This is a genomic window from Escherichia sp. B1147 (assembly GCF_001660175.1).
Taxonomy (GTDB): Bacteria; Pseudomonadota; Gammaproteobacteria; order Enterobacterales; family Enterobacteriaceae; genus Escherichia; species Escherichia whittamii.
Window position 1 is genome coordinate 1 of sequence record NZ_LFHY01000014.1, and the last position, 57,671, is coordinate 57,671.

55 protein-coding genes, 5 tRNA genes, 3 pseudogenes and 1 riboswitch (1 of these 64 running past the window's edge) are annotated in these 57,671 nt (G+C 48.6%); of the genes and pseudogenes, 35 read left to right on the forward strand and 28 right to left on the reverse strand.

Going from position 1 to position 57,671, the window contains the following annotated elements; translation table 11 throughout:
- Positions 1-57: 57 nt before the first annotated feature.
- The 4 genes from A9180_RS14370 to A9180_RS14385 all read right to left on the reverse strand — a co-directional run bounded on the left by A9180_RS14370 (position 58) and on the right by A9180_RS14385 (position 9,600).
- A complete protein-coding gene (locus A9180_RS14370) occupies positions 58-1,035 on the reverse strand; it encodes a UvrD-helicase domain-containing protein (protein ID WP_262364618.1) in 978 nt (325 codons plus the stop codon).
- Complete coding sequence (locus A9180_RS14375; RefSeq protein ID WP_064529372.1) at positions 1,028-3,100, reverse strand: ATP-dependent nuclease; 2,073 nt, start codon at positions 3,098-3,100, stop codon at positions 1,028-1,030. Before A9180_RS14375 ends, A9180_RS14370 begins: the two co-directional genes overlap by 8 nt.
- 137 nt (positions 3,101-3,237) lie before the next feature.
- Positions 3,238-5,694 carry a hypothetical protein gene (locus A9180_RS14380; protein ID WP_064529373.1) on the reverse strand — a complete coding sequence of 819 codons (2,457 nt, stop codon included), beginning with the start codon at positions 5,692-5,694 and terminating at the stop codon, positions 3,238-3,240.
- Positions 5,695-5,697: 3 nt separating this feature from the next.
- On the reverse strand, positions 5,698-9,600 hold the full coding sequence (locus A9180_RS14385; RefSeq protein ID WP_064529374.1) for a hypothetical protein: 3,903 nt from the start codon (positions 9,598-9,600) through the stop codon (positions 5,698-5,700).
- 480 nt (positions 9,601-10,080) lie between these two features.
- On the opposite strand from A9180_RS14385, the pseudogene A9180_RS14390 reads away from it, so the two are divergent.
- The 6 genes and pseudogenes from A9180_RS14390 (at position 10,081) to A9180_RS14410 (ending at position 13,512) form a co-directional block, all read left to right on the forward strand.
- Positions 10,081-10,551, forward strand: a pseudogene (locus tag A9180_RS14390) (hypothetical protein).
- Positions 10,548-10,799: a helix-turn-helix domain-containing protein gene (locus A9180_RS14395; RefSeq protein ID WP_064529375.1), complete on the forward strand. Its 252-nt coding sequence runs from the start codon at positions 10,548-10,550 to the stop codon at positions 10,797-10,799. The pseudogene A9180_RS14390 and the gene A9180_RS14395 overlap by 4 nt, the downstream one beginning before the upstream one ends.
- Before the next feature lie 422 nt (positions 10,800-11,221).
- A complete protein-coding gene (locus A9180_RS14400) occupies positions 11,222-11,479 on the forward strand; it encodes a hypothetical protein (protein ID WP_064529376.1) in 258 nt (85 codons plus the stop codon).
- Positions 11,480-11,812, forward strand: a complete 333-nt coding sequence (locus tag A9180_RS14405; protein WP_064529377.1) for a type II toxin-antitoxin system PemK/MazF family toxin — start codon at positions 11,480-11,482, stop codon at positions 11,810-11,812.
- 435 nt (positions 11,813-12,247) lie between these two features.
- Positions 12,248-12,400 carry a hypothetical protein gene (locus A9180_RS24550; protein WP_157945697.1) on the forward strand — a complete coding sequence of 51 codons (153 nt, stop codon included), beginning with the start codon at positions 12,248-12,250 and terminating at the stop codon, positions 12,398-12,400.
- Positions 12,401-12,627: 227 nt separating this feature from the next.
- Positions 12,628-13,512 carry an integrase domain-containing protein gene (locus tag A9180_RS14410; RefSeq protein ID WP_064529378.1) on the forward strand — a complete coding sequence of 295 codons (885 nt, stop codon included), beginning with the start codon at positions 12,628-12,630 and terminating at the stop codon, positions 13,510-13,512.
- Positions 13,513-14,665: 1,153 nt separating this feature from the next.
- Here A9180_RS14410 and A9180_RS14420 read toward each other — a convergent pair.
- The 3 genes from A9180_RS14420 to mtfA form a co-directional block, all read right to left on the reverse strand.
- Positions 14,666-15,928: a tyrosine-type recombinase/integrase gene (locus A9180_RS14420; RefSeq protein WP_064529379.1), complete on the reverse strand. Its 1,263-nt coding sequence runs from the start codon at positions 15,926-15,928 to the stop codon at positions 14,666-14,668.
- Between the two features lie 161 nt (positions 15,929-16,089).
- A tRNA-Asn gene (locus A9180_RS14425) sits at positions 16,090-16,165 on the reverse strand.
- A 100-nt stretch (positions 16,166-16,265) separates the two neighbouring features.
- Positions 16,266-17,063, reverse strand: a complete 798-nt coding sequence (gene mtfA, locus A9180_RS14430) for a DgsA anti-repressor MtfA (protein WP_064529465.1) — start codon at positions 17,061-17,063, stop codon at positions 16,266-16,268.
- Positions 17,064-17,156: 93 nt separating this feature from the next.
- On the opposite strand from mtfA, the gene A9180_RS14435 reads away from it, so the two are divergent.
- The 3 genes from A9180_RS14435 to amn all read left to right on the forward strand — a co-directional run bounded on the left by A9180_RS14435 (position 17,157) and on the right by amn (position 20,465).
- Positions 17,157-17,246, forward strand: a tRNA-Ser gene (locus A9180_RS14435).
- Positions 17,247-17,592: 346 nt separating this feature from the next.
- Complete coding sequence (gene shiA / locus A9180_RS14440) at positions 17,593-18,909, forward strand: shikimate transporter (RefSeq protein WP_064529380.1); 1,317 nt, start codon at positions 17,593-17,595, stop codon at positions 18,907-18,909.
- Positions 18,910-19,010: 101 nt separating this feature from the next.
- Complete coding sequence (gene amn, locus A9180_RS14445) at positions 19,011-20,465, forward strand: AMP nucleosidase (RefSeq protein ID WP_064529381.1); 1,455 nt, start codon at positions 19,011-19,013, stop codon at positions 20,463-20,465.
- 94 nt (positions 20,466-20,559) lie between these two features.
- Here the strand turns inward: amn and A9180_RS14450 are convergent.
- Both A9180_RS14450 and yeeO read right to left on the reverse strand, forming a co-directional pair.
- Positions 20,560-20,635 (reverse strand) — tRNA-Asn (locus tag A9180_RS14450).
- 129 nt (positions 20,636-20,764) lie between these two features.
- Positions 20,765-22,222, reverse strand: coding sequence for a toxic metabolite efflux MATE transporter YeeO (gene yeeO, locus A9180_RS14455; protein WP_077883531.1), 1,458 nt, complete (start codon positions 22,220-22,222; stop codon positions 20,765-20,767).
- 160 nt (positions 22,223-22,382) lie between these two features.
- Between yeeO and A9180_RS14460 the strand changes: the two genes are divergently transcribed.
- A tRNA-Asn gene (locus tag A9180_RS14460) sits at positions 22,383-22,458 on the forward strand.
- Positions 22,459-22,494: 36 nt separating this feature from the next.
- Here the strand turns inward: A9180_RS14460 and cbl are convergent.
- Both cbl and nac read right to left on the reverse strand, forming a co-directional pair.
- Positions 22,495-23,445, reverse strand: coding sequence for an HTH-type transcriptional regulator Cbl (gene cbl / locus A9180_RS14465; RefSeq protein ID WP_064529382.1), 951 nt, complete (start codon positions 23,443-23,445; stop codon positions 22,495-22,497).
- Positions 23,446-23,546: 101 nt separating this feature from the next.
- Positions 23,547-24,464: a nitrogen assimilation transcriptional regulator NAC gene (gene nac, locus A9180_RS14470; RefSeq protein WP_064529383.1), complete on the reverse strand. Its 918-nt coding sequence runs from the start codon at positions 24,462-24,464 to the stop codon at positions 23,547-23,549.
- Between the two features lie 324 nt (positions 24,465-24,788).
- Here nac and A9180_RS14475 point away from each other — a divergent pair.
- Positions 24,789-24,864 (forward strand) — tRNA-Asn (locus A9180_RS14475).
- Between the two features lie 153 nt (positions 24,865-25,017).
- Positions 25,018-25,182, forward strand: a pseudogene (locus A9180_RS23225) (Arm DNA-binding domain-containing protein); the annotation flags it as partial.
- A gap of 73 nt (positions 25,183-25,255) precedes the next feature.
- Here the strand turns inward: A9180_RS23225 and A9180_RS14480 are convergent.
- Positions 25,256-26,176: a LysR family transcriptional regulator gene (locus A9180_RS14480; RefSeq protein ID WP_064529384.1), complete on the reverse strand. Its 921-nt coding sequence runs from the start codon at positions 26,174-26,176 to the stop codon at positions 25,256-25,258.
- A gap of 119 nt (positions 26,177-26,295) precedes the next feature.
- Between A9180_RS14480 and A9180_RS14485 the strand changes: the two genes are divergently transcribed.
- The gene (locus tag A9180_RS14485; protein ID WP_064529385.1) at positions 26,296-27,036 is read left to right on the forward strand and encodes an SDR family NAD(P)-dependent oxidoreductase; all 741 of its coding nucleotides are present in this window, start codon (positions 26,296-26,298) and stop codon (positions 27,034-27,036) included.
- 12 nt (positions 27,037-27,048) lie between these two features.
- The gene (locus A9180_RS24305; protein ID WP_410402965.1) at positions 27,049-27,192 is read left to right on the forward strand and encodes a hypothetical protein; all 144 of its coding nucleotides are present in this window, start codon (positions 27,049-27,051) and stop codon (positions 27,190-27,192) included.
- Between the two features lie 141 nt (positions 27,193-27,333).
- On the opposite strand, the gene A9180_RS14490 is transcribed toward A9180_RS24305, so the two are convergent.
- Positions 27,334-27,879, reverse strand: a complete 546-nt coding sequence (locus tag A9180_RS14490) for a tyrosine-type recombinase/integrase (protein WP_225567258.1) — start codon at positions 27,877-27,879, stop codon at positions 27,334-27,336.
- 108 nt (positions 27,880-27,987) lie between these two features.
- Here A9180_RS14490 and A9180_RS14495 point away from each other — a divergent pair, with 108 nt between their 5' ends.
- Complete coding sequence (locus A9180_RS14495) at positions 27,988-28,329, forward strand: DHCW motif cupin fold protein (RefSeq protein ID WP_064529386.1); 342 nt, start codon at positions 27,988-27,990, stop codon at positions 28,327-28,329.
- A 47-nt stretch (positions 28,330-28,376) separates the two neighbouring features.
- Here the strand turns inward: A9180_RS14495 and A9180_RS23230 are convergent.
- The 8 genes and pseudogenes from A9180_RS23230 to pduF form a co-directional block, all read right to left on the reverse strand.
- Positions 28,377-28,559, reverse strand: a pseudogene (locus A9180_RS23230) (transposase); the annotation flags it as partial.
- A 75-nt stretch (positions 28,560-28,634) separates the two neighbouring features.
- Complete coding sequence (ldtA, locus tag A9180_RS14500) at positions 28,635-29,570, reverse strand: L,D-transpeptidase (protein ID WP_074399582.1); 936 nt, start codon at positions 29,568-29,570, stop codon at positions 28,635-28,637.
- Between the two features lie 60 nt (positions 29,571-29,630).
- Positions 29,631-30,710, reverse strand: a complete 1,080-nt coding sequence (gene cobT, locus A9180_RS14505; RefSeq protein WP_064529388.1) for a nicotinate-nucleotide--dimethylbenzimidazole phosphoribosyltransferase — start codon at positions 30,708-30,710, stop codon at positions 29,631-29,633.
- Between the two features lie 24 nt (positions 30,711-30,734).
- Positions 30,735-31,478, reverse strand: coding sequence for an adenosylcobinamide-GDP ribazoletransferase (gene cobS, locus A9180_RS14510; RefSeq protein WP_064529389.1), 744 nt, complete (start codon positions 31,476-31,478; stop codon positions 30,735-30,737).
- A complete protein-coding gene (gene cobU / locus A9180_RS14515) occupies positions 31,475-32,020 on the reverse strand; it encodes a bifunctional adenosylcobinamide kinase/adenosylcobinamide-phosphate guanylyltransferase (RefSeq protein ID WP_064529390.1) in 546 nt (181 codons plus the stop codon). The genes cobS and cobU overlap by 4 nt, the downstream gene beginning before the upstream one ends.
- Positions 32,021-32,154: 134 nt before the next feature.
- Positions 32,155-32,589: a hypothetical protein gene (locus tag A9180_RS14520; RefSeq protein WP_064529391.1), complete on the reverse strand. Its 435-nt coding sequence runs from the start codon at positions 32,587-32,589 to the stop codon at positions 32,155-32,157.
- A gap of 217 nt (positions 32,590-32,806) precedes the next feature.
- Positions 32,807-32,982: riboswitch (cobalamin riboswitch) on the reverse strand.
- A gap of 89 nt (positions 32,983-33,071) precedes the next feature.
- Positions 33,072-33,986, reverse strand: a complete 915-nt coding sequence (gene pocR, locus A9180_RS14525) for a transcriptional regulator PocR (protein WP_064529392.1) — start codon at positions 33,984-33,986, stop codon at positions 33,072-33,074.
- Positions 33,987-34,190: 204 nt separating this feature from the next.
- Positions 34,191-35,000 (reverse strand): propanediol diffusion facilitator PduF, encoded by an 810-nt coding sequence (gene pduF, locus A9180_RS14530; protein ID WP_064529393.1) that lies wholly within the window; start codon positions 34,998-35,000, stop codon positions 34,191-34,193.
- A 513-nt stretch (positions 35,001-35,513) separates the two neighbouring features.
- Here pduF and pduA point away from each other — a divergent pair.
- From pduA to A9180_RS14625, 19 genes are read left to right on the forward strand one after another with little or no spacing between them, the layout of a single operon-like run.
- Entirely contained in the window at positions 35,514-35,798 is a 285-nt protein-coding gene (gene pduA, locus A9180_RS14535) for a propanediol utilization microcompartment protein PduA (protein ID WP_001183614.1), read from the forward strand.
- Positions 35,795-36,607, forward strand: a complete 813-nt coding sequence (gene pduB, locus A9180_RS14540) for a propanediol utilization microcompartment protein PduB (protein ID WP_064529394.1) — start codon at positions 35,795-35,797, stop codon at positions 36,605-36,607. The genes pduA and pduB overlap by 4 nt, the downstream gene beginning before the upstream one ends.
- Before the next feature lie 18 nt (positions 36,608-36,625).
- Positions 36,626-38,290 (forward strand): propanediol dehydratase large subunit PduC, encoded by a 1,665-nt coding sequence (pduC, locus tag A9180_RS14545; protein ID WP_064529395.1) that lies wholly within the window; start codon positions 36,626-36,628, stop codon positions 38,288-38,290.
- Positions 38,291-38,299: 9 nt separating this feature from the next.
- The gene (locus A9180_RS14550; protein ID WP_064529396.1) at positions 38,300-38,968 is read left to right on the forward strand and encodes a propanediol/glycerol family dehydratase medium subunit; all 669 of its coding nucleotides are present in this window, start codon (positions 38,300-38,302) and stop codon (positions 38,966-38,968) included.
- A gap of 14 nt (positions 38,969-38,982) precedes the next feature.
- The gene (pduE, locus tag A9180_RS14555) at positions 38,983-39,501 is read left to right on the forward strand and encodes a propanediol dehydratase small subunit PduE (RefSeq protein WP_064529397.1); all 519 of its coding nucleotides are present in this window, start codon (positions 38,983-38,985) and stop codon (positions 39,499-39,501) included.
- Between the two features lie 9 nt (positions 39,502-39,510).
- On the forward strand, positions 39,511-41,343 hold the full coding sequence (locus A9180_RS14560; RefSeq protein WP_064529398.1) for a diol dehydratase reactivase subunit alpha: 1,833 nt from the start codon (positions 39,511-39,513) through the stop codon (positions 41,341-41,343).
- A complete protein-coding gene (locus A9180_RS14565) occupies positions 41,333-41,683 on the forward strand; it encodes a glycerol dehydratase reactivase beta/small subunit family protein (protein WP_064529399.1) in 351 nt (116 codons plus the stop codon). The genes A9180_RS14560 and A9180_RS14565 overlap by 11 nt, the downstream gene beginning before the upstream one ends.
- Before the next feature lie 19 nt (positions 41,684-41,702).
- Positions 41,703-41,978, forward strand: coding sequence for a propanediol utilization microcompartment protein PduJ (gene pduJ, locus A9180_RS14570; RefSeq protein ID WP_001057752.1), 276 nt, complete (start codon positions 41,703-41,705; stop codon positions 41,976-41,978).
- Between the two features lie 23 nt (positions 41,979-42,001).
- Positions 42,002-42,415, forward strand: coding sequence for a BMC domain-containing protein (locus tag A9180_RS14575; RefSeq protein WP_064529400.1), 414 nt, complete (start codon positions 42,002-42,004; stop codon positions 42,413-42,415).
- Between the two features lie 11 nt (positions 42,416-42,426).
- Positions 42,427-43,059 carry a phosphate propanoyltransferase gene (locus A9180_RS14580; protein WP_064529401.1) on the forward strand — a complete coding sequence of 211 codons (633 nt, stop codon included), beginning with the start codon at positions 42,427-42,429 and terminating at the stop codon, positions 43,057-43,059.
- Complete coding sequence (pduM, locus tag A9180_RS14585; protein WP_064529402.1) at positions 43,056-43,547, forward strand: microcompartment protein PduM; 492 nt, start codon at positions 43,056-43,058, stop codon at positions 43,545-43,547. The genes A9180_RS14580 and pduM overlap by 4 nt, the downstream gene beginning before the upstream one ends.
- Before the next feature lie 3 nt (positions 43,548-43,550).
- Positions 43,551-43,826, forward strand: coding sequence for a EutN/CcmL family microcompartment protein (locus A9180_RS14590; RefSeq protein ID WP_064529403.1), 276 nt, complete (start codon positions 43,551-43,553; stop codon positions 43,824-43,826).
- Positions 43,827-43,837: 11 nt separating this feature from the next.
- Complete coding sequence (pduO, locus tag A9180_RS14595) at positions 43,838-44,845, forward strand: two-domain cob(I)yrinic acid a,c-diamide adenosyltransferase PduO (RefSeq protein ID WP_064529404.1); 1,008 nt, start codon at positions 43,838-43,840, stop codon at positions 44,843-44,845.
- A complete protein-coding gene (gene pduP, locus A9180_RS14600) occupies positions 44,842-46,227 on the forward strand; it encodes a CoA-acylating propionaldehyde dehydrogenase PduP (protein ID WP_064529405.1) in 1,386 nt (461 codons plus the stop codon). The genes pduO and pduP overlap by 4 nt, the downstream gene beginning before the upstream one ends.
- A 10-nt stretch (positions 46,228-46,237) precedes the next feature.
- A complete protein-coding gene (locus A9180_RS14605; RefSeq protein WP_064529406.1) occupies positions 46,238-47,350 on the forward strand; it encodes a 1-propanol dehydrogenase PduQ in 1,113 nt (370 codons plus the stop codon).
- Positions 47,347-48,690 carry a 4Fe-4S dicluster domain-containing protein gene (locus tag A9180_RS14610; RefSeq protein WP_064529407.1) on the forward strand — a complete coding sequence of 448 codons (1,344 nt, stop codon included), beginning with the start codon at positions 47,347-47,349 and terminating at the stop codon, positions 48,688-48,690. The genes A9180_RS14605 and A9180_RS14610 overlap by 4 nt, the downstream gene beginning before the upstream one ends.
- 2 nt (positions 48,691-48,692) lie before the next feature.
- Complete coding sequence (gene pduT / locus A9180_RS14615) at positions 48,693-49,247, forward strand: propanediol utilization microcompartment protein PduT (protein ID WP_064529408.1); 555 nt, start codon at positions 48,693-48,695, stop codon at positions 49,245-49,247.
- Positions 49,247-49,597, forward strand: a complete 351-nt coding sequence (gene pduU, locus A9180_RS14620; protein ID WP_064529409.1) for a propanediol utilization microcompartment protein PduU — start codon at positions 49,247-49,249, stop codon at positions 49,595-49,597. Before pduT ends, pduU begins: the two co-directional genes overlap by 1 nt.
- Before the next feature lie 4 nt (positions 49,598-49,601).
- Complete coding sequence (locus A9180_RS14625) at positions 49,602-50,045, forward strand: EutP/PduV family microcompartment system protein (protein ID WP_064529410.1); 444 nt, start codon at positions 49,602-49,604, stop codon at positions 50,043-50,045.
- Positions 50,046-50,154: 109 nt separating this feature from the next.
- Here A9180_RS14625 and A9180_RS14630 read toward each other — a convergent pair whose 3' ends face one another.
- The 4 genes from A9180_RS14630 to dacD form a co-directional block, all read right to left on the reverse strand.
- Positions 50,155-50,484, reverse strand: coding sequence for a DUF496 family protein (locus tag A9180_RS14630; protein ID WP_064529411.1), 330 nt, complete (start codon positions 50,482-50,484; stop codon positions 50,155-50,157).
- 171 nt (positions 50,485-50,655) lie between these two features.
- Positions 50,656-51,714: an FUSC family protein gene (locus A9180_RS14635; protein ID WP_064529412.1), complete on the reverse strand. Its 1,059-nt coding sequence runs from the start codon at positions 51,712-51,714 to the stop codon at positions 50,656-50,658.
- A gap of 202 nt (positions 51,715-51,916) precedes the next feature.
- A complete protein-coding gene (gene sbmC / locus A9180_RS14640; protein ID WP_064529413.1) occupies positions 51,917-52,390 on the reverse strand; it encodes a DNA gyrase inhibitor SbmC in 474 nt (157 codons plus the stop codon).
- A gap of 118 nt (positions 52,391-52,508) precedes the next feature.
- Complete coding sequence (gene dacD / locus A9180_RS14645; RefSeq protein ID WP_064529414.1) at positions 52,509-53,675, reverse strand: serine-type D-Ala-D-Ala carboxypeptidase DacD; 1,167 nt, start codon at positions 53,673-53,675, stop codon at positions 52,509-52,511.
- A gap of 211 nt (positions 53,676-53,886) precedes the next feature.
- On the opposite strand from dacD, the gene sbcB reads away from it, so the two are divergent.
- Positions 53,887-55,311 (forward strand): exodeoxyribonuclease I, encoded by a 1,425-nt coding sequence (gene sbcB / locus A9180_RS14650; protein WP_064529415.1) that lies wholly within the window; start codon positions 53,887-53,889, stop codon positions 55,309-55,311.
- 73 nt (positions 55,312-55,384) lie between these two features.
- Here the strand turns inward: sbcB and plaP are convergent, their stop codons facing one another.
- The 3 genes from plaP to A9180_RS14660 all read right to left on the reverse strand — a co-directional run.
- Positions 55,385-56,743 (reverse strand): putrescine/proton symporter PlaP, encoded by a 1,359-nt coding sequence (gene plaP / locus A9180_RS14655; protein WP_064529416.1) that lies wholly within the window; start codon positions 56,741-56,743, stop codon positions 55,385-55,387.
- Positions 56,733-56,795 (reverse strand): membrane protein YoeI, encoded by a 63-nt coding sequence (yoeI, locus tag A9180_RS24310; protein ID WP_010723108.1) that lies wholly within the window; start codon positions 56,793-56,795, stop codon positions 56,733-56,735. Before yoeI ends, plaP begins: the two co-directional genes overlap by 11 nt.
- Before the next feature lie 214 nt (positions 56,796-57,009).
- On the reverse strand, positions 57,010-57,671 hold the 3' portion of the coding sequence (locus A9180_RS14660) for a LysR substrate-binding domain-containing protein (RefSeq protein ID WP_064529417.1). It continues 268 nt past the right edge of the window; 662 of the gene's 930 nt are visible here — the last part of the coding sequence; its start codon lies beyond the right edge, outside the window — the gene reads right to left on this strand; its stop codon occupies positions 57,010-57,012.

Sequence of the window (57,671 nt, forward strand, 5' to 3'; positions counted from 1 at the left end):
TTTTGACTATGAGGTGATGATATCACCTCTATTCAGGTGGCCAAATTCACTATGCCACTACAACATGAGAATTTTGGTGTGATTGGGAGAAAAGTCCCAACCATCCTGCTGCAACGTTGTTTTAACTCGTTCCAGAGTAGCTTGGCCTTCACTTAATGGTAAATCACCACTCCAGTGCACGCCTTTCTGACGTACTCCTTGCCAATTGTTTGTATGGAAAACGCGTACCAGACCTACAGCCTCAGGATCTTTAACACACTGCGATAGCTCAGGTCTCATTCGATTAAGGGCATCAACAATTATCTTGTCCGAACGAAAATTGGCTTCTTTACCTATTTCAACTACATCCTGATGTTCCAACTTTCCACATCCACCACCATAGATTTTTTGCCAATGGTCGCCGAAAAAACCAAATAAAGGTGCTCTGGTTTGTCCAAGAAAATGCCGTTTAATTGCCTCAACCCAGTTTTTATCAGTGTCCTGGTACTCATCGACCAGAATGATTGGAAAGCGTTCTGCAATCACTCTACGGAATTTTTCGTGCTCCATGAGTGAGATAGTTAAAGAAAGAACATCGTCATGATGAAGAGTTATACGATGGTCGCGAATAGAGCGATGTCCAAGATTATACTCAACACTACGATTACCAAGGCTTCCATCAACTTCTTCGAGCTTTTCTATCCATGCTGGCATTGTTTCAATCAGTTCTCTCAACGGTTTTTGAAAGCTACTGATTAGCGACCAACAGAACGCATGATTGGTATCACAAAAAACGATGGGGCTTCGATCTGTCCGCGCGACAATTTCATCCTTCGCCACGTTAGTAAAAGTGATACAGGCGATTTGCTGGCTACGTTTTTCAAATAAATCCTTGTTTCGCTCAATCAAGAATCTAAGTGCCTTAATGAGAGAATACGTTTTACCCGCACCAGCGCCAGCTTCCAGTCGGAAGCTTTGTCCTTCACTGAGACAGGTATACATAGATTCCAAAGCACGCTGGCTAGCAGCTTCAGCGGGCGAATTGATCTCAGGCATCAGCGCGGGCTCCTTCTTCAATGCTAGCGGTGGCCTCGATAACCTGTGCCAATACTGGGTCTTGCGTCATAGACTCATTGCTGTCAGCTAACCAGCGAATTCCATCGGCTATGTATTTTGGTGCGTTCCATTCTGTCTCTGTAATTGCGTATTTCAATGCAAATTCTGATTTTTTCCATTCTGCCGCCTTATCACGGGCTTCTATTTCCAGTGCCTGAATATTTCCCCCAACCAGCCCGAATAGAGCAGAATTTGCAAGGATGAATGCATCTTCGAATGTGCGTGCGCAGGGACCACCTGTTACCTCTGCACATTGATAGGCAATACGATTTCCATTACGAGCTTTATCATCGTCACTCTTGGCAATCAAACCAGCTAATGTGAAAGGGGTATCTTCAGAGAACCATGCTTTCAAACAAGCATTACTGGAATATGTACCTTGATGAACAACACATGCCTGACCTCCTGCTCTTAGGACTGCGTCCAGATCTGTTATGATTAGACTCTGAAGCTCAAGAAACTCTAATAACTCGAAGAACAAATGAGCGTAAGCACCGCCAACTTCCATCACCGTGGCGTACTGGCTCGACAGCTTCGGTCTTTCTGGTTCAGCTGATTCTAGTTTTTTGATGATGACGGGAAGCAATAATCGCTCGCTTAACCCCTCGACAAGAATCGCTTTATCTGCGAAAAACAGATCGCAACGTGTCAACGTCATATATTGATGAAGAAATTTTTTATCATCAATTGGAATATGTTTTAGACCTTTACGGAGATCTTTAATTTTGGTTGTTCGGACACCTTCCTGAGTCCCCTGTGTTGGAGCCCCCAGAAAATAGCGAATACTCTCGAAACCAGCCGCATTGGCAATGTGAGACGAGTGTGTAGACACAACAAACTGTGCAGGCCAGGGTCTCCTGTCCTCAGTACCATCCACCAGTTGCTGTGCAATTTTGGCAAGTTGACGAATAAAAACCTCCTGCATTTGCGGATGCAGATGGGCTTCAGGTTCTTCAATGAATATCAGGTGTACACCCGGCCCAGTAACTTCGGCGCAAAATGCTTTATAGAAACCAGCTAATTGCAAGAGAATAAATATCAAATTACGTGTACCAAGACCGTTATATGACTCCGGTAATGCGATGCCGCTATAACCTGAATAGCGAACTTTAGTGAAGTTTGATAGCAACTTGCTAACATCGAGCAATGTTTCAGTATGTAACGACTGGCCTCCCAATCCGGGGTATCCAAAAGTTTCTAGCGCCGGAATCAGATTGTTGAGCTGGTTTCCGAAGTTTGTGTCAATTTGAGTCTGAATGCCCTGAACCGCACCTTTCAATGCATCAGCAATTTGTTTATCAGCCGCTCCCGCAGATGCCGAAGAGGCCGTTGCGAAAAGATTTTCAACCGTTTTAGCCAGTACATCGGATTCTCGGGATGTCACATCATCAAGTCCTCGCTGAGCGTTGATAAAGCCCGATTTGACCAGACTGCGCAATGTACCTGGTGGTAACTCGCGACGATTATCAGGATCGTTGGGATCTTCAGCCCATATTTTCACACAGAAATTATTAGGGATACGTTCTCGCAATATACGGAGGAAAGCGAGACGGTCCTCTCCGGAAAGTGGCATTTCAGTCTGACTTTCAAGAAATTGTGTCAGTTGACCACCTTTCAATTCATATCGGACTACTGCCTGCGCTTCAGAACACGCGGGATCCAAATCAATAACAAAAGGACTCAATGGACCTAATTGAGGCTGTGCAGGGTCGTACTGGAATTTCAGTCGAAGTTCAATGGCGGGAATAAGTTCTCGAACGAGATGATCTTCTATGCCTTCGTTAAGTGCTTCCAGAGCATCACAAAAACGGTCATAGCAGGAACTGGAAAAATCTTCAAGTTGGAAAGTAGCGCTACCGTCTGCTAAGAATCTGCGTATTATTTCTGAGAGTGATGTTTTTCCGCTGTTGTTTCTTCCAACAATGACGGTCGTCTGTTCCTCCAATACAAGCTCTGCATCAGCTAAAAGACGGAAGTTTTTTATTTCAACCTGATGAATGCGCATATGTCCCTCATGATCTATTTATAGTCTATCGATAAATCTGATGTTATTGCTCTGCCTGTAATTTTCATTCTTGCGATTACTCTGCTATGCAAAATGTACCTCAGGCTATATTTATTCCTGAGGTATGTTTTGGTATCTCACTCGGTCAAAGAGGCCTCACGAACATCATTCGGTTGAGGTTGGCATTCTTTCCATCGTCGAATAAGCGTTGCTACACAGGGGTTACCCGCCAGTTGATTCATTCTGACCCAGTCAACATCAACTAATCCAGCCAGAAGTTCAGGATTCAGTTCCCCTTGTAATGGGTGCCACTGGCGAATACTGGGCTGGCGCTGAATTTGAGGTTGAAGCGGGGCCAAACTCCCGACGATAACGTAATTTTGTTCTGGATCATGCCAGAGTCGTGTAATGCCTGGTATGTTTTTCAACCAGTTTCGCGGATCACCTAAAGGCAAATCAAAAATTCGAGAGAGTAATTTATTCCATGATGCTATTAATGATGAGCTGGCTTTTTTCACCAGCTTTTGATCACCCACCTGGAGTGAATTTTTTCTTTCAGGCCATTTAGAGAATGTATACTTTTTTAAAACATCATAGGTTACATTAATTTTATTATTGCAGTAATACTCACGCAGAGCACAATTCCATATATCACACAGTAAGTCTAATTCACTCAATAGTGCGTTTTTATTGGCGTTAGATAATTCATCTTCCTCATTAAGTTTCTCTATATAATATGACAGTACCTCAGCATCTGGTAATAGCCAGTGATTAAGTGGGAGTTGCTGACTTTGAGTATCAATAACCGTCATTAAGGCATCTAAATTTTCAGGGATCATATTAGGAGTATCATATTTCGGGTCCTGGAGAAGAATGGATACTTCCTCCATTCGATGTATGATTATTGTCAATCTCTGAGCAAATCTGGCTAGTTTTTCTTCACTGCTGCCAAAACCTTGTGCTACTGATTCAGGGCGATATGCATAAGGCCATTTTTTATTTAAGAGAGTAAGAAGAGCCTCGACAGAGGTATCAAATAGTTTTAGCCTTTCATCGCAGGCTTTAACTAAATCCGGGCAAGAAGGATTAAAAGGTAAAATTACTGGGCGGTCTTGTTCAGCGGTGAATAAATATCCTTCGGTGATAACCAATAGGTCATGAGTCAGTAAGTCTTTTTGCTCTGTCAGGCTAGTACTGATTCTTGTTTCTTTGCAAAGTAAAAGATATTTCAACGCAAGTTCTTTGTACGCAACTTCGGCATTACGCGCCAATGCATCAAGACAGGTCTTTTTCTCAAAATCTTGAATAGTATAGTCGTAATAGCAAGAATCTACCGTAGGGATGAGTCGGGTAGTCCCATCGGGAGTATCCTGTTCAATTAATAAATTATCAACAACAGAATCACCGCCAAGATCAAACGGATTAACGTTGATATGCTGGCACGCAATTTTAGTTCTTAGATTCTGAGTTAACAGATAGCGGTCATCAATTATGCCGCGGATCTGATCTAACAAAACAAGGATGCATATAGAATTATCTTTTTCCAACCGTTCAAATGATGAGGGTTCTGAATCCGGTAATAACTCCAGCTGTACATTAGGATATTTTTTGTTCAACACCTTTTGTATCTGAGTCACTATCTGTTGTGGGGGAATATTTCGCGAAAAACGTAAATCAAGTACTTTGATCTCGGCATTAAGCTGTACGCCAGGAAATTTTGCCCTCTCAGTCGTTTTGAATTTAGTCTTTAGCGGCAGTGGACGCAACTGGAGAACTACGGGGGTTAATGTAAAACCAAAAATTTTGGCTTGTTCAATAAATTCATTTTGTACAGGTTTGAGGATCCATGGCCAACTATTTCTTAACGCATCAGGCGAAGAGAGATCAATAAAGGGACGAAGCTTACGCTTATTCTTTTTTTTAGGTATTTCTTGATAAGCCTGAAATTTTTGCCTTGTTGATTTTTCAGGCATCCTGCGGACCAGCACTTTATTTTTGTCATACACCCACAGTGCCTGAGAGGCGGTTGAAAATTCGCTTTTCATATCCACAGGTCGTAGTGGTACATTTTCATAAAATAAAACGACTTCTGTTGTATCTTTATCACTTCTTTGCTGAGTTCGGCAGTCCAGGCTAATGGTATTGATACCGCAACTGGTTTTACTTTTCCAGGCATCTGTCTGTAGTAGTGGTCGGCCTAATGAGTGGCTACCCTTGCAATGAGAACCAAATGCAGAGATTTTACGCATGATAAGACGAATCCATATGGGATTAAGCGAGGTCTCGTACTTTATCCTTTCTGGTGAGATGATTATGCCATCGGCATTTTTAATAACGGGAGGAGTATCCTGTTCTGAATCAACCGCAACGAACAATCCAAATTGCTCTTTATAGAAGCGCATCAGATAAGGATGATATCGGTCACCTAATTCACGATCAAGATGATTTTCCCACTGCTTCCAGCGATAATTTTTGCTTAATGGATAATGGTAAACAATCAGCTTTTCAGCTTTCTCCTGGTCGATCTCACTGTCCCGATAAATCATATGAGAAAGGGGAAGTGAACGGATTACTTCGGCATCATGGTTCATCATAAATTATGCCCTTTCCTTAATATTCTGTTCGATTATTTTAATAAGACTTCCAAATCCTGGCGTAACTGATGAAACCGTGTTGGGAGTAACACACCCGCCGAGAATGAGAATATCTGCATGATAAAGATCCTGAACCGGAATTAACTGACTTGAAAATCCCAGCAACTGACAATCAGAATGGGGAGCCACGAAATTAGCGATAACAAGTTTGACGTTGTCTCCCTCAACCGCACGTATTTTTTCTAATTTGCTACTTAATCCCAGAGGAGTTTGAGTCGGGTCAGCACCAGACGCCAGCCATTGCTGATATTCTTCATCCGCTTTGTCGAGAGTATCCTGTCCCCAAAATTTCGCATCTATGCGGTAATCCGAGTTTTTTACACTAAAATCATACAGTTCGAAAACTCGATGGTCGCTTACCTGAGTCGTAGTAATAATTTTATAACGCTCATGAAGTAGTGCCCGAATAGCCTCTTCACCCAAGCGCCCCATAAGTAGACGTTGCGCGATCAGCGGGTGGAAGGCGTAATGTTCTTCCAGATCGTTAGCGTAAGGCATTAAAGATGTTCTGTACCCTTTACGGTTAAACCAGTCAGTAATGTCCGAATGACGCTGTATATGTTGATACAACACCTGAGGATTGTACTTACGCCGTCCTTCTGCTGCTTCCTCAAAAAACTGCCAGGTCTGAGGGGAATACCAGATTTCTCCACTATTCAATGCAGATTCTGGTTTTTTAAAACAAGCCCACTTGTACAGTTCAAGATCAATACCAAAGTCATTATGTCTTGGTTTCCAAGCAAGGTCGTGTTGAAGTATCGCTTTACCTAATTGTCTCCAGAGTTGCGTAACATCATTTCTGGGTGTTGATTGCTCTCGCAACAATCGTATGGCCGGAACCAGGCGTTTATCGATATAATCCAGAGCCAATTTACCCGGTTGTGTCGGTGTCATAATCAGGTTAAGGAAATTGTCCTGCATCTTTTCATCACGTTCCCGTAAAATATCCAGTAACTGGCGATTGAGAGCAGAAAGCTGACGACGGTTTGATGTATAAACAGGCAATGAAGCAAAGCGCGAGAGGTCTTTTGCCAGTTCAGAATCAAGATGGATTTCAGCATTGGGGACTTCACACCAGGCTCGTTCAATACGACCGACTTGTTGTTGCACATTGGCTGCCGTATTTTTTACGTAATCACTGGTTCTCTTATATTCGCCGTTTAATCGGGAAATCTCATATTTTCGGTTCATCATTAATGGCAGAATGAAGCGTTGATGCTGCTGACGAGAAATTTCACCAGCACGGAGCAGTTTTTCCAGATTGCGCAACTGGAAACCTGCATGCGCCATATCATCATTGCTTTCTGTATTGGCCTGAAAAGCGGAAAAATAATAATGTCGTGATTCCAGTAAATATAAACAGGTCAGATCCATACTTTTGCCAGATTCAGGCAGACTGAAATCCAGATTCACACCATTCGTCGCAGAGGCGGTCTGCGTCAGCACTATGACAATACGCCGGGAGGTAAATGCGGCCTGATAAGCATCACTAAAGCCCTTTTTCTTCTGGCATTCTGCGGTTAACAGACAAATCAGTGCAGGCTCATTATGTATGGTCACCGGGATAAACACATCAGCAAAACTTTTTAGCAGAGGATCATCAGATAAGGGTTGTTCCATTTTTAACCATGCGAGGCATTCTCTACTTTGCGTTGCTATTGCAGTGGTAAGCCATTTTCTTAAATAGGCGATGGAATTCACGAAAGCAAGATGCCCCCGGTGTTGAGGCCTTTTTCCCGCAAGATCCAACACATTAAGCAATTTTAGCAGTATATTTTTTCGATATTCTGATTCGAAATCCGATGAGGGGTCATCGCCATTCTGGAAAAAATCGGGGGCTAGCGAAGCGAGCAGATCAACAGAATACGGGCTATTCTTTATGCTATTGAAATCATGAATCTCAGCATTCAGTTGCGTGTTTCTAATATTTTCTTTGCTGTTATTGATCTCTTCAATAGCTAAATACTGTAACTGGAAATCATCAACCGTCTGGACATAAGGTATCGGTTCTTTAAACCAGTCGGCAGGTCGTTTTTCAAAAGTTGTTCCCAGAAAACTTTGTGTAACAGCAGGGTTGCGCGCTTCTGCAATATAACGAAGCGCTGAATTAATCCACCTGACATCGAAGTGATTACAGGCTCTTTCAATATATGACGTAGCCGACAGTGCAAAGACAAGATTACGACTGGCGAGAGAAAGCAGCAGACCTTCTGCCGTCGTGGGCAGAAAGGCACGTTTGATCTGTATCCGTAACGGATCGATATCCGTATCTGAGACATTCTGTTTCAGCAACCAGTTGGTCAAGCCAAAAATACCGGCATGAGTATTGGGTAAAATATTACTTTTCCTTAATTCCCGTAGTTCCGGCAGGTCAGTACGCGGTAACAGAAATCGGGACATATTGGGCAGGGTTGAGCCGTAGTATGATGGCTTGTAATCATTAACGGGGTCGAACAGAAGTCGGGTTAACTTTTTAATGTATTCATACGCTTCATCTTCACTGGCAGTCAGGTCGGTCAACATCAGGCTAAACTGCCGAATGAATTTCTCCATCAAGCGTAAAAAATCACTGATGTCGATAGTCTGATCGCTATCCTGAAGCGGAGAGTCTGGCCTGATAATTTCGTAGCCATGTTCTGCTTTTCGCATAATAAGTCGTTCACTGGTCACCAGTTGATCGGAACGGAATAAATAATGCTCACCAAAAGGTTTATTATCCAGATATTGCTGAAGAGGAATAACCAGTGATCTGGCATGTGTTAAATCAACATGTTTTTCTGTTAATGCGCTATCCAGATCATTAATAAATTTTTCTAGACGTTCACGGATCATTGGCGCAGGTTCCGTTTCAACATACTGCATACGTTGTAGTAATCTGCGTCCCCCATCGAGCAACTGACCCAGACATTCAGGTGGCTCCTGAACCCATTGCGCCTGTGCCAGATACTCTTGTAATACCTCAGCCTGGTAATCAAATTCATCGATGAAAATGATGTAATTACGCAGCTCTTTGCTGGACATTTTTACTTTGCGACGCCCATCGTAAAACGATGAAGCCATCTTTTGAGTCGTCATGATCAGCAGGTGTTGCTTTTCGTCACGCCAGGCAATGGCGGGCAGAATTCGCCTGACCCAGGCGTGGCGACGGAAATCAGCAACTCGTTGCCTGGCTGCCTGCGTGAGTTCATGCTCTTCGCCATATTTTTCTTTTTGTTTCTTAGCTTCTTTTTCCAGCGATTTGATATTCTGAATCAGAGTTATTTCCACCGCCGCACACGATTTGATTAATGATTCTTTTTCACTGGCGATAGCCGTCTGAAAACGTGTCGGATATCCTTTCAGCGATTTGTTAATATGCAGTATATTTTTGCAATTTCTACGCAATTTGTCGGCGATATCCTGACTGGCAAACAAATTCCTGTTTTCAAGGTTACTGATGGAGTCAAATGGATCGGGAAGTGAGTCTGAGGAAATATTTTCCTCATGAGGTAAAGGGGTGACCTCAATGGCAGAAACAATCTGCTCATCTTGTGCGTAGAGCACACTGACGGTGAATGGTTTTCCGTTACTGTCTTTATGCTCTGCCGTTTTCTCATAAATGTCGTGCAAAATATTCCAGCGATGGGTAATCAAAATGGCTTGAGAGCCTGATTTTTTTATCGTCTCCAGCGCCGGGAGAGCGTTATCGGCATAGCCAGAGCGGTAGAGTGAGCTGGTTTTTCCGCTACCCGTAGGTCCCTGAAGCTGACAAAACCCGGCAATACGTTTCACTGCCTTAGATTTTTTCGCCTGGGATAACGTATATTCGATAACGGCATTATAAGAACGCAATAACGGGGTATTCACATGTCACCTCATCCATATCGACTTTTCAACGACTACTATTTCAACAACTTATGTTACGCCGTTCGAATAGCATTACAATGCTTATGGTAACTTTTTCGTTATAAAACAATGCGCATTACGCATTCTGTAACATAATGATGAGTCAGGATGTTATACTGTTGTTGTATGCCAGATATCTGGCATAAGCAGTGCTCCTTCTTCACTCTTGCCGCTCATCGCCAATCGCAGTATCCTTACCCCACGTCTGCAAAATCAGGCGTCGGGATTAGCCTCCTGAATCCTTCATCGACGACACAAAGGCGCGTCAGCGCTTTTTTTGTGTCGTGCGCACGGCTACACCTCAATGGCGGGCCGGGCGGGGGCGTCGCAAGACGCGCCGGTGTCGATGAGGCCGGTAAGGCTAACCCTGTCCGGTTCCGCCACCCGTGAGATTAGCCTCTCCGGTGGCGGTAATAAACATTACTCATCGGAGGTTGCCTTATGGCTACAATCCTCACCCCTGACTGCGATTTACTCGATTTATTATCCGTTCCCTTTAACGCTGCCACGGACTTCACCGTCCTTGCCGACTACTGCGCACACTTCGCCGAAACCCTGATAGAAACCGACGATCCCGCGCTGCGGCTGGCGCTTTGCGGACGGCTTCACGCCTGCCTTGCGCTGCTGCAACCCACACTGCACGACCCCATCCCGCCGCATCTTACCGAAAGCCTGACCGTTGATACCCCTCCCGCTACACCACAACACTTCGACCCCGAACCTGATTCGTTGTGCGAATACTGCCTGGCGCTGCTCCAGCTTCTGCTGGAACACCCGACGGAGCCAAAAACAGAGCAAACCCTGACCGGGCTGCTCTGTTAACTGGTCTGGTACTTTACCGAGGGGCTGAAAGCGCCGCGCTGGCTGCGTACCGCCGATGGTGTGAAATTTATCAGAGAGGTGACTGCATGATGCAACAGGACTGGCATCCTGCCGATATTATTGCAGGACTAAGAAAAAAGGGGATGTCACTGGCGGCGCTTTCACGTCAGGCGGGGCTGGCGTCCGCAACACTCGCCAATGCGCTGTCCCGCTCGTGGCCGCGTGGGGAAAAAATCATCGCTGATGCGCTGGAAATATCACCAGAAATTATCTGGCCCTCCAGATACTTCGATGGCAAGGGAAATCGAACAGGAAGGATAATGCGAAAGCGCGCCTGATTACAGGTATCAATGACTGAACTATCAGGAACATTGATACGTGGTATCTCCCGGTGTGTGATCAGTCTCTGGCTGATTGCGCACAGGGAGATGATTACAGCACAGATTCTGCGCTGTATTTTTATTCCCCGCCCAACAAATAATCCTTCGCAACGAAAAAACAGTTTTCCCTTATCGCCATCACCGCCGTGCTGTAGGTTTCCTCCTGCTCAAAATGCTTCATGGCCTGAAAGAAGCGCCTGATGTATCAGGATGGTCGCCCTTGTACGACAGGACCTTTGAAAACTGTCCGATCTGTCAACAGACAGATTAAGGCTTTCATCACACTTCGTTACACTAAGGAAATCACAATGGATCTGACTGATAATTGTACATTGCAGAGTATGAATGTTATATTTAAATATAACTTCTGGAGGTGCCCTATGTATACCACACGTCTGAAAAAAGTTGGCGGCTCGGTCATGCTGGCCGTCCCGCCTGCGGTGCTGAAAACGCTGGCCCTGATGCCGGACAGCGAAGTCGGCGTGACCGTTGACAACGGCTGCCTGATTATCGAACCTCAAAAACGCCCCCGCTATTCACTGGCTGAACTGCTGGCGCAGTACGATCCACATGCCGAAATGAGCGATGAAGAGCGGGAATGGATTGACGCGCCTGCCGCAGGGAAGGAGATCCTGTAAATGGACAGAGGGGAAATCTGGCTTGTTTCACTTGATCCTACCACCGGACACGAGCAAAGCGGAAAACGCCCGGTGCTTGTTGTTTCTCCGGCCTCGTTTAATGAGGTAACACGTTTACCTGTCGTTGTTCCGGTAACCAGTGGCGGACAATTTGCCCGTAACGCGGGTTTTGCAGTTTCGCTGGAGGGAGCCGGCACGAAAACGACGGGGATCATACGTTGCGATCAGCCCAGAACTATTGATATGGGAGCCAGGAACGGCAAAAGGCTGGAGCGCATCCCTGACAGTATCATTAATGAGGTACTGGCAAGACTGGAAACCATCCTGACCTGATAGATTTTTATGCTGACTGATTGAGGGCGCTGCTACAGCGCCCTCGTTTATTGGGTCTCTCTGTAGAACAAACTTTCAAACCCAAAAACAGTTTTTCCTTCCTGCACCAGAAATAATGGCGCAGTCTCCCGCCTGCAATAAACTGCCTCCGGGCAGTCCCTTTGACGCTTCACGCCTGAAAGAAGCGCCTGGCATCGCCAGCATGGCACCCTTTACCGGCGTTGATCTCTGCAAACGCCGGAGACGCAAGACATCCGCGTCTGAGACTGAAGGACATACACACCGGACGGCTTCACCGTCACCACATTGTTCAACGCCTTCACGGGCTGGCCCTCTGACTTTGCCGGAAGCCTCCGGCTGCTTCATATCCTGCTGACGACCAGCGCCCTCACATGACGGGCTGCGGCCTGCATTGCCGTCAGGCTTTGCAGTCGCGTGACCGTCACCCTGCACCAGAACGCAACGTTTACGCCCTGCACCAGACGAGGCGTCACTTTGGCAGCGTCAGCGAAAAAGCAAAGTGACGCCGCACAACATACCGCCGCAAGCCGCGCCAGTTCTGGCCTGCGCCATATTTCCGCCGCCTGACATGCCCTTTCGGACCGCTGTCAGTTCAGAGTAAGAGGAGAAATAGATCGATACCGAGGGGGGCAAGACGCCCTGGAGAATTTCCTGCTTCGGCAGGCAGTCTGTACTGCGTACAGCCTGAAACTCCCTAAACCTCAACAAACTGCCACTCCGGCGTGAAGGTATCGTTCTGGCGCAGCCAAAAAGCACACGCCGGAGACTGTTTGTTTTTGTTGCAGGGGGTCATTATGAGTAAATTAAGCAGTGAAATGAAGGCGCTGGCGAAGAAAGCGGGCGGCAGCTTCAGAACGGTGGATTACCGTATCCATGCCACGAAGCGGTTCAGCCAGCATTTGCGCGAACTGAATATCCAGATCCAGCGGGTGGAGCAGATCAAAGTGCGTCATATCGAATGCTACATTGAGGAGCGGCTGGAGCAGGATATTGGTCTGCGCACGCTGCAAAACGAAATGGCGGCGCTACGATCTGTGCTGAGACAGGCGGGACGCCGCCAGGTGGTGGAACATCCGCGCCTGACCAATAAGGCGCTGGGGCTGTCGGGCGCGTCACGCAACGGCACGCGCCGTGCCATTACGCCGGAGTATTATCAACAGGTGATGGAGAACGCCCGTGCGCAGGATGCGGGGCTGGCAGCAGCGGTGGAGATTGCACGGCTGATGGGATTACGCTCGCAGGAAGCGGTACAGAGTTCACAGTCGCTGAAAACATGGCTGAAAACCATTGAACGCGGAGAAACCCGGCTGAAAGTGGTGTTCGGCACCAAGGGCGGGCGTCCCCGCTATACAACGATCCTGGACGCTGGCGCAGTCAGAAAGGCGGTGGAAAACGCATTACCGATCGCCAGACAGCGCAATGGCAGGCTGATCGACAAACCTGACCTCAAAACGGCGCTGGATCACTGGCACAAACAGGCCATTAAGGTGGGGCTGAAGGGGGAATTTTCCCCGCACTCGCTGCGCTATGCGTGGGCGCAGGACGCGATCCGCCATTATCTGGCGCAGGGATTCAGCGAGAAGGAATCGCTGGCGCTGACGGCAACGGATCTGGGCCACGGTGACGGGCGCGGACGCTGGGTGAAACAGGTGTACGGCTATCGCTGGAAGGAGGAATGACGGATTTCATGAATGTCGCAAAATAATGCCGTTACTGCGTAACGACAGCGATCAGTCTGGCGCAGGGACCGGATGAAATAAAATAACCGGATACCTGTCGTTACCGTGTAACAATATGATGAGAATATTGTTACTGTATGGCGAGAAAATAACAACAGTTCAGATTTTCCTGCTGAACCAATGTAGCTCGCCGGAATATTATAGTGATTACCCTGTAATCACTCGAAACGATCCCGATTAATAACAGGTGGTTCAATCGTTTTTACCGATACCACAGGACTGGAAAAATTTGAAAATGTAAATTCACCGGGGAATCACATTAATTCTGGCGCAGGATTATATCTGAATAATTCTCTCTGTGTTTTCCTGCATCCTGTGACATATATTGTATAATCACAGAATGTCTCATGACTTTATAAAAATGCTGCGACGGTTTTTGATACCATAACCTGCTGCATATAAATTAACAATCTTAGGTGCTTCATGTTATTTTTTGCACTTAGTGCCGTTATTTTGTGGTGAAATACAATCTGGTGCAGATAGTCCAGGTGTATTTCCGGATAAACTGGTTGCGCCAGAAAGAGAAAGGGCTATAAAAGGCTAAGGGGGCGATAAGGGTAACAGCGCCTGACCGGAAAGGGCCGAAAATCAAAGGGCCAGAAACTGGCGCAGTCCTGAATAGGTAGAGCGGCGGGACGCTGGCGCAGATAGCAGATTATCCGGGACGGGTGCAGATTATTTTGTCTCTATATAGCTGGTGCAGTGATAATGTGTATCAGGAAAGATTGTCCGGTATTTTATGGCGTATTTTTTGGGGATGTATTAAGTGGTAATTCCGTGAAAATATCGATTATTGATAGCTTTTCATCTTCTGTGATTTGCGGGCAAATCACAGAAGGTAGTTATCTATCAATAATGTATTTATTAATAGGCAATCGACTGAAAATATTCTACTGGAATAATTTCCGGTACTTACCTATTGATAAGTGGTTTATTGATTGGTTTTCACCCAAAATTATTTGGGGCCAAATATTTTTAGATACTTTCCGATTGATAATAACAAAAAAAACGGCAATACCTCTCAATACAAAAAAGCAGATCCCGGTCAATCAGGATCTGCTTTTCCATTTTAATCATTTACGCTATTTCTGATTCAGGCCGCCTTATGTTGTCGCGCATAAATATACGGCGCAACATACCCTTCACGACATACATCCAGATAATCCGACCACCACTGCATCATGGCCTTTCTGGCCTCCAGATGCTCCGCCTTATGCACGTATGCCGCCCGCACGCTGTTACGTTCCTGGTGGCTCATTTGTCGTTCCACCGTATCGCGTGACCAGAGATCCGACTCCACCAGGGCGCTACAGGCCATTGCCCGGAGTCCATGCCCGCAGATTTCGGTTTTGGTGTCATATCCCATCAGGCGCAGCGCCCGGTTGGTGGTGTTTTCACTCATTGGCTTGTAGGGATCGTGATCGCCAGGAAACACCAGATCCAGATGGCCGGAAAGTTCCTGTATCTGTTTCAGAATGGCAATCGCCTGGCGGGAGAGCGGCACGATATGCGGAGTACGCATTTTTGCACCGCGACCTGAAAAACGCACTTTATCTATCGCTTCGCGGGTGGCGGGGATGGTCCAGATTTTGTGCCTGAAATCGATCTCGCTCCAGCGGGCAAAGCGCAGTTCACTGGAACGGATGAACAGGTGCAGCGTCAGCACCACCGCCAGCCGGGTTAACTCGCGACCCTGCTGGTAGTCGCCGATACGGTCAAGCAGTTCAGGCAACCGCTCCAGCGGTAACGCGGGGTAGTGATTTTTTACGGGTGAGGCGACAACGCCATCCAGATGCTGCGCCGGGTTGCTTTCGGTCAGTCCCTGCTGAACGGCATAACGCATGATGTTGCTGAGTTGCTGCCGCGTACGGGACGCGACTTCCAGAAAGCCCTTATCCTCGATAACCCGCAACAGGGCCGTGAAATCCTGCGTTTTAAGCGTGGCAACGGACAGGTGACCAATCGCCGGGAGGATATGGTTTTCCATACTGGCGAGAATGCGGGCGGCATAATCAGCCGACCATTTTTTGTTGGTTTTGTGCCAGGCCAGCGCCACCGCCTTAAAGCACTTTTCAGGAGAGCAGGCCGTTTTTTCTGCCATGCGCTGCTGCGCCGGGTTGATGTTCTGCGCCAGCAACTTGCGGATACCGTCGCGCTGCTGCCTGGCTTCCGCCAGTGAGACAAGCGGATATGCACCGAGACTGACTCTGGATTCTTTGCCGCTAAAGCGATATTTGAGATACCAGATGCGTGAACCGCCCGGATTGACGAGCAGATACAGACCATGAGAGTCGGAGAGTTTTACCGGACGGGAAGAAGGTTTTAACTTGCGGATTTTAGAATCGTTTAAAGACATTTGGGGGTCACTCCAGAATCGAACCAAACTGACCCCAGATCTGACCACCAAATTATCCCGATGCGGAGAGAAAATCAGATACGCACCGAGAAGGATTTTCACGCTAACTTACTGAATCATAAACAGATAGAGATGTACAGATAAGCATGAAAACTAGAATTTGGCTCCTCTGACTGGACTCGAACCAGTGACATACGGATTAACAGTCCGCCGTTCTACCGACTGAACTACAGAGGAATCGTGAGAACGAGGCGAATATTACTTAGCAGCGCAGCGAGTGTCAACACTAAAATTCGCAAGCCATTTCAATCGGTTAATTAAGCAACAAAATTTATATTTAATGAACATTTGGTACTGAACAGGAGTCTGGCCCATTGGCATTTCGTAGCCGTTGTAATGGATCCTGTTTATAAAATTGGCAGAAGCGTTGCCACAGCGAAGGGAAGCGTGGCGCAAAAAGCTCGGGTGCACTAAAAAAGTATTCGGAAAGCACGGCAAAACATTCTGCTGGGTCACTGGCAGCATAAGCATCGATGCTGGAGGCATTTTCGCCCACTAACTCAATTTCTTCCTGAATGTTATCCATCGCAGCATGAAGATCGTGTTCCCATCCAGCGACCTCACGTAAAGAAATAAAGGGAACCCCACTGGCGCGATCGCCATTTCGTGTATCCAGTTTATGTGCAACTTCGTGGATAATCAGATTAAAGCCCGAGGCATCGAAAGAATCTTGTATATCGAGCCAGTTCAGCACAATTGGGCCCTGCTGCCAGCTTTGTCCTGATTGAACGATACGCTGATTATGCACCAGCCCTATATCGTCTTCCCATTCATCGTCTACCACAAATGGCGCAGGATAAATTAGCACTTCATGAAAACCATCCAGCCATTCCAGTCCAAGCTCCAGGACAGGCAAGCAGAAAAGTAAGGCGATGCGACTACTTTTCAATGCATCAAGTTCAAATCCTTGTAGTGGAACCAGTCTTTTTTGCTGCAAAAAACGTTCGGCAAGAGTGACTAGTTTGCTTTGCTCCTGCTCTGTCAGACATGTCAAAAGAGGTATCGCCAGAGCTTCCTTCCATGGGAGCGTATGTTCATGATCTGTTTCTTGTACTTTCCAGGGCCACTTAATCATCGTTTTGCTCGCAAACTCGTCACTTGAACAAAATTGCACGGACAGGGACTGTTAAAATGCCAAATTTCCTGGCATCATGGCAACCATCTGAACGGAGAGATGCCGGAGCGGCTGAACGGACCGGTCTCGAAAACCGGAGTAGGGGCAACTCTACCGGGGGTTCAAATCCCCCTCTCTCCGCCAATCATTCAAGCAATTAGCTCGCCTGGTGTCAGTGACACAAATCCCATTAGGAAAATTCAAAAAAATCCATCAGAGAAAAATAGTGTCAGACGAGTATGCGTTGTGGCTTTAGCATTCACATTTTTCTGTCCAACGCGGTTGTGATATGCAACTGAACTCATAATTATGTATCGTTTCCAGCATATTACAGTCCCCCCTTCCGGACCTTCATCCTCAGTTTCTGACATAAAAACATTTGCAGATGCTTTCTGTCGCGGTAGTCTCATTAGGCTCGTTTATAGATCGACGGCAATGTGAGTTACCTTTTCCATACTAATTATAAAAAGACAGTACAAACAGGATCACTATGGACTCCACGCTCATCTCCACGCGTCCCGATGAAGGAACGCTTTCGTTAAGTCGCGCCCGACGCGCTGCGTTAGGCAGTTTCGCGGGTGCCGTCGTCGACTGGTATGATTTTTTACTCTATGGCATTACCGCCGCATTAGTGTTTAATCGCGAGTTTTTCCCGCAGGTAAGCCCTGCAATGGGAACGCTCGCCGCATTTGCCACCTTTGGTGTCGGTTTCCTTTTCCGTCCGCTCGGTGGTGTCATTTTCGGCCATTTTGGCGACCGCCTGGGGCGTAAGCGCATGTTGATGCTTACCGTCTGGATGATGGGCATCGCCACTGCATTGATCGGCATTCTCCCTTCGTTCTCAACTATTGGCTGGTGGGCACCAATTTTACTGGTGATGCTGCGAGCTATTCAGGGATTTGCTGTTGGCGGCGAATGGGGAGGCGCTGCGCTGCTGTCCGTTGAGAGCGCGCCCAACAACAAAAAAGCCTTTTACAGTAGCGGCGTCCAGGTTGGTTACGGAGTAGGGTTACTCCTTTCAACCGGACTGGTTTCACTGATCAGTATGCTGACAACTGACGAGCAATTTTTAAGCTGGGGTTGGCGCATTCCTTTCCTGTTTAGCATCGTACTGGTGCTGGGTGCATTGTGGGTGCGCAATGGCATGGAGGAGTCCGCTGAATTTGAACAACAGCAGCATAATCAAGCGGCAGTGCAAAAACGCATCCCGGTTATCGAAGCTCTGTTACGGCATCCCGGCGCTTTCCTTAAGATTATTGCGCTGCGACTGTGCGAGTTGCTGACGATGTATATCGTTACCGCCTTTGCACTTAACTATTCGACCCAGAATATGGGGCTGCCGCGCGAATTGTTCCTCAATATTGGTTTGCTGGTGGGGGGATTAAGCTGCCTGACAATTCCCTGTTTTGCCTGGCTTGCTGACCGCTTTGGCCGCCGCAAGGTTTATATTACAGGTGCATTAATCGGGACATTAAGCGCATTTCCGTTCTTCATGGCGCTTGAAGCACAGTCCATTTTCTGGATAGTTTTCTTCTCCATTATGCTGGCGAATATTGCACATGACATGGTGGTTTGTGTGCAACAACCGATGTTCACCGAGATGTTTGGTGCCAGTTATCGCTATAGCGGCGCTGGCGTCGGATATCAGGTTGCCAGTGTAGTAGGCGGTGGATTTACACCTTTTATTGCCGCCGCTCTCATTACTTATTTTGCTGGAGACTGGCATAGTGTCGCCATTTATTTGCTCGCAGGCTGCCTGATTTCCGCAATAACCGCTCTGTTGATGAAAGACAATCAACGCACTTGATAGCATGGCGAAGATCGTCCGATCTTCGCCTTACACTTTTGTTTCACATTCCTGTGACATACTATCGGAAGTGCGGTAATTGTATGGAACAGGAGAGACATATGAATAATAAGGGCTCCGGTCTGACCCCAGCTCAGGCACTGAATGAACTTGAAGCGCTGTATGAGCAATCTGTAGTCGCTTTACGCAACGCCATTGGCAAATATATTAAAAGTGGCGAATTGCCTGATGAAAACGCCCGAAAACACGGTCTTTTTGTCTATCCATCATTGACCGTGACCTGGGACGGTAGCGCAACAAACCCTCCCAAAACACGCGCGTTTGGTCGTTTTACTCACGCTGGCAGCTACACCACCACCATCACCCGCCCTGCTCTCTTTCGTTCATATCTTAATGAACAATTAACTCTGCTGTACCAGGATTATGGTGCCCATATTTCCGTGCAACCGTCAGAACATGAAATTCCTTATCCGTATGTCATCGACGGCTCAGAACTGACGCTTGATCGCTCAATGAGCGCTGGATTAACTCGCTATTTCCCGACAACCGAACTGGCACAAATTGGCGATGAAACGGCAGACGGCATTTATCATCCAACGGAATTCTCCCCGCTATCGCATTTTGATGCACGCCGGGTAGATTTTTCCCTCGCACGGTTACGCCATTATACAGGTACGCCAGTCGAACATTTTCAGCCGTTCGTCTTGTTTACCAACTACACACGTTATGTGGATGAATTCGTACGTTGGGGATGCAGCCAGATCCTTGATCCTGATAGCCCCTACATTGCCCTTTCTTGTGCCGGCGGGAACTGGATCACCGCTGAAACCGAAGCACCTGAAGAGGCAGTTTCCGACCTTGCATGGAAGAAACACCAGATGCCCGCATGGCATTTAATCACTGCCGATGGCCAGGGTATTACTCTGGTAAATATTGGCGTGGGGCCGTCAAATGCCAAAACTATCTGCGATCATCTGGCGGTGCTACGCCCGGATGTCTGGTTGATGATTGGTCACTGTGGAGGATTACGTGAAAGCCAGGCTATAGGAGATTACGTACTTGCGCATGCTTATTTACGCGATGACCACGTTCTTGATGCGGTTCTGCCCCCCGATATTCCTATTCCGAGTATTGCTGAAGTGCAACGTGCACTTTACGACGCCACCAAACTCGTCAGCGGCAGGCCGGGTGAAGAAGTTAAACAGCGGCTACGTACTGGAACTGTAGTAACCACTGATGACAGGAACTGGGAGTTACGCTACTCAGCTTCTGCACTTCGTTTTAATTTAAGTCGGGCCGTGGCGATTGATATGGAAAGTGCCACCATTGCAGCACAAGGATATCGTTTCCGCGTACCCTACGGGACGCTACTGTGTGTTTCAGATAAACCGTTGCATGGTGAGATTAAACTTCCCGGTCAGGCTAACCGTTTTTATGAAGGCGCAATTTCCGAGCACCTGCAAATTGGCATTCGGGCGATAGACTTACTGCGCGCAGAAGGCGACCGACTACATTCGCGTAAACTGCGAACCTTTAATGAACCACCGTTCCGATAATGAGTTCAGATCCTTTGCGTCATGAAAAGATGCGAAGGATTTGATTAAGTAACAAAGCAAAAAGCCCGCTATAAAAGCGGGCTTTTCAGAAATTTGGCTCCTCTGACTGGACTCGAACCAGTGACATACGGATTAACAGTCCGCCGTTCTACCGACTGAACTACAGAGGAATCGCGAGAACGGGGCGAATATTAACGATGCCCATCCACAATGTCAAAGCCTGTTTTTTAATTTTGAATCGTTTGCTGAAATAATCTGCGTTTTGTCGTTTATTCCGACACATCTGGCTTTTATTCATACTATTTATGCTCGGGACGAGGGTATTTCCATAGCCATCGCCCTGTAACCATTCGCCAGTAAAACAGCACAGCCCGCACGGCCCAGTCGGCAAACATCCCCATCCAGACCCCAACCACACCCCAGCCAAGCATGATTCCCAGCACATAACCGACTACTACCCGGCATCCCCACATACTTAACATAGAAACCCACATGGCGTAGCGTGCATCTCGAGCGCCTTTAAAACCGGCGGGCAGTACCCAGGAGGCAGACCAAATCGGCATAAATAAAGCATTCAACCAAATAAGAATCACAACGACATGTTTAACCTGCGGATCCTGGGTATAAAACGACGCCATAATCCCGGCAAAGGGGGCTGTTAACCAGGCTATTGCCGTTAATCCTATAGTGGACAGCCAGAACACATGCCTCAATTGAATTTCTGCTTGCGCTCTCTGCCCTACCCCCAACCTTCGACCCGTAATGATTGTAGAAGCAGATCCAAGTGCACTTCCTGGTAAATTGATAAGAGCTGCAATCGAAAAAGCGATAAAATTCCCGGCAATAACACTCGTCCCCATCCCGGCAACAAACATTTGTGTTAATAACCGCCCACTGGTAAATAATACGGATTCCACACTTGCTGGAATACCAATCCCCATGACTTCCCAGATAATGCTGAAATTCAATGGCTTAAAATAGCTTTTTAACGAGATCCGTAACGCAGGATTAAAACCAATCGCCAGAACCCACAAAATGGCGACAGCGCCAATATAACGGGAAATAGTTAATCCCAGTCCTGCCCCGACAAACCCCAACCCCTGCCATGAGAAAAGACCGTAAATCAATATGCCGCTAATAATGATATTAAGGATATTCAGACTACCATTTATAAGAAGCGGTATTTTCGTATTCCCTGCACCGCGAAGTGCTCCGCTGCCAATCAAGGTGATAGCCGCCGCAGGATAACTGATGACTGTCAGTTCCAGATAAGTCAGCGCCAGTGCTTTCACCTGTGTCGTGGCCTCACCTGCAACAAAATCGATAATTTGCTCACCAAAATGATGAATAAGCGCTGCCAACAGTACGGCAAACAATGTCATGATCACCAATGACTGCCGCGTCGCTACCCTCGCTCGCCGTCGATCACGCTTACCGAGGCTAAATGCCACAACGACTGTAGTACCAAGGTCGATAGCTGCAAAAAAAGCCATAACGACCATATTGAAACTGTCCGCCAACCCAACGCCTGCCATTGCATCTTTTCCCAGCCAACTGACCAGAAATGTGCTCAGTACGCCCATCAACAGGACACAGGCATTCTCCATAAAGATAGGAACAGCAAGTGGAGTTATCTCACGCCAGAACAACACTTTGTAGCTCTTACGTTTTGCGTGCCAGCGAGTGCCGTGAACAACCTGGCGTAAAGCTGAGGAGATATTCAAAACTGACCTTAATTGCAGAAAGTGAAACCACATTTCAAATAATGAGGGAGAATCAGCAAAGCTGCAAAGATTTTCGCCAGCAAATTGTCTGCAAATGCAACAAACTGTTGATAGAAACGGCAAACGGTTGAGAAATTTAAAAATCAGGTTTGACAAAAAATTTTTCGCCGTTAAGATGTGCCTCAACAGCGATTCCTCTGTAGTTCAGTCGGTAGAACGGCGGACTGTTAATCCGTATGTCACTGGTTCGAGTCCAGTCAGAGGAGCCAGATTTCTGAAAAGCCCGTTTTATAGCGGGCTTTTTGTTATATCTGATAATCAATTTCCTCTTCACTGTTTTCCATCACCTGTTGCTTAATATCCTCAACCGACAGTCCTGCGTTGCACAGTTCCAGAAAACGCCAGACATAGTTACGCTGTAATTGTCCTCGTTTTAGCCCCAACCAGACGGTATTAGCATCAAAAAGATGGCGCGTTTCCAGACGGATTAAATTTTCTTCCTCTTGTTCGCCACTGGATTGCTCGGCTACTATTCCAATCCCCAGACCAAGAGCGACGTAGGTTTTGATGACATCAGAATCCTGCGCACTCAATACAATATCTGCCAGCAAACCTTTGCGGACAAATGCGTCATCAATACGCGAGCGGCCTGTAATTCCCTGCCGGTAAGTGATCAACGGCCACTTCGCTATTGATTCCAGCGTCAATGGCGTAATTTTGGTTAAGGGGTGATTAACTGGAACGAGCAAACTATGATGCCAACGAAACCATGGGAAGGCGACGAGTTGCAGATCATTGCTCAGACGCTCACTGGCGATGCCAATATCAGCCTCGCCATTTTGCAGCAACGTCGCAATTTCCTGTGGTGTCCCCTGGATAAGCTCAAGCCGCACTTCCGGGAAAAGTTCGCGAAAGGCTTTAATAACCTCCGGCAAGCTGTAGCGTGCCTGGGTATGCGTCGTTGCGATAGTGAGAACGCCAGATGTATTGTTGGTAAAAAGATCGGCAAGTCGACGAACATTACTGGCTTCATTCAAAATGCGTTCTGCAATGACCAGCAATGCTTTGCCCGGTTCAGTCATACCAAGCAGCCGCTTGCCCCGACGAACGAATATTTCTATTCCAAGCTCATCCTCCAGCTCTCGAATATGACGGCTAACGCCTGACTGTGAGGTAAAAAGCATATTCGCAACCTCTGTCAGGTTGTAATCCTGACGCGCAGCCTCGCGGATTATCTTTAGTTGTTGGAAATTCACGGTAAACTCCGGGCAGATCAGACATTCCGCTATTGTTAAAGTCTAACGCCCGGCATAACAAATAATAAAAACCCGCATCTTATTCCATCCAGATATAACGTTTAGCTAACCAATTGCCATTGTCTTTTTTCCATGACTGGAGAACTAATCACTGACAATAACAGTTCTTTCACTGCCTGCGCCTGCGGCGACAGGTTTGCTCTGGCGGGTATATTCAATGACAAGGAGAGACTCATTGACGGCGTGGTAATACGTGACATCCAACCGTTAACTGCGCCACATAACGAGTACGCGGCCGATTCGGGTAATACTGCAACCCCCATGCCGCTGGCGATCGCTGCGGTAAGCGTAGCGATAGACTCAATTTCACCGATGACTTTTGCCGTGAGTCGCCGTAGAGAAAATGCCTCATCAACGCGGAGTCTCACGGCACTGTAATCGCCGGGAAGAAAGAGGTTCATTTGCGCTATAGCATTAACATCAACGCTTTGCCCTGGGCAATTCTGAGTTCCGACAAGAAAAAGATCTTCTTTTAACAAAGCCTGGCTGGATACGCCTACCACAGGGGAATGCTCGTAAATTACCGCCATATCAAGCTGACAATTTATAAGTTTATCGTTAAGAACAGCGCCACTATTTTCATGTAAAGAGATAACCACTTCCGGAAATTCGGCACGTACCGCCTGTAATAAGGGCATGGTGATCGCCGACGCAGCAGTTCCTGGCGCAAAGCCAATCGAAACTTGACCCGATAATGTCTGACCTACGTTATGTACCGCCAGTTGGGCCTGTTCACACTGACGCAAAATGGCCCGCGCATGCGCATAGAGTATTTTTCCGGCATCTGTTGGGGTAACGCCACGTTTAGTGCGAATCAAAAGTTGTTGGTCCAGCTCGCCTTCCAGTGTGGCGACCTGCTGACTGAGCGCAGGCTGCGCGATATGCAACACTTCGGCAGCCTGGGTCAGGCTACCAATATCTACAATTTTTACGAAGTATTTCAGGCGTCTGAAGTTCATGTTGCCTCCGGTTTTTAAGAATCGGCCCAAGTGCCGCCATTACTTACAACCAGATTGCAAAATGCTTGCCAGTTTTATTTTGTCGTTGATGCGCAAGCTAACCGCCTGTCAAATAAGAGATTATGATAGTTTCGTCATTTGCTCTTGTTATCAGAAAAAGCGTTCCCTGCCCCATGACAGAAGGGTATGCACCACGATGGTTCATTACCCAAAAGATTGAAAGCTCACCACTTTGTTGAAATTGGCAGCAAACAAACTAAAAAATGCATTTCCCCCTTTGACATCCCCATGCACTGCCATTAATATGCGCCCCGTTCACACGATTCCTCTGTAGTTCAGTCGGTAGAACGGCGGACTGTTAATCCGTATGTCACTGGTTCGAGTCCAGTCAGAGGAGCCAGATTTTAGTCTTGAGACATCTCTATGAGTCTTAAGATGTTTAAAAACAAGAAATTATATTTACCCGGTTGTTTCAAAAGAAACCACCGGGTTTTTTGATGTCCATGGTTTTTGGGGGCTTCACGGTTCAGCGAGCAAAAGGAGCCCCCACGCTATAGCATTAACAGACACAGCTATTCGCAAGACTAAATCCTCTGACAACCCCTTCAAAATGACAGACAGTTCCGGACTGTACCTATTGGTCAAACATAATGGTTCAAAACACTGGTACATGAAGTACCGTATCGACGGCAAAGAGAAAAAGTTAGCCTTTGTCCCCTGATCACGCTGCGTAAGGTGTATCGGTTTTGTCAAAGTACCTGACGCTCGTGGATATGTATTTGTCGGGATAATCAGTCAATACACGGTTCTGTTACCCCTGTCAGGAAATCGATAAATTTTCTGACCTTTAACGGTAGAAAGCGCTTATATGGATAGATAATCATAAAGGGTCGGGAGGTGCCGCCAAAGCCAGGCAATAGCTCAATCAACTCTCCGCGCTTTAACTCATCCTCGACGCTAAATCGGTAAACCTGCATCACACCTGCGCTGTTTTTAACTAACGTCAGGGTCGCAAGATAATCTTCCCGACAGACTAACCGCCCGCTGGTTTCAATTCTGAATTCCCGTTTTTTTTCCATAAACGACCAGGGGGCAGGACGGCCATTGCCCGGAAGGATGTACTGAATGCAGTTGTGATGCGCCAAATCGGTGGGAGTGGTCGGGGCCGGATGATTTCGCAGATATGACGGCGTCGCGACAACAATAAGTTCAGCATCTTCCAGGCGGCGCGCAACCAGACCAGAGTCGAGCAGTTCGCTGCCGCGAATGGCCAGATCAAATTTGTCTTCAGAGAAATCAATATTCTGATCGCTCACTTCCAGATTCACTGTCAGCTCAGGATAAAGGGCGCAAAATTCAGACAACCGTGGCAGCAGGCGAAAGTGCGCGTAAAGCGAGGGAGCGCTGATACTGAGAGTGCCAACAGGAATCTGCTGTTGATCAGATATTTTTTCCTCTGCCTCCACGAACTGGTTCAGCGCCCTGCGGCAATCCAGATAGTAACGCTGGCCGATGTCTGTCGGACGCATGCTGCGTGTTGTTCTAATAAATAATCGTGTTTGCAGCCGTTTCTCCAGTCTGGCGACAGAGCGGCTGACGGCGGCTGGCGTTACACCTGCCGCCGCTGCGGCGGCAGTAAAGCTACCAGTTTCAACTGTCAGGCAAAATAGTTCGATACTGCCCAACTGGAGATCGTCAAAATAGCGCCGCACACTGCTTCCTCATTTATTACATTATGTATTAATTAAAATTCATTAAGCCCTGTTTTTCAACTTCTGGGTATGAATTAACGTTCATGTCACGCAACTAACTTCCTGAAAGAGGACATAACATGAACAGAACGAAAACGGTTATTGTGACGGGCGCATCAAGTGGTCTGGGTTTAGCGATTGCACAGGCCTTTTTGGCCAGGAATTATAATGTTGTCGCGAACGCTCGATCACTTCAGCGATTGCAAAACATGGCTGATGGTCTGGGCAACCCGCGTAATTTGCTGCTAGTGCCGGGTGATATCTCACTCCCTGAAACGGCAGCCAACTTATTCACCCTGTCTGAGAAGCACTTCGGGCAGGTCGATATTCTGGTCAACAATGCGGGTATTTTTATTGCAAAACCCGTTACTGACTATACGCCCCAGGACGTCGTTTCCATGACAGACACTAATCTTAAGGGCTTCTTCTATCCGGCGCAGGCTGCGGCACGCCACATGTCACAGCGTGGTTCAGGGCATATCATTACCATCACGGCGTCAATCGCGATGCAGCCTAACCGTAAAATCCCGGCATTGTTACCCGTGCTGATTAAAGGTGGGTTGAATCAGGCGATCCGCGGGCTAGCGCTGGAACTGGCGCCGCATAATATTATGGTTAATGGCGTTGCGCCCGGCGTCATCGCGACTCCTATGCATGAGTCGGATGAACAGAGTCTGGAGTTTTTAAAGGGGCTGGCTCCGACTGAACGGATTGGGCACCCCCAGGATATCGTTGATGCGGTGCTTTATCTGGCCGACTCTACTTTTGTCACAGGAACAGTGCTGACGGTAGATGGTGGTGCCAGCGCAGGTGTCTGGTAAGGAGAGTGTACGATGTCTTATGTCAATCTCAAGGTCACCAGGGAAGGCGTCAGCGCTGAACATAAACGACTGCTGATTGAAGCCATTAGCCCGCTGATGATACTGATTACATTCGGTGTCATCCTTTGCGTCATAGGCTGCCGTAAATTTTCCTGATAAAATTCAGTCCAGTCTGTCAGTACTGACCGGGCGTTCTATCTGGAAAACTCGTCTTTATGTTCACCGAACCAAGCGTTTTCCAATGTAAAAATAAACCTCTTCCTCTGGCACAGGGCTGCTGTTGCAGCCCTGACAACCTTAGACTTCAATCGACTCCGAGATCTCTAACGCATCATCGACCTCAATTCCCAGATAACGGACTGTGCTCTCCAGTTTCTTATGACCTAACAGAAGTTGGATCACCCGAAGATTCTTAATTTTCTTGTAGATTAGGTAATGTTTTGTTCTTCTTATGGAATGTGTGCTGTAAAGCGAATCGTCGAGAACAAGCTTTGCTACTCCCCCATGAAAAATTCGGTTGTATTGACGGGTTGATATGTGCTGGTTAGTACCAACACGAGATCGGAACAAGAAGTCTTTACTGTGCAAGTTGCCAAGCTTTATCAATGCAGCAACAGCTTCTCTTATCCCTTTGGTTATCTCGAATTGCACAGGGCTACCGGTTTTCTGTTGCAACACCGTTGCTCTGCTTGAAACAGAGCTACCATATGCAACATCAGATACTTTGAGTCTGACCAGATCACAGCCCCGAAGCTTACTGTCCAGGGCCATATTGAACAGAGCTAAATCGCGCGTTTTACCTTCCAGTTCAAGTCGGATTCGGATACCCCAGATATGAGATATCTGAAGTGGTCTTTTTTAGCCTATGATACGGTCTTTGTTCCACGGTGACGTGTTCATATTCAAATCTCTGAGTTCAAGAACTCTTTCTTAACAACGAAAGGCCATAAAATGAATATCGAAGCATTTGCTTTTGGCACCACTAACTGGGGTGAAGTCGAAAAAACAGAACATCCAGGGGAAACAGGCATGGCCTACTGGCGCACACAATTTTTTGGTCACAAGCCAAACCAAATCCGTGTGCGAATGGTTGAATATACCCCAGGTTACCTTGCGGATCATTGGTGCAGTAAAGGTCATGTCCTTTTATGCCTGGAGGGTGAACTCGAAACACTACTCGCAGATGGCCGCAAATTCACTTTAACTGCGGGGATGAGTTATCAGGTTGGTGATAACGCAGAATCACATCAGTCCAGAACGGAGACAGGAGCAAAACTCTTTATCGTGGACTGACGGATTCATCGTTGTTGCGATTGTGACGTCCGATTCCAGCTGTGAGTTCAACTGATAGACGCAACACACTTATTGAACCGTTCTGCGGGTGATTCATAGTCTAGCGTTTTTCTCAGCCTCTCGTTGAGCTGTCTGGCAACACTGTTTAGTCTTTGTTGGCTGTGAACTGATAAGTCAGTTCCTTTTGGAAAATACTGTCTGAGTAATCTGTTTGTATTTTCATTTGAGCCGCATCCAACCAGAAGAGCCAGATTCAAAAAAGCCTGCTTTCGAGCAGGTTTTTTGCTTTCTACGTAACAACTATTTTAAAACATCTGCCTCGCCCCAGAATTAACTTGCACTGGCATTCCTGAACGACGCTGCAAGGCTGCGTTTGCGCGATTTACATCAACTTCTTGTCCGTTGATAAACGCCTGCAATGAAGGAGTTACCGGCAGTGGCACTTTTCTGTCGGACTCATATTCCGCCCGATTGCGCGACAACGGTTCATGAACTTCCAGCCACTTTGAGCCATCCAGTTCCGTTGTATATTTCACCGGCTGATCGATAATTTGCACGCGCGTCCCGACTGGAACATTATCGAATAAATACTTTATGTCATCTTTGCGCAGACGAATACAGCCCTGGCTCACCCGTAAGCCAATGCCAAAATTGGCATTAGTACCATGGATGGCATAAAGCCGACCAATATAGATGGCATAAAGCCCCATAGGATTATCGGGTCCAGCGGGGACAAATGCTGGCAGGCTCTCCCCACGTTTCGCATATTCGCGGCGAGTATTAGGGGTTGGCGTCCAGGTCGGCGCTTCTTGTTTGCGTTCAACGGCTGTCACCCAATTGCGCGGCGTTTCACGCCCGGCCTGACCGATGCCGATAGGAAAAACTTCCACAGTATTACTGTCTGGCGGGTAGTAATAAAGACGCATCTCGGCGACGTTAACTACAATCCCTTTACGAACAGTGGCGGGCAAAATCAGTTGCTGCGGAATGGTGAGTTGCGAGCCAGACTTCGGCAAAAAAACGTCAACTCCCGGATTCGCTTCCAGCATATTACTCAGCCCTTGCCCGTACTGCGCAGCAAAGGTTTCAAGCGGCTGGGTATTGCGATCGGGAACCGTAACCGTAAGAGGCTGCCCAACTAAACGGCTACCCTCTGGAGGGAGTGGATAAGTTACCGCCAGGCTATTATGGCTGGCAAAAAGCAGAACAAATGAGCAAAGAATATTTACACGACGCATCATGTCCCTTTCCTAAGTCGCGAAAGCTATCCGATAAGTATAGCTTTATCTGGCTTTTCGTTTTTAACTGTTCAATTCAGAAGTCGTCTTCCCCGGTAGAACAATATTACTGGCAGCAAGCTCGCCCATGTTGCTGTATATCGCGCAGGCAGCCTCAATGATGGGCATTGCCAGCGCTGCACCACTCCCCTCACCTAAACGCATGTCCATATTGAGATAGTGCTCCAGTCCCAAATGTGCCAGCGCAATACGCGCCCCTTTTTCCGCCGACAAGTGGGAAGGAATGAGATAGGGGTTGATTGCAGGCGACATCTGGCAGGCGGCAAGTGCAGCGGCATAAGAAAGAAATCCATCCAGCAACACCGGTAAACCACAGGATGCGGCACCTAACATCACGCCAGCGATTCCGACCAAATCAAAGCCACCCACTTTGGCCAGCACATCAATACCATCCAGTGGATTCGGTTGATTCAATGTTATTGCCCGACGAACAACATCAATTTTATTAGCCAGTTTATCTGTCGGCAGGTTTGCGCCAATACCGACCACTTCTTCAGGATCGTGTCCAGTAATCGTACTGACTATCGCCGCTGCCGGTGTGGTATTTGCCATCCCCAGTTCACCCACACCAAACAGCGTGATGCCATTTCTCGCTAACTCGCGCGTATATTGTATGACGTCCAGAAGCAGCTCTTCAGCCTGACTGCGACTCATTGCCGGGCCCGCGGCAATATTACCGCTACCTCGTGCGACACGCATGTTAATTAGCCCTGGGATAGGCTCAACGGTATCAATCCCAACATCAATCACGTGAACTTTAGCGCCCGCTTGTGCTGCCAGTACACACACCCCAGTTGTTCCGCGTGTCATATTTTCAGCCTGAATGGCTGTCACCGCTTTCGGAGAAATAGCAACACCTTCATCCCAGACGCCGTGATCGGCACACATAACCAGTACTGCTTTTTGGCCCACATGAGGCACACCATTCAGCCCCGGCATTCCTGCCAACTGTACGGCAAGCGTCTCCAGTCTTCCCAGACTACCGACAGGTTTGAGTAACCCATCAATATACTGTTGGGCACGCGACATCGCGGCAGGATCGATGGCAGGGATCGTATTCAGTAAATCGGCAAGTGTTTGCATGTCGCGTCTCTTAGGTAATCAGTCTTATAGCAGTGCCAGCAGGAAGACCAGTTCACCAAGCTCTATGGCTGCTCCCAGCGTATCGCCGGTTTGCCCGCCCAGAGTACGTTTGAGAAGCTGACCAAGGATGAAAATCGCCACCATCGTCACCACCATAGCAGCAACACCGTGCATGCCTGGTAATAATACGGCAGAAAAAATAGCGGCTAAACCGAGGGTGACACAGGTTTGTCGCCCGTCAATTTTGCCAATGAACACATTACCAAGCCCTTCTTCCCGGGCATAACGATGACGATACATCAACAATGCGGCAGTCCCACGGCTAACCGCACATGCCGCCGCCAGCGATGCAAGGATCGGTTCGCCACGCAGCGCCAACTCGCTTAACACCAGAATCTTTGCCAGAACCACAAAAATCAGCGCCAGACCGCCGTGGGTACCTAAACGGCTATCACGCATAATTTCCAACATGCGATCGCGGCTACGTGCAGAAAATACGCCATCACAGGTATCTGCGAGGCCGTCCAGGTGGAATCCACCGGTCATCAGCGCCAGCACCAACACGCTAAACAATGCCGCCAGTGGTACGCCGAACCATGTCTGCAACGCCATGAAGACAAGTCCGCTAATCGCGCCAAGCAATAAACCAATTAAAGGAAAAGTTATGATACCGCGAGAATAATGCTCGAAATCCAGCCCCTGGGACCAGCGACGCGGTACAGGCAGACGCGTAATAAAAGAGAGCATCGCCCAAAATAATTTACTCATTTGATTTTTACTCCAATACCCGAAACCACCAACCATACTTCATCTGCCGCAGCGGCCAACTGCTGATTTACCCGCCCGGCAATATCACGAAAATGTCGCGCCAGACGATTCTCCGGCACAATCCCCATTCCCACTTCATTGGTCACTAATACGATCTTTGCAGTACAACGTTGACAGGCAGCAATCAACGACTGAATCTCACCATTAATCGCCTGCTCCATCGCGTCATAATCCCATTTTTCAGGATCTTTATCGCCGCCACATTCAAACAAAAGATTAGTCACCATTGTTGTAATGCATTCCAGCAACACGGCAGCCTGCGGATTAATGTCTGCGTTAATAAACTCATCAAGATTTTTCCAGCGTTCCACCGTGTGCCAGTGCGCCGGGCGGCCTTGCCGATGATGTTCAACCCGCGCCGCCATTTCATCATCAAAGATTTGCGAAGTGGCGATATACAGGACCTGTGGAGTATCCCCAATAAGCGCCTCGGCGTGCCGGCTCTTCCCGCTCCGTGCGCCTCCCGTCACCAAAATCATCATACGGGCTCCCGGTTCAATTGTATGATGGTATTTATTGACCAGAACAATGGATGCTCCATTGTTACTGACCGTAATAACATTTCTTCGATTAATACTGCGCGTATTAAAAATAAAAATCCAGCATTCTCAATCCATTACGAATGAGGGAGACATTGTGAAATAGCCCGATTTCCCTGCGTGAACGACCGACAGAATGTGTCATTAGCAACGGTTTCTCTGAATTGACACGTTTCATTCAGATAATGGATTAACGCTACAGCCCCACCAGCCGGACCAGTCAGCAAACGAGCATTGTGCTCTGCTATTAAGATTACCGTCACGCCATCAGACTGAGGGAGCCTTTCTGGTATGAGTGTCCCGCTTTCAGCAATCAATAACAGCACTGAATAATCGCTATACGCATCTGATAATGATTGTTCTGGCCCACCGTTAAAAGGCAGGAAATCTTGCTGCCAATCCTCACCAACAAAACAGGTAACAGGCAACATTTCAGCCAGATATTTCGCCAGATTAATATCGCCAGAGGAGAGGCAAAAAAGAGCTATCGATTCGGGTTTTATCATTTTCATATCCCCCGTCCTCCGCTTCGTTTCCTGCAATGACGGTCAGGCTGATATACCAAAAAAAACGATTGCCGCGATTTAAGTGCAGCCCAGGTGCCTGTCGGCACTACAATGAATGAACTAAATGATGCCGCCATACCCTGATCCTCTCAGGGTGGTAGGGGTATAAAGACGCGCCAGTACTCAACCGGGCGCTTCCGGACAACCCACTTCCCACCGAAGTTGTTGGTATTGACTAACAGGCTGGTCTTCTGGCTTCGCATCATCCTCCCCCGGCCTTCCCAATCTCGCGATCAGTGGTATTTTCGGGGTTGTCAGCATTACAGCAGCGGGGGCTGCGAGGGATTTCCACCCTCTTCCCAGGCACAAATGTGCCACACCTGTCAGCGTATGTTATGAGCTGATTTCACTTTTCCCATAACACGTAAATAACGTTAATTATTCATTCCAGAGTTTATTTAAACCTTCCTCTTTTTTGGGCATTTACTCTATACCGTTTCCATCGCCGCAGTTTCACTCACTTGCTGCCGATACACCTGCGGCGTAACCTGATAAGTCTGACGGAAAACTTTGCAAAAATAACTGGTTTGCGAAAAACCTAAATTACGCGCAATGCTGGCGATGCTCCAGTCACTATGACACAGCAACTCACGAGCACTAGCCATCCGTTGTTGGTTTACCCACGCATTAAAACCGACCCCATGGTATTTTTTAAATAATTTACTAAAATAATAAGGACTTAGATAAACGTGCGAGGCAACATCTTCCAAACGCAAATCGTCCGATAAATGCGAATCAATATAGCGTAAAGCTTTTTTCATTTTATTGTCGTGGGGATTAGGCGCACGAGTCTGGCGTACCGAATCTGACTGAGATTTGTTCTCTTTAATAACAACAAAATTGAGTTGTTTTTTGAGGCAATTTTCCACAATCAACTTCAACAAATCAGCAGAGGCCATAACTCGCGAGTAATCCATCTCCGGGACTTTGCGAAATTCATTAAGTAATTCGGGATCGGCTTGCCAACGATCATCGACATTCAGAATATCGATCAAATCGACATCACCATTACGCAGGCGGACTTGTCCACACAACACAAAGCCGACTAAATGCTCGGCAATCACCAAAGGAATAGAGAAATCGGTTAATCCTGCGTGGCAACGGTAAATACAAGGTTGATCGGATTTAGAGGCTTCCAGGCCTCCGCAACGATCGCTCATGCGGCAACGAGTACTAAGCTGTGGATGTTGCCGCATCATCTGACAAAACGGGGTGAAGTTAAACAGTTCGGAAATTTCATCACCGTGGATATTGACCACGACAACCGCAAGGCTGGTCGCCTGTGCAAAATCCTGCGCGATTTTATTAATGAGTTCTGAATTAAGTACCGCCGCAGAAATCATGATAAAACCTCCCAGTTAATTTATTGTTATTGTAAAAAACAATTGTTTTACATTTAATCTTCACATCATCCCTGATGATTTACTGACGAGAAGCACAAAAGACAATAACAAAAGCCTCCATGAAGCGGGAGACTTTTTAATAAGTTCGGAAAGCAGATCACAAACAGTAAAAAAATAAACGTTTATAACCGCCAGGTTATTTCGTTATTCGGTGATATCTTTAGGCGTAACACTATTGACAGGTAAATTTTGCGCAATGAGAAAGCGATAAATCGCCGCACCAACGCAGGCACCAATGACCGGAGCAATAATGGGTACAATGAAATAAGGAATATTGCGTCCGCCAGTCATCGCTATTTCTCCCCACCCAGCAAGCCAGGTGAAAATTTTTGGCCCAAAATCACGCGCTGGATTCATGGCAAAACCAGTTAATGGTCCAGTAGAAGCACCAATAACAGCAACCAGAATACCAATCAGTAAAGGGGCAAGAGGCCCCTTTGGTACGCCATTGCCGTCATCGGTCAACGCCATAATCAATCCCATTAACATAGACGTTATGACCACTTCGACCAACGCCGCCTGCCATACATTTATTGCCGCTGCCGGGTAAGTACTGAAGATACTGGCGAGTTGTAAACTTTCTGTACTACCACGAACCATATTGTGGGTAGATTCAAAATCGGTAAACAAATTGCTATATAAAAAATACGCCAGAACCGCACCACCAAAGGCACCCGCTAATTGCGCCACACAAAATGGCAGCACTTTACGGCCAGGAAAAGCGGCGAACAACCATAGAGCAATCGTAACCGCCGGGTTGAGATGAGCGCCGGAAATTCCTGCCGTAAGATAAACAGCAAGTGAAATACCTAACCCCCAAATAATACAAATTTCCCACAGTCCCAGACTTGCCCCGGCAAGTTTGAGGGCACACAAACAACCAATGCCAAAAAAGAGGAACAGTCCGGTGCCCAAAAACTCGGCAACGCATTGCGCCTTGAGTGAATCATTCATAGTGACACCTTCTTTGCGGAGTTTATTTCTTCATCAGCCAACAGAATTGCTGATTGTTGTGTATATCGAGCGCAACTATAAAAATTGCTCTGCAGAAAATATTGCTAACATGCATGACAGACTCGTGGAAAAATCGTGCTGACATAGCAAATTATTGTCATTGCCGAAGCATGCAACACAGCGTTAATCAGTGCTGATAGTAATAATTACTGCCCAATTCTCACAATAAAAAATTGTCATCACGATATAATAAAATTTAAACAAATATCACAGTTCCCTTCTGCGAACCAAACCCAACGAAATATTATTCTCGATTAAGCCCACTAGCCAACGCAATTAATTCACATTGAAACACCCATAAAATAACCAATAAATTAATAACATATAGTTTATAAAAGCAATTTTATAATATTTGTTCTCTATTAATTTTTCTCATTGGCCGGTTAAGTCAGCCATTCTTTTTCCTCGCTTTTTTTTATAGTCATATCGACAAAAAATCCATGCGAGGTCTTTATGCAACAAGAAGCGTTAGGAATGGTAGAAACCAAAGGCTTAACTGCCGCCATAGAGGCCGCAGACGCCATGGTGAAGTCGGCAAATGTATTGCTGGTCGGCTACGAAAAAATAGGTTCCGGGCTGGTGACCGTCATCGTTCGTGGTGATGTCGGGGCGGTAAAAGCGGCAACAGACGCAGGTGCCGCCGCTGCGCGTAACGTCGGTGAAGTGAAAGCCGTACACGTTATTCCCCGCCCACATACCGATGTCGAAAAAATCTTACCAAAGGGAATTAACCCATGAGCAGCAATGAACTGGTCGAACAAATCATGGCACAGGTCATCGCCCGCGTAGCGACGCCAGAGCATGAGGTTCTCCCGGAAACCACTCATCAAACACGAGAGACGGCTATGGCAGAAAAAAGCTGCACGTTAACAGAATTTGTTGGCACCGCTATTGGCGACACTGTAGGTCTGGTCATTGCGAACGTTGATAGCGCCCTGCTGGACGCGATGAAACTCGAAAAACGCTATCGCTCCATTGGCATTCTGGGTGCGCGTATTGGCGCAGGTCCACACATTATGGCTGCTGATGAAGCGGTCAAAGCCACCAACACTGAAGTAATTAGTATTGAACTTCCTCGCGATACCAAAGGCGGTGCCGGACACGGCTCATTAATCCTCTTAGGTGGCAACGATGTTTCCGATGTGAAACGCGGTATTGAAGTTGCCCTGAAAGAACTCGACCGGACCTTTGGTGATGTCTATGCCAACGAAGCCGGGCATCTTGAACTGCAATATACCGCCCGTGCCAGCTATGCACTGGAAAAAGCGTTTGGCGCTCCGCTGGGGCGCGCTTGCGGCGTTATTGTCGGCGCTCCAGCTGCTGTTGGTGTTCTGATGGCCGATACCGCGCTGAAGTCCGCCAATGTGGATGTCGTGGCGTACAGCTCACCTGCTCATGGCACCAGCTACAGCAATGAAGTCATTCTGATTATCTCGGGTGACTCCGGCGCAGTCCGTCAGGCGGTCATCTCCGCACGCGAAATCGGTAAAACCGTACTTTCGACTCTCGGCGATACACCGAAAAACGATCGCCCTTCCTACATCTGAATTCCCTGAGGCAGATTCATGAGATCGAAAAGATTTGAAGCACTGGCCAAACGCCCGGTCAACCAGGACGGTTTCGTTAAAGAGTGGATTGAAGAAGGCTTCATTGCGATGGAAAGCCCGAACGATCCAAAACCGTCAATCAAAATTGTTAACGGCGTCGTCACCGAGCTGGATGGAAAGCCCGCCAGCCAGTTTGACCTGATCGACCACTTTATCGCCCGCTACGGCATCAATCTCGCGCGCGCCGAAGAAGTCATCGCGATGGATTCGGTCAAACTTGCCAATATGTTGTGCGATCCAAATGTCAAACGTAGCGATATCGTTCCCCTTACCACAGCAATGACGCCCGCTAAAATCGTCGAAGTCGTTTCGCAAATGAACGTGGTAGAGATGATGATGGCGATGCAAAAAATGCGCGCCCGTCGGACACCATCACAACAGGCTCACGTCACCAACGTTAAAGATAATCCGGTACAAATTGCTGCCGACGCGGCTGAAGGGGCATGGCGCGGGTTTGACGAACAGGAAACCACCGTCGCTGTTGCTCGCTATGCCCCGTTCAACGCCATCGCTCTGCTGGTAGGTTCGCAGGTTGGGCGCCCGGGCGTTTTGACCCAGTGTTCGCTGGAAGAAGCCACCGAACTGAAACTCGGTATGTTAGGCCACACCTGTTACGCCGAAACTATTTCTGTCTACGGCACAGAACCCGTTTTCACCGATGGCGATGACACCCCGTGGTCAAAAGGATTTCTCGCGTCGTCTTATGCTTCTCGCGGCTTAAAAATGCGCTTTACTTCCGGCTCCGGCTCTGAAGTGCAGATGGGCTACGCGGAAGGAAAATCAATGCTTTATCTCGAGGCTCGTTGCATTTACATCACCAAAGCCGCAGGTGTTCAGGGGCTGCAGAATGGTTCGGTAAGTTGCATTGGTGTTCCATCAGCGGTGCCGTCAGGCATCCGTGCAGTGCTGGCGGAAAACCTAATTTGCGCATCGCTGGATCTGGAATGTGCCTCCAGTAATGACCAGACCTTTACCCACTCAGATATGCGCCGTACCGCGCGTTTTCTGATGCAGTTCCTGCCGGGTACTGACTTTATCTCTTCCGGTTTTTCCGCTGTGCCGAACTACGACAACATGTTTGCCGGTTCAAACGAAGATGCCGAAGACTTCGATGATTACAACGTCATTCAGCGTGACCTGAAGGTTGATGGCGGTCTGCGACCGGTGCGCGAAGAAGATGTTGTCGCCATCCGCAATAAAGCCGCACGCGCTTTACAGGCTGTCTTTGCCGGTATGGGTTTACCCCCTATTACCGATGAAGAAGTCGAAGCGGCGACCTATGCCCACGGCTCGAAAGATATGCCAGAACGCAACATCGTAGAAGACATTAAGTTCGCCCAGGAAATTATCAATAAAAACCGTAACAGCCTGGAAGTAGTGAAAGCCCTGGCGCAAGGTGGGTTTACCGATGTCGCCCAGGACATGCTCAACATGCAAAAAGCGAAACTGACCGGCGATTATCTCCATACCTCAGCCATTATCGTCGATGACGGACAAGTGCTCTCTGCGGTCAATGACGTCAATGATTACGCCGGACCGGCTACGGGTTATCGCCTACAAGGGAAACGCTGGGAAGAGATCAAAAATATTCCCGGTGCACTTGACCCCAACGAAATTGACTAAGGGTGAGAAATGGAAATTAACGAAAAATTACTACGTCAGGTAATCGAAGACGTGTTGGCAGAAATGCAAACCAGCGACAAGTCCGTTTCATTTCGCGCACCTGTCTCCGCAACTGCCACTTCTGCACCGGATGCCGGGAGTTTTTTGACCGAAATAGGCGAAGCCCAACAAGGCACTCAGCAGGATGAAGTCATTATTGCTGTAGGCCCGGCATTTGGCCTGGCGCAGACCGTCAATATTATCGGCATTCCGCATAAAAACATCTTGCGCGAAGTGATTGCCGGTATCGAAGAAGAAGGCATTAAAGCCCGTGTGATTCGCTGCTTTAAATCGTCTGATGTCGCATTCGTGGCGGTCGAAGGCGATCGCCTTAGTGGTTCCGGCATTGCTATTGGTATTCAGTCAAAAGGCACCACGGTTATCCACCAGCAGGGGCTTCCCCCTTTGTCTAACCTGGAACTTTTCCCGCAAGCGCCTTTGTTGACGCTGGAAACTTATCGCCAGATTGGCAAAAACGCCGCGCGTTATGCGAAGCGTGAGTCTCCACAACCAGTTCCGACCCTCAACGATCAAATGGCGCGGCCTAAATACCAGGCCAAATCAGCCATTTTGCATATCAAAGAGACGAAGTACGTGGTAACTGGCAAAAAACCGCAAGAACTGCGCGTGACGTTTTAACAAAGGAAACCTTCATGAATACCGATGCAATTGAGTCGATGGTCAGGGACGTGTTGAACCGCATGAACAGTCTACAGAGTGTAACTCCTGTTCCTGCAGCCCCCAACGCGTCAATACAGAGCGCCAAAGTGACTGATTACCCACTGGCAAATAAACATCCAGAATGGGTCAAAACGGCGACCAATAAAACGCTCGACGATTTCACTCTGGAAAATGTACTCAGCGATAAAGTCATCGCCCAGGACATGCGCATAACCCCTGAAACATTGCGTATTCAGGCCGCGATTGCCAGAGATGCTGGTCGCGATCGCCTGGCGATGAATTTTGAACGTGCCGCCGAGCTTACCTCTGTGCCGGACGATCGCATCCTTGAAATCTACAATGCGTTACGCCCTTATCGTTCAACTAAGCAAGAACTCATTGCCATTGCTGACGATCTTGAACGTCGTTATCAGGCCAAAATTTGCGCTGCATTTGTCCGCGAAGCTGCAGAACTCTATGTCGAGCGTAAAAAACTGAAAGGCGATGATTAAGGACGAACTATGCGATATATAGCAGGCATTGATATCGGCAATTCATCCACAGAAGTGGCACTGGCGACGCTCAGTACGTCTGGAGAATTGTCATTCGTGAGCAGCGCTCTTGCGGAAACTACTGGAATCAAAGGTACGTTGCGTAACGTACATGGTATTCAGGAGGCGCTCGCACAGGCAACGAAAAAAGTCGGCATCAATGTCAGCGATATTTCGCTTATTCGTATCAACGAAGCAACTCCGGTCATTGGTGATGTGGCGATGGAAACCATTACAGAAACCATCATCACCGAATCAACCATGATTGGTCACAATCCGAAAACTCCGGGCGGAGTGGGACTGGGCGTGGGGCTCACCATCACGCCACAAGAGTTGTTAACACGCCCGGCAAACACCCCGTACATTCTGGTCGTGTCATCGGCATTTGATTTTGCCGATATCGCGACCATGATAAACGCCTCCGTGCGTGCTGGATATCAACTGACTGGCGTTATTCTGCAACGCGATGATGGCGTGCTGGTCAGTAACCGACTGGAAATCCCTTTACCCATTGTTGATGAAGTCCTGTACATCGATCGTATTCCGCTCGGTATGCTGGCCGCTATTGAAGTCGCCGTTCCCGGGAAGGTTATCGAAACCCTGTCGAACCCGTATGGGATTGCCACCGTTTTCGCCCTCAATGCTGAAGAGACTAAAAATATCGTTCCTGTTGCACGAGCGCTAATCGGCAACCGTTCTGCAGTAGTGGTGAAAACACCTTCTGGCGACGTTAAAGCCCGTTCGATACCCGCCGGAAACATCGAACTGCTTTCTGCCGGACGCACAATTCGAGTTGATGTTGCTGCAGGTGCCGACGCCATTATGAAAGCCGTCGGCGAGTGCTCAAAACTGGAAAACGTGACGGGAGAACCAGGCACCAACATCGGCGGTATGCTGGAACATGTTCGCCAGACTATGGCGGAGCTGACCAATAAACCCAGCCACGAAATTTTTATTCAGGATTTACTGGCGATAGATACCTCTGTTCCCGTCAGCGTAACCGGTGGTCTGGCTGGTGAGTTTTCACTGGAACAGGCAGTGGGTATCGCTTCAATGGTGAAATCCGACCGACTGCAAATGGCGATGATCGCCAGTGAAATTAAGCAAAAACTGCATGTTGATGTTCAGGTTGGAGGCGCTGAAGCAGAAGCCGCAATTCAGGGAGCCTTGACTACCCCTGGAACCACACGCCCTCTGGCAATTCTGGACTTAGGCGCAGGTTCTACCGATGCCTCCATCATCAATCAGAAAGGGGAAATGATAGCCACTCACCTTGCGGGTGCGGGCGACATGGTGACCATGATTATTGCCCGGGAACTGGGCTTAAATGATCGTTATCTGGCAGAAGAAATCAAAAAGTACCCGTTGGCAAAAGTAGAAAGCCTGTTCCACTTACGCCATGAAGACGGCAGCGTTCAGTTCTTCCCTACTCCCCTATCCCCTCATGTATTTGCCCGCGTTTGTGTAGTGAAACCTGACGAACTGGTGCCTATTCCCGGCGATTTAACGCTGGAAAAAGTTCGTGCTGTTCGTCGCAGTGCGAAAGAGCGCGTCTTCGTAACCAATGCCCTGCGCGCGCTACGTCAGGTAAGTCCTGGCGGAAACATTCGCGATATTCCGTTCGTCGTTCTGGTGGGCGGTTCTTCGCTGGATTTCGAAGTACCGCAGTTAGTCACCGATGCGTTGGCGCATTATCGGCTGGTCGCCGGGCGCGGGAATATCCGTGGTAGTGAAGGCCCGCGCAATGCGGTAGCTACCGGGCTACTCATTTCCTGGCACAAGGAATCGGCTCATGGAAAGTAAAGATCATGCGCCAGTCATTGTCGTCACAGAAATCGGTGACTGCATCAATACATGGAATGAGGTGCTTCTTGGCATTGAAGAGGAAGGTATTCCCTTTCGCATTCAACATATTCCGTCAGGTGAAGTTATCGATAGCGCCTGGCTGGCTGCTCGTCAGTCCCCCCTGCTGGTTGGCATAGCCTGCGACCGGGAAAAACTGATTGTGCATTACAAAAACTTACCGGCATCAGCGCCACTGTTTACGCTGATGTATCAACAAGATAACCATGCCCGGCGTAGCATCGGCAATAACGCTGCCCGCCTGGTAAAAGGCATTCCCTTCAGGGAATGCCACTCATAATCCACAGGAGAGACGCTGTATGAACAACGCACTAGGACTGGTTGAAACAAAAGGGTTAGTTGGCGCAATTGAAGCTGCAGATGCCATGGTTAAATCCGCCAACGTGCAACTGGTTGGCTATGAAAAGATTGGTTCAGGTCTGATTACGGTAATGGTCCGCGGCGACGTTGGCGCAGTAAAAGCCGCCGTTGATGCAGGGAGCGCCGCGGCAAGCGCAGTTGGCGAAGTGAAATCCTGCCATGTCATCCCACGGCCACACAGTGATGTTGAGGCCATTCTACCTAAATCTGCATAAACCCATTTACTAAGGAGCACAGCGTGAAGCAATCACTGGGATTACTTGAAGTCAGTGGTCTGGCACTCGCCATCAGTTGCGCAGACGCTATGGCAAAAGCCGCGTCCATCACGCTGGTTGGCCTTGAGAAGACCAATGGTTCAGGCTGGACGCTCATCAAAATCACCGGTGACGTCGCCTCGGTTAATGCGGCGATCGCGACGGGTGCCAGTTTCGCCGGACAGCGAAATGGCCTTGTCGCACACAAAGTAATTGCCCGCCCGGGAGAAGGAATACTGCCCCGCACAACAGAAGCATTGAATGTGAGGGTCGAAGCAAGCGAAACGCCAGCACCAACAATTGCCTCAGAGGTTATCAGTTGTAATTTGTGTCTTGATCCAGCGTGCCAACGGCAAAAAGGTGAGCCCCGCTCTCTTTGCCTGCACTCCGCTATGTGAGAGGTGTAGCAATGGATAAACAAACTTTGCAGGAGACTGTTAGCCTGGTTCTGGATGAGATGCGCAAGCGCCCTATCCCTCTGGGCGTTTCCAGTCGTCATATTCACCTTTCTACAACAGATTATGTGCGCCTTTTTCCTGAACAGCCGATCAGCGAGAAAAAACCATTATTGCAACCAGGTCAATTCGCTGCTGAACAAGTTGTTACGCTGGTGGGACCAAAAGGCAAATTACACAACGTTCGCTTGTTGGGGCCGTTACGTAACTCAAGTCAGGTGGAGATTTCCCGGACCGACGCCAGAACGTTAGGGATCACAGCCCCGCTACGTATGTCAGGCGATCTCAGCGGCACTCCTGGGGTTCGTCTGATAAGCCCATTTGCAGAGCTGGAAATCGCTTCTGGCGTTATTGTCGCGCAACGGCATATTCATATGTCTCCGCTTGATGCCCTGATTTATGGCGTTACACATGGCGATAAAGTGGCGGTCGCCGTTGAAGGTAATGAGCGACGACTGATATTCGATAACGTTGCTGTTCGCGTCGCACCGGATATGCGTCTTGAAATGCATATTGATACCGACGAGGCCAACGCCGCAGGCGCTGATAATCCTGAAGTTTTTGCCACTCTGGTGTCAGCGCCATGAATAGCGTGCTGATGCAGCATATTGTTGACGAAGTCATTTTTCGCCTGAAACAACGAGCGGGAAAAACACTCGCACTGACTGTTCCGCAACTACGAGAAGCAAGCGTTCACGAGATAGTTCGTCAGTATGCGTCGTTACAAATTCGATATGTCGATCTACCACTGTTACGACAACTTGCGGACAACGAAACGTCAGATCGAGCGGCGCTCTTCATTCACGGGGCGTTAGCCTGGGGAGTGCACATTCAATTGTCGTTGCAGAATCATTTCCTGAACGCCATCAAATTGCAGGCTCTCGCCCGTCTACCACTAACCTGGTGCGATGAACAAGGGCAACCAATCTACCTTCATCATGACCGACTTTTAAGTTATGCCGACATAGCGCAGTTATGCGCGGGGATTCTGGTGCTACAGCGGAAATGTTGTGTGACTGCACTCGCGCGCGAAGCGGCAATTACCCGAAACATTCAGTTAATCAGGCAGGAGTAACCCATGCATCTGGCTCGAGTCACTGGCGCGGTGGTATCCACGCAAAAATCACCTTCCCTGGTCGGGAAAAAACTGCTGCTGGTTCGCCGGGTCAGTGCTGACGGCGAACTGCCTCTCACGCCATTAACTGGCGACGAAGTTGCCGTTGATTCAGTTGGCGCTGGCGTCGGTGAGTTGGTACTCCTCAGCAGCGGCTCCAGCGCCAGACATGTTTTTAACGGCCCCAACGAAGCCATCGACCTGGCAGTGGTCGGCATTGTAGATACGCTTTCACGCTAAGGAGTTGAAAGATGGCGATTTATACCCGCACAGGTGATTCAGGAAGTACATCTCTATTTACCGGACAACGCGTCAGTAAAACTCATCTACGCGTCGAAGCCTACGGCACGCTGGATGAACTGAACGCGACACTAAGTCTGTGTTATTGCGCCACCTCCATCGAAAGCCATCGCATATTACTGGAAGCCATTCAACAACAGATATTTTGGTTTAGCGCCGAACTCGCCAGTGAAAGCGAACAGCCATCAACGCAGCAGCGTTACATCAGCACGGAAGAAATTGCCGCGCTTGAAAAAGCGATCGATAGCGCAATGAACGCTGTTCCGCCAGTTCACAGCTTCATTCTGCCGGGACGTTGTGAAGCCGCGAGCCGCATGCATTTCGCCCGCACGGTAGCCCGACGGGCTGAAAGGCGCCTGGTTGAACTGACAACAGAAGCCAGCGTCCGCCATGTTTTACTGCACTATATCAACCGACTTTCCGATTGCCTGTATGCCCTCGCCCGCGTGGAAGACAACGTTGCTCATCAGAACCTGATGATTCAGGAAATCACAAAACGTTATCGCGAGGCCAACCACACTTCAGCATTGAAGGAACGCACGATGTCGCTCACTTTTCAGGATCTTCACCAGCTCATTCGTAGCGCGGCAATGCGTGCGGATGAACTGCATATTCCCGTTGTTATCAGCATTGTCGATGCCAACGGAACAGAAAGTGTTACCTGGCGGATGCCTGATGCACTGCTGGTTAGCAGTGAACTGGCACCGAAAAAAGCCTGGACCGCCGTGGCGATGAAAACGGCAACACACAAGCTTGCTGATACCGTGCAACCGGGTGCGCCGCTTTACGGGCTCGAAAGCCATATGCAAGGCAAAGTCGTCACTTTTGGTGGCGGCTTCCCCCTCTGGCGTGACGGAATATTGCTTGGAGGGCTTGGCATTAGCGGCGGTAGTGTTGAACAAGACATGGATATTGCCCAAAGCGCAATGGCGGCGATTAACGTGGGAGTAAACCAATGAACAACTCTGAATTAGAAACACTGATCCGCAATATTCTGCGCGAGCAGTTAGTCCCCACGACTTCGCAAACGCATAAAAACGGTATTTTCCAGACTGTCGATGAAGCTGTCTGCGCTGCACACCTGGCCTTTTTGCGCTTTCAACAGTGTCCGCTTAAAACCCGCAGCGCCATTATCAGCGCCATTCGCGAAGAATTAACTCCCCGCCTTACAGAACTGGCGGAAGAGAGCGCCAACGAAACGGGGATGGGAAATAAAGAAGATAAGTACTTAAAAAACAAAGCGGCACTCGATAACACGCCTGGAATTGAAGATTTAACCACCACTGCACTGACCGGTGATGGTGGCATGGTTTTGTTTGAATACTCCCCGTTTGGCGTTATTGGCTCGGTCACGCCGAGTACCAATCCCACGGAAACTATCATTAACAACAGCATCAGCATGCTTGCAGCTGGCAATAGCGTCTACTTCAGTCCACACCCGGGAGCCAAAAACGTATCGCTGAAATTGATCACCATAATCGAAGACATCGCGTTTCGCTGTAGTGGCATTCATAGCCTGATCGTTACTGTATCTGAACCGACCTTTGCTGCCACCGAACAGATGATGGCGCACCCTAAAATCAGCGTTCTGGCGATTACCGGCGGTCCGGGCATCGTCGCCATGGGAATGAAAAGTGGCAAGAAAGTGATTGGTGCCGGTGCGGGTAATCCCCCCTGCATCGTCGATGAAACGGCAGATATTGTGAAAGCTGCCGAAGACATCATCAACGGAGCCTCATTTGATTACAACCTGCCGTGTATCGCTGAAAAAAGCCTGATCGTCGTGGCGTCAGTGGCAGATTATTTAATCCAGCAAATGCAAAGTTTTGGCGCCCTTCTTCTTAACCATGAGCAAACTGAAAAATTGCGAGTCGTTTGCCTGCCAGACGGTGTCGCCAATAAAAAACTGGTCGGCAAAAGCCCATCAACCTTGCTGGAAGCCGCAGGCCTCCCTTTGCCAGTAAAAGCGCCACGCTTACTGATTGCCGTTGTTGACGCCGATGATAGCTGGGTTACCAGCGAACAACTCATGCCAATGCTACCCATTGTGAAGGTCAACGATTTTGATAGCGCCCTCACACTGGCGCTGAATGTGGAAGACAGTTTGCACCACACCGCAATTATGCACTCGCAGAACATCTCACGGCTCAACCTTGCCGCGCGCGTTATGCAAACCTCAATCTTTGTTAAAAACGGCCCTTCCTGGGCTGGCATTGGCGTCGGCGGCGAAGGCTTTACCACCTTCACCATTGCTACACCGACCGGAGAAGGGACAACGTCTGCACGGACTTTTTCCCGCTCACGACGCTGTGTGTTAACCAGCGGCTTTTCCATTCGCTAGAGAAACGGAAATGAATACTTTTTCACTGCAGACGCGTTTATACAGCGGACCGGGAAGTCTCAAAGTTCTTAGCCGTTTCACGAATAAGCACATCTGGATTATTTGCGACGCTTTTCTGGCACGATCGCCATTGATTGATACGTTGCGCCAGGCGCTACCCGACAGCAACCGCTTCAGTATTTTTAGCGAAATAACGCCCGACCCAACTATCCAGACCGTGGTAAAAGGCATCTCTCAGATGCAAACTTTACGCCCGGATGTGGTTATCGGTTTTGGCGGCGGTTCTGCTCTGGACGCCGCAAAAGCTATTGTCTGGTTTAGTCGCCAGTGTGCCATTGAGATTGAAACCTGCGTCGCCATTCCCACCACCAGCGGTACCGGTTCAGAAGTGACCAGCGCCTGTGTCATCAGCGATCCTGAGAAAGGAATTAAATATCCCCTTTTCGATAACGCACTTTATCCGGATATCGCGATCCTCGATCCCTCGCTGGTCGTGAGCGTGCCACCGGCGATAACTGCCAATACCGGAATGGATGTTTTAACTCATGCGCTTGAAGCTTATATTTCTCCCCGTGCCAGCGACTTCACGGATGCGTTGGCTGAAAAAGCTGTGCAAATTGTTTTTCACTACCTGCCTACAGCCGTGAAGAAAGGCGATTGTCTTGCCACCCGTGGCAAAATGCATAATGCCTCGACGCTTGCAGGAATGGCCTTTAGCCAGGCGGGGCTTGGGTTAAACCATGCAATTGCCCATCAACTCGGCGGGCAGTTTCATTTGCCCCACGGTCTGGCAAATGCGCTCCTCCTCACGTCAGTTATTCGTTTTAATGCTGGCGATCCTCGCGCCGCCAAACGCTACGCCCGGCTGGCTAAAACGTGTCATTTATGCCCGGAAAATACCAATGACACCGCAAGCCTGAATGCACTCATTCAACATATTGAACAGCTCAAAAAAGCGTGTTCAATACCAACTCTCGCCAATGCTCTGAAAGAAAAAAAAGCAGAATGGCCATCGCGGATCGCGGATATGGTTCAGGCGGCGCTGGCGGATGCTACATTGCGTACCAACCCACGTGCAGCTGATGCCAATGCTATTACGGAACTGCTTGAGGAGTTGTTATGAACGTCGAGTTAACGTCCTGCGACGGCCAGACGATCCGCGAGCGAGTACAAGCAGCAGGGGTAGTGGGGGCTGGTGGCGCAGGCTTTCCAACGCATATCAAGCTGCAGGCGCGTGTTGACACTTTCCTGGTGAATGCGGCGGAATGCGAACCCATGCTGAAAGTGGATCAACAGTTAATGGCACAGCAAGCCAGTCGCCTGCTTCGCGGTGTTCACTATGCGATGAAAGCCACCGGGGCCAGTAGCGGAATCATCGCGCTGAAAGAGAAATATCAACTGGCAATAAACGCACTCACGCCACTGCTACCACCGGATATCCGCCTGCATATTTTGCCCGACGTTTACCCCGCTGGGGACGAAGTGCTGACCATCTGGATGGCAACAGGTCGCCGCGTTCCACCAGCCGCGTTACCCGTTAGCGTCGGCGTAGTCGTCAATAACGTCCAGACCGTGCTCAATATTGCCAGAGCCGTTGAGCAACAGTATCCAGTGACGCGCCGTTCACTAACCATTAATGGTGCAGTGGCTAAACCAATAACGGTGACCGTCCCCATCGGGATGTCTTTACGCGAAGTACTGGCGCTGGCGGGCGGCGCAACAGTGGATAATCCTGGTTTTATCAGTGGCGGACCGATGATGGGAAGTTTGATCACATCGCTCGATACGCCAGTCAGCAAAACCACTGGCGGATTGCTGGTTTTACCCAATTCTCATTCACTGATCCAACGTCGAATGCAGGATGACCGTAGCGTACTTGCCGTCGCGAAAACCGTTTGTGAGCAATGCCGCTTATGTACCGATCTCTGCCCACGTCATTTAATTGGTCACGAACTGTCGCCACATTTGTTAGTACGTGCAGTTAACTACCATCAGCTCGCTACGCCGCAACTGTTGCTGACTGCGCTCACCTGTTCGGAGTGCAACGTCTGTGCCAGCGTCGCCTGCCCGGTAGGTGTTTCACCGATGCGCATAAACCGCCTGCTTAAGCAGGAATTACGCGCCAAAAATCTCCGCTACGAAGGTGCCTTAAATCCTGAAGATGTCATGGCAAATTATCGGCTGATTCCAGTAAAGCGGCTGGTGGCCCGACTGGGATTAACCCCGTGGTATCAGGACGCACCATTGTCTGAACACGTACCACACCCCGAAAAAGTGACGCTATTGTTACGCCAGCACATCGGTGCCAGCGCAATTCCGTGTGTACAAAAAGGCGATTGCGTCGTTCGTGGGCAATGCGTGGGGCAAATTCCACATGGTGCATTAGGTGCCCCTATTCATGCCAGTATTGATGGCTCGATCGGCGATGTGACAGAAAACGCGATTACGATAGTGAGAGGTTAACCATGTCGAAAGCGGTAGGTATTTTAGAACTTAGTAGTATCGCGAAAGGGATGGAAACCGGCGATGCCATGCTGAAAAGCGCCAATGTTGAATTACTGGTCAGCAAAACGCTATGCCCCGGTAAATTTCTGTTGATGCTCGGGGGCGATGTGGGTGCGGTGCAACAAGCCATCAACAGCGGCACTTCCCTTGCAGGCGAAATGCTGGTCGACAACCTGGTCCTCCCCAATATTCATCCCAGCATCCTGCCTGCTATCAGCGGTCTGAACCACGTTGAACAGCGCCGGGCTGTCGGTGTCGTCGAAACCTGGAGTGTCGCAGCCTGCATTGATGCTGCCGATTATGCGGTTAAAGCTGCGAACGTCACCCTTGTGCGGGTACATATGGCCTTCGGCATTGGCGGCAAATGCTACATGGTGGTGGCGGGCGATATTTCAGATGTTAATAACGCGGTATCCGTCGCCAGCGAGCGAGCGGGGGAAAAAGGTTTGTTGGTCTATCGCTCGGTGATTGCCCGTCCGCATGAAGCCATGTGGCGGCAGATGGTGGAGGGATAATGACAACTCTACACACTACTGAAAGAATGATTCAGGAATACGTCCCCGGTAAACAGGTTACGTTGGCACATGTTATTGCGAATCCAGGAAAGGATCTGTTTAAGAAATTAGGTTTACCAGACACCGTTTCTGCCATTGGTATTCTGACGATTACCCCCAGTGAAGCATCTATCATCGCGTGCGATATCGCCACAAAGTCAGGCGCTGTAGAGATTGGTTTTCTTGATCGCTTTACCGGCGCGGTAGTACTGACTGGCGATGTTTCTGCTATCGAATATGCACTTAGCCAGGTTACCCGTACACTGGGTGAAATGATGCGCTTTACCGCCTGCCCCATTACGCGGACCTGACACGATGCAACGAATGATGTTCATCGGCCCAAGCCAGTGCGGAAAAACGTCACTCACGCAATGCCTGCGTGGGGAAGACATTCAGTATCAGAAAACGCAGGCAATCGTCTGGTCACCGGCCACCATTGACACTCCCGGGGAATACCTAGAAAACCGCAGTCTTTACAGCGCGCTGCTGGTCAGCGCCTGCGAAGCAGACATTATCGCCCTGGTGCTTAATGCGGACGCACCGTGGTCCCCCTTTTCACCTGGCTTTACCACGTCAATGAATCGTCCGGTCATTGGAATAGTCACCAAAGTGGATTTAGCCAATGAAGAACAGATATCTTTGGTGAAATGCTGGCTACGGGAAGCCGGAGCACGAAAGGTGTTAGTGACCAGTGCGGTAAATAACATCGGAGTTGCAGAACTTTTTGCCTTGCTGCATACAGAAGAAGGCTGTCGTTAAGTTAGAAATTTCAATCTGTTATCAGACGGGAATGATGACTTACGACACTGAGAAAAGAATCAATGAACAATGAGGATTGCCCGGCAATCCTCATTGAATAAAGTAGAACTTACTTCGCGTCGCCGTTTTTCATCTCGCCCATAGCTTTCAGCTTTTTGGAGATATCGCGGCGTTCTTTGGAGAGTTCAGCATTTTTGATGATGTAGTCATCAACACGATCTTCATAGTCGCCTTTCATGCTGGCGATGATGCCCTGAATTGCTTCAACGCTCATACCCGGTTTGATGTAGTCGCTCAGGTTGTCGAGCAGCAGGACGCGTTTCTGGTTGTCACGGATCTTTTTCTCAACGTCCTGGATTTCACGTTGCAGCTTGTTCTTACGGCGGAACAGACGAACAAATTCCAGCACGTCCTGGAATGAAGGCTTGGTAGTTTCCATTTTTATACCCCTGATAATGTGAGAGTCGGATTCGTTTAAGCAACCGCTATTCGTTAGGGCCAACATTACTCATAGCTGCCGCAGATGACAATGCTTTTATCCCTATTCACTATCATACCCTTTATCCTTGCTGAATCGAAGCAGCAGCAATTTGATTCTGAAGGTCGGAATTTATTTACGCAAAGCCCGACAAATCAGATTTGACAGCAACTCCAGTTGATGCGCCGTTTCCATGTTTAGCCACACATAGCCATAAATCGGCGTCTCAACGACTTTCAGATCATGATGATTAGCGAGCAACTGGCGCAACTCATCCACAGCATCGTTCAATTTTTCTGTATTGGCAAAAACCGGCTGTGGATTGCCTTCGTACAGAGCATGAACAAGAGTCAGCACTATTTGCTGCATCATTTGTTGTGTGTCGCGCAGTTTTTGTGCATTCAGTAGCACGAAATGACTGGGTCTGGTGGCCCAGTAAGCATTGATTTGCAGCTCCAGCATACAAACCAGATTACGGTTAATCGTCTGGATACCTTCATATATCGATTTTGGAATACGGGTTTCTTTGCTGGCGGGGGCAATCAGCCCACGCATTTTCACGGCATCGGTCAGGAGTTTTTGCAGATGGCTTTCCAGACGCGGGCGTTCAAGTAAGTTCGGCGAGAATGCAGATTGATAGACCCGGTTATATTCGGTCAGACTTTTCGCCAGTTGAATGCGCCAGTGGATGAACGCCCGTTGTGGCCAGATACCGGTAAACAGCATTGCCAGTAAAGAGCCGAGGATGACATCGCCACTTCGCCATAATGCCGTATCAATTTCACCTGTTGGGGAACCAACAACTATCGCCAGCGTCACACCAATCAATAAGCCTTGATAAGGTTTCTTGCCCAGCGCCAACCAGCCGCAAAGGAACATCGCCGCCGCGCACCAGACCAACATCAAAGGTAACGAAATTAACTCCAGTTGCAGGGCTATAAGACCTAAAATCGAGCCGAACACTGTACCGCCAATACGTTCGAATGCTCGAGGGACGACGTTACCCCAGAACGAGATTGGCCCCATAATCACCACCATAGTGACCAGTGGCCAGGTGCTTTCCGGGATAGTAAACAGGCGAATAATGAGAAAAGTCAGCAGGAATGCCAGCGCGACGCGAGTACCATGAACGATACGGTAATGACGATACACACGAATTTCAAATGGACTAAGGCACTTATCAGCTCGCACGCTGGGACTCCGTTAAATAAGGATAAAGTTAACTCAGAACGATTACCGCGGCCAGACACTAAACCAGGTGTCTAGCCGACTTACAACCAGTAATCAGGAACATTCCCGAAGGAATTGTCAGAAGTCTGAAGGCCAATTTTACCCTTTTACATGACGAAAAACAGCGAAGCAATCAGGTTAACACCTTGTTGTTGCACCAGAATTAACCCATTTTTGGCTGCACTGCGACATACATTTCAATATCCCAATAGCCGTCTTCCGATCCGTTATTAAGATAAACTTCGAAACAGGGCTTAGGTGACATCTGATAGGCACTGTCTTGCAAGAGAGTATTAAAAAACTGATACCATGGCGTAGAAAAATCATCGCCTTCGACGCGGGCAACGGCAACCGCATATTGCCCACCGGAGATTTCCGTCAGGATCACGCCTTCACTGTTTTCCGGTAGAGTGAAGTTGTTCTCCAGGGAAACCACCGTGTCACAACGTAACTTTTCGGCGGGTGTTTCATCTGGGTTATCGTAATAGACGGCGATCCATTCCTTAGGTACAACTTTTTTGTTGTCTACCCACATCATCAACTGCTCAAAACCTTTCTTCACCGTTTGTTCCCACGGGCCAACGAGATGGAAACCTGCAACGGTACGTTTGTCTTCCTGCTTAATCTCGTAGTTCATGACGCCTCCACATACACTGTTTTTTTGTACAGTGTATTTTGCAATATTAAAACCACAAGGAATGAGTGTTGATTATGCGAGCAGACTCGCACTCCTGCCAGTCTGCGGTAAATAAAGGTCAGGATTTATGGTGGAAATAATCGCTCAACCTGGAAAACATTCCGCCTTCACCGACAGATTCCAGGGTAACCAATGGCCAGTGCGCAACCAATTTATCCCGGTCGTAAAGCGCAATTTCCCCTACCCGCTTGTGAGCAGCAATTGGCGCAGTGAGTTCTTTACCATCAAGGGTATATTTTGCTTTGATATTAGGGATCTCCGCTTTTGGCAGCACCATCCAGAACTCTTGTTCCGTCCCCAGGGCGATGTTTTCTTTATCGCCATACCAGATGCGTTCCGTGCCAACCTTTTTCCCACGGTGCAAAATTTGCACCGTAGTAAAGTTCTGTTGCCCCCAACGCAGTAATTTTCTTGCCTCTTCTTCGCGAGCTTTTGCGCTGTCAGCGCCCATTACCACAGCAATAAGACGACGCTGCCCATCCACAGCCGAAGCAATGAGATTAAACCCGGCACCGGAAGTATGACCCGTTTTCAGGCCGTCAACGTTGATGGTTTTATCCCACAATAGCCCGTTTCGGTTTTGCTGGGTGATGCCGTTCCAGGTGAGGCTTTTCTCACTGTACATATGATAAAACTCGGGCTCGCCGTGGATGATGGCGCGAGAAAGCACGGCTAAATCATAGGCCGAACTGTGCTGCCCCGGCGCATCCAGACCATGCACCGTTTCGAAATGGGTATCCTGAAGATGCAACTTTTCAGCGTAATTGTTCATCATTGTGACGAACTGCCGTTGCCCGCCGGCAATATAATCAGCCAGCGCCACACAGGCGTCATTGCCGGAATCCACAATTAATCCACGGCTTAAATCACGTACCGATACTCGATCGCCTTCTTTCAAAAACATCAGTGAAGAACCGACAAATACCGGGTTATCTTTCGCCCACGCATCGCGCCCTACGGTGACAATATCGTCTGGCGTAATGCGATGGCTATCGATAGCGCGATCGACAACATAGCCCGTCATTAGCTTAGTCAAGCTGGCCGGGTTACGTTGTTGGTGCTCATTACCCGCCGTGAGGATCTGTCCGGTTGTGTAATCCATCAATACCCATGACCCCGCATGAATCTCCGGAGGTTGGGGTGAAAAGGGAATATTTTCCGCCGCAAAAGCAGACGATAAATTAAAAACGAACAAAGAAGCAGCAATAATAAGACGGCGTTTCAACAGCAAATCCTCAGGAGTTTCAAATAGCTGTTCTTTTTACGGAAATCCTGATGAACTGGCTGGAATAAAGTGCAAGAAAATGTGACTGTTGTCTCATTTTAATCTGGAATTATCTGCTGTCACTCTCTGCCAAAATATCGCTCTAAAGCTGATTAGCACAGTGATATTTGATACTCTGGCATACAACAGAAATAACGGATTTAACCTAACGATGAATGACGGTAAGCAACAATCTACCTTTTTGTTTCATGATTACGAAACCTTTGGCACGCACCCCGCGTTAGATCGCCCTGCGCAGTTTGCCGCCATTCGCACTGATAGCGAATTCAATATTATCGGCGAACCTGAAGTCTTTTACTGTAAGCCTGCGGATGATTATTTACCCCAGCCAGGGGCGGTGTTAATTACCGGCATCACTCCGCAGGAAGCCCGTGCAAAAGGGGAAAATGAAGCTGCCTTTGCCGCCCGTATTCACTCGCTTTTTACCGCACCGAAGACCTGTATTCTTGGTTACAACAATGTGCGTTTTGACGACGAAGTTACGCGCAATATCTTTTATCGTAATTTCTACGATCCCTATGCCTGGAGTTGGCAGCATGATAACTCTCGCTGGGATCTGCTGGACGTGATGCGTGCCTGCTACGCCCTGCGTCCGGAGGGGATCAACTGGCCTGAAAATGAAGATGGTTTACCGAGCTTTCGACTTGAACATTTAACCAAAGCGAATGGTATTGAGCATAGCAACGCCCACGATGCGATGGCCGATGTGTACGCCACTATTGCGATGGCGAAGTTGGTGAAAACGCGTCAACCGCGCCTGTTTGATTATCTCTTTAGCCATCGTAATAAGCACAAACTGACAGCGTTAATAGATGTACCGCAGATGAAACCGCTGGTGCATGTTTCCGGTATGTTTGGCGCATGGCGCGGTAATACCAGCTGGGTAGCGCCACTGGCGTGGCATCCTGAAAATCGCAATGCCGTGATTATGGTGGATTTGGCGGGAGACATTTCGCCACTGTTGGAACTGGACAGCGACACGCTGCGTGAGCGTCTGTACACCGCAAAAGCCGATCTGGGCGATAACGCCGCCGTTCCGGTTAAGCTTGTGCATATTAATAAATGCCCGGTGCTGGCTCAGGCGAATACGCTGCGCCCGGAGGATGCCGACAGGTTGGGAATTAATCGTCAGCATTGTCTCGATAACCTGAAAATTCTGCGTGAAAACCCGCAAGTGCGCGAAAAAGTGGTAGCGATATTCGCTGAAGCCGAACCATTTACGCCTTCAGATAACGTGGATGCCCAGCTTTATAACGGCTTTTTCAGCGACGCTGATCGTGCAGCAATGAAAATTGTGCTGGAAACCGAGCCCCGTAATTTACCGGCACTGGATATCACCTTTGTCGATAAACGCATTGAGAAGCTGTTGTTCAATTATCGGGCGCGTAACTTTCCGGGAACGCTGGATTACGCCGAGCAACAACGCTGGCTGGAGCATCGCCGTCAGGTCTTCACGCCAGAGTTTTTGCAAGGTTATGCTGATGAATTGCAAATGCTGGCACAACAATATGCCGATGACAAAGAGAAAGTAGCGCTGTTAAAAGCGCTTTGGCAGTACGCGGAAGAGATCGTCTGATACGATAAAGCCGGAGCGATAAACTCCGGCTTTTTGAGATTTACCAGATGATTATGTCATCCGGCTTTAAAGATTATGCAACGTCTTCGTACTGCGGAACCGGGTTGCGGAAGCTCTTAGTCACGCAAGCCAGGTAGATCAGGCCGATAGCCGCCCAGATCAGCCCCAGAACCATCGAGCTTTCTTCCAGGTTAACCCACAGCGCACCAACAGTCAGCGCACCACACATCGGCAGGAACAGATACTGGAAGTGATCTTTCAGCGTCTTGTTACGCTTCTCACGGATCCAGAACTGCGAGATAACCGACAGGTTAACGAAGGTGAACGCCACCAGCGCACCAAAGTTAATCAGCGCCGTTGCCATTACCAGGTCGAAGTTGATTGCCAGCAGAGCAATCGCACCAACCAGAATGATGTTCATTGCCGGAGTACGCCATTTCGGGTGTACATAACCGAAGAAGCTCTTCGGGAACACGCCGTCACGGCCCATTACGTACATCAGACGCGCTACGCCTGCATGTGCCGCCATACCGGACGCCAGTACGGTAATGGTGGAGAAGATCAGCGCGCCAATCTGGAACGCTTTACCCGCAACATACAGCATGATTTCAGGCTGCGACGCATCCGGATCTTTAAAGCGAGAGATATCCGGGAAGTACAGCTGCAGGAAGTAAGTTGCAAAGATGAAGATCATGCCGCCAATCAGCGCGGTCAGGAAAATTGCACGCGGGATCACGCGCTCTGCATCTTTGGTTTCTTCCGACAAGTTGCTGATGCCGTCAAAACCGGTAAAGGAGAAGCACAGAATCGTCGCACCAGTGATCATCGGGATGACATGTGCATCACCAGACCAGAACGGACGAGTGCTTGCCAGCGTACCAGCGCCTTCACCTTCAAACACGCCGTAAACGACCATGCCCAGAATTACCGCAATCAGCACAACCTGCAACACTACAATTACGGTGTTGAAGTTCGCTACGGATTTCAGACTACGCAGGTTAAAGGCAGTCATAAAGGCCACCAGCGCCACCACAAACATCCACGATGGAATGGAAGGCACCAGAGCTTCAAAATAAATTTTTGCCAGCAGAATGTTGATCATCGGCGCGAACAAATAGTCGAGCAGAGAAGACCAACCCACCATAAAGCCGACGGTCGGGCTAATGGATTTCTGGGCGTAAGTGTATGCAGAGCCAGCAGAAGGATAGCGGCGAACCAGCTTCCCGTAGCTCAGAGCCGTAAACAGGATCGCGATTAACGCGAACGCATAGGCTGTAGGCACATGACCATCCGTGAGGCCTGAAACGATACCAAATGTATCAAACAGCGTCATCGGCTGCATATAGGCAAGACCCATCATTACAACCGGAACTAACGTAAGCGTTTTACGCAATTCCACGCGAGAGGTGTTTGGAGTAACGTTATGCGACATGGTCATTCTCCTTTACGGTGATAACCGTCGCGTAAGCAAAAAATTGCCCCATTTTTTTGGATTCCTCAGCGACAACAACTGTCGATTTTTAGTAAATATCTATCCGGTACGAAGCCCGGCCTCTTGGTATGAATGATTGGTTTGAAGCAAAAAATAACCGACGCAGATTAAACGTCGGTTTTTAGTCATTTTTTGACAGCGGCGCATTGTGCCTAAATGGGGGGTAAATGACAAGAGAATGAGAAGCTTGTCATATAATTTTTTATTTAAATGGCTGATTTTCCGTCTTCAGATTTTGCATAAACACCAGCAATAGCACTATTTGCTAAAATCTCATCACGCCACCACGCGCTGGCAAGTCCTGCGGTTTGTTCATTCCATCCAATCCATACGGGTTCAAAGAGGGATTGCGCAACCACTTTCTTCTCAATTAACGCGCCACTATCGAGAAAGCGTTGCGCCAGATAGCGCGGTAAATAACCGCACCCAAGGCCACTGATTTGCAATTCCAGTTTGGTTTTAAAATCAAATACGGTAATGGCCTCTTGTTCGTCGAGAAGTTGTGATGCCGTAGAAGCGCCTGCCTGCGCAGTATCACCCACGATAATCGCCCGATAGCGTTTAATGATACGGCGATTTAGCGGTTCCTCTTCCAGAGCTAGCGGATGATGAGGTGCAATCGCGAAAACTTGTTCCAGACAGCCCAACCGAGAGAAACCATATTCGCTGGAAGATGGCGGTTCATGCATTGCACCAACAATAATATCTGCCCTGCCCTGGGTCAGAGCCTCCCAGGAACCGCCCAGGACGCCGTTGATAAATTTCAACCGCGTTACGCTGTGATGTTGATAAAAGACTTCAATGAGCGGCGCAAGCAGAGAAAAAGGGAAAGTGTCGTCTACTCCAATCACCAGCTCGTTTTCCCAAC

Excerpts from the sequence above, each read along its gene's own strand:
- A9180_RS14625 (WP_064529410.1), top strand. The coding sequence starts at position 49,602 with ATGCAACGAATGATGTTCATCGGCCCAAGCCAGTGCGGAAAAACGTCA.
- A9180_RS14565 (WP_064529399.1), top strand. The coding sequence starts at position 41,333 with ATGGAAAGTAAAGATCATGCGCCAGTCATTGTCGTCACAGAAATCGGT.
- nac (WP_064529383.1), bottom strand. The coding sequence starts at position 24,464 with ATGAACTTCAGACGCCTGAAATACTTCGTAAAAATTGTAGATATTGGT.
- A9180_RS24305 (WP_410402965.1), top strand. The coding sequence starts at position 27,049 with ATGTCTTATGTCAATCTCAAGGTCACCAGGGAAGGCGTCAGCGCTGAA.
- A9180_RS14495 (WP_064529386.1), top strand. The coding sequence starts at position 27,988 with ATGAATATCGAAGCATTTGCTTTTGGCACCACTAACTGGGGTGAAGTC.
- A9180_RS14400 (WP_064529376.1), top strand. The coding sequence starts at position 11,222 with ATGTATACCACACGTCTGAAAAAAGTTGGCGGCTCGGTCATGCTGGCC.
- pduJ (WP_001057752.1), top strand. The coding sequence starts at position 41,703 with ATGAACAACGCACTAGGACTGGTTGAAACAAAAGGGTTAGTTGGCGCA.
- A9180_RS14420 (WP_064529379.1), bottom strand. The coding sequence starts at position 15,928 with ATGTCTTTAAACGATTCTAAAATCCGCAAGTTAAAACCTTCTTCCCGT.
- pduP (WP_064529405.1), top strand. The coding sequence starts at position 44,842 with ATGAACAACTCTGAATTAGAAACACTGATCCGCAATATTCTGCGCGAG.
- pduO (WP_064529404.1), top strand. The coding sequence starts at position 43,838 with ATGGCGATTTATACCCGCACAGGTGATTCAGGAAGTACATCTCTATTT.
- A9180_RS14560 (WP_064529398.1), top strand. The coding sequence starts at position 39,511 with ATGCGATATATAGCAGGCATTGATATCGGCAATTCATCCACAGAAGTG.
- A9180_RS14590 (WP_064529403.1), top strand. The coding sequence starts at position 43,551 with ATGCATCTGGCTCGAGTCACTGGCGCGGTGGTATCCACGCAAAAATCA.
- shiA (WP_064529380.1), top strand. The coding sequence starts at position 17,593 with ATGGACTCCACGCTCATCTCCACGCGTCCCGATGAAGGAACGCTTTCG.
- yeeO (WP_077883531.1), bottom strand. The coding sequence starts at position 22,222 with ATGTGGTTTCACTTTCTGCAATTAAGGTCAGTTTTGAATATCTCCTCA.
- pduB (WP_064529394.1), top strand. The coding sequence starts at position 35,795 with ATGAGCAGCAATGAACTGGTCGAACAAATCATGGCACAGGTCATCGCC.
- pduU (WP_064529409.1), top strand. The coding sequence starts at position 49,247 with ATGACAACTCTACACACTACTGAAAGAATGATTCAGGAATACGTCCCC.
- pduM (WP_064529402.1), top strand. The coding sequence starts at position 43,056 with ATGAATAGCGTGCTGATGCAGCATATTGTTGACGAAGTCATTTTTCGC.
- pduA (WP_001183614.1), top strand. The coding sequence starts at position 35,514 with ATGCAACAAGAAGCGTTAGGAATGGTAGAAACCAAAGGCTTAACTGCC.
- A9180_RS14520 (WP_064529391.1), bottom strand. The coding sequence starts at position 32,589 with ATGAAAATGATAAAACCCGAATCGATAGCTCTTTTTTGCCTCTCCTCT.
- plaP (WP_064529416.1), bottom strand. The coding sequence starts at position 56,743 with ATGTCGCATAACGTTACTCCAAACACCTCTCGCGTGGAATTGCGTAAA.
- pduF (WP_064529393.1), bottom strand. The coding sequence starts at position 35,000 with ATGAATGATTCACTCAAGGCGCAATGCGTTGCCGAGTTTTTGGGCACC.
- A9180_RS14605 (WP_064529406.1), top strand. The coding sequence starts at position 46,238 with ATGAATACTTTTTCACTGCAGACGCGTTTATACAGCGGACCGGGAAGT.
- pduE (WP_064529397.1), top strand. The coding sequence starts at position 38,983 with ATGAATACCGATGCAATTGAGTCGATGGTCAGGGACGTGTTGAACCGC.
- sbmC (WP_064529413.1), bottom strand. The coding sequence starts at position 52,390 with ATGAACTACGAGATTAAGCAGGAAGACAAACGTACCGTTGCAGGTTTC.
- A9180_RS14395 (WP_064529375.1), top strand. The coding sequence starts at position 10,548 with ATGATGCAACAGGACTGGCATCCTGCCGATATTATTGCAGGACTAAGA.
- cobS (WP_064529389.1), bottom strand. The coding sequence starts at position 31,478 with ATGAGTAAATTATTTTGGGCGATGCTCTCTTTTATTACGCGTCTGCCT.
- A9180_RS14370 (WP_262364618.1), bottom strand. The coding sequence starts at position 1,035 with ATGCCTGAGATCAATTCGCCCGCTGAAGCTGCTAGCCAGCGTGCTTTG.
- A9180_RS14610 (WP_064529407.1), top strand. The coding sequence starts at position 47,347 with ATGAACGTCGAGTTAACGTCCTGCGACGGCCAGACGATCCGCGAGCGA.
- A9180_RS14580 (WP_064529401.1), top strand. The coding sequence starts at position 42,427 with ATGGATAAACAAACTTTGCAGGAGACTGTTAGCCTGGTTCTGGATGAG.
- A9180_RS14405 (WP_064529377.1), top strand. The coding sequence starts at position 11,480 with ATGGACAGAGGGGAAATCTGGCTTGTTTCACTTGATCCTACCACCGGA.
- sbcB (WP_064529415.1), top strand. The coding sequence starts at position 53,887 with ATGAATGACGGTAAGCAACAATCTACCTTTTTGTTTCATGATTACGAA.
- A9180_RS14630 (WP_064529411.1), bottom strand. The coding sequence starts at position 50,484 with ATGGAAACTACCAAGCCTTCATTCCAGGACGTGCTGGAATTTGTTCGT.
- mtfA (WP_064529465.1), bottom strand. The coding sequence starts at position 17,063 with ATGATTAAGTGGCCCTGGAAAGTACAAGAAACAGATCATGAACATACG.
- amn (WP_064529381.1), top strand. The coding sequence starts at position 19,011 with ATGAATAATAAGGGCTCCGGTCTGACCCCAGCTCAGGCACTGAATGAA.
- ldtA (WP_074399582.1), bottom strand. The coding sequence starts at position 29,570 with ATGATGCGTCGTGTAAATATTCTTTGCTCATTTGTTCTGCTTTTTGCC.
- pduC (WP_064529395.1), top strand. The coding sequence starts at position 36,626 with ATGAGATCGAAAAGATTTGAAGCACTGGCCAAACGCCCGGTCAACCAG.
- cobT (WP_064529388.1), bottom strand. The coding sequence starts at position 30,710 with ATGCAAACACTTGCCGATTTACTGAATACGATCCCTGCCATCGATCCT.
- pduT (WP_064529408.1), top strand. The coding sequence starts at position 48,693 with ATGTCGAAAGCGGTAGGTATTTTAGAACTTAGTAGTATCGCGAAAGGG.
- A9180_RS14410 (WP_064529378.1), top strand. The coding sequence starts at position 12,628 with ATGAGTAAATTAAGCAGTGAAATGAAGGCGCTGGCGAAGAAAGCGGGC.
- A9180_RS14550 (WP_064529396.1), top strand. The coding sequence starts at position 38,300 with ATGGAAATTAACGAAAAATTACTACGTCAGGTAATCGAAGACGTGTTG.
- A9180_RS14375 (WP_064529372.1), bottom strand. The coding sequence starts at position 3,100 with ATGCGCATTCATCAGGTTGAAATAAAAAACTTCCGTCTTTTAGCTGAT.
- pocR (WP_064529392.1), bottom strand. The coding sequence starts at position 33,986 with ATGATTTCTGCGGCGGTACTTAATTCAGAACTCATTAATAAAATCGCG.
- A9180_RS14485 (WP_064529385.1), top strand. The coding sequence starts at position 26,296 with ATGAACAGAACGAAAACGGTTATTGTGACGGGCGCATCAAGTGGTCTG.
- cobU (WP_064529390.1), bottom strand. The coding sequence starts at position 32,020 with ATGATGATTTTGGTGACGGGAGGCGCACGGAGCGGGAAGAGCCGGCAC.
- A9180_RS14380 (WP_064529373.1), bottom strand. The coding sequence starts at position 5,694 with ATGATGAACCATGATGCCGAAGTAATCCGTTCACTTCCCCTTTCTCAT.